Source organism: Pararhizobium sp. A13 (genome assembly GCF_040126305.1).
Lineage (GTDB): Bacteria > Pseudomonadota > Alphaproteobacteria > Rhizobiales > Rhizobiaceae > Pararhizobium.
Map to the genome: position 1 here is coordinate 57672 of NZ_CP149511.1, position 57671 is coordinate 115342.

Annotated in this window: 49 protein-coding genes and 11 pseudogenes (2 of these 60 cut by a window edge); 35 read left to right on the plus strand and 25 right to left on the minus strand. The window is 59.5% G+C overall.

What is annotated here, in order from left to right; all coding sequences use genetic code 11:
* Nucleotides 1-618 carry the 5' portion of an SDR family oxidoreductase gene (locus WI754_RS21770; protein ID WP_341487411.1) on the minus strand. It extends 135 nt beyond the left edge of the window, so 618 of the gene's 753 nt are visible here — the first part of the coding sequence; its start codon is at nt 616-618; its stop codon lies off the left edge, out of view.
* Between the two features lie 148 nt (nt 619-766).
* On the minus strand, nt 767-1720 hold the full coding sequence (locus tag WI754_RS21775) for an MBL fold metallo-hydrolase (RefSeq protein ID WP_341487412.1): 954 nt from the start codon (nt 1718-1720) through the stop codon (nt 767-769).
* Between the two features lie 270 nt (nt 1721-1990).
* Here WI754_RS21775 and WI754_RS21780 point away from each other — a divergent pair, with 270 nt between their 5' ends.
* From WI754_RS21780 to WI754_RS21795, 4 genes and pseudogenes are all read left to right on the plus strand, one after another.
* Nucleotides 1991-2188, plus strand: coding sequence for a hypothetical protein (locus WI754_RS21780; protein ID WP_341487413.1), 198 nt, complete (start codon nt 1991-1993; stop codon nt 2186-2188).
* A gap of 209 nt (nt 2189-2397) precedes the next feature.
* Nucleotides 2398-2793: pseudogene (locus tag WI754_RS21785) on the plus strand (MASE1 domain-containing protein); the annotation flags it as partial.
* Nucleotides 2794-2919: pseudogene (locus tag WI754_RS21790) on the plus strand (response regulator); the annotation flags it as partial.
* Nucleotides 2920-2972: 53 nt separating this feature from the next.
* A pseudogene (locus WI754_RS21795) lies at nt 2973-3236 on the plus strand (LuxR C-terminal-related transcriptional regulator); the annotation flags it as partial.
* Nucleotides 3237-3256: 20 nt separating this feature from the next.
* Here the strand turns inward: WI754_RS21795 and WI754_RS21800 are convergent.
* A complete protein-coding gene (locus WI754_RS21800; RefSeq protein WP_341487414.1) occupies nt 3257-4189 on the minus strand; it encodes a LysR family transcriptional regulator in 933 nt (310 codons plus the stop codon).
* 58 nt (nt 4190-4247) lie between these two features.
* Between WI754_RS21800 and WI754_RS21805 the strand changes: the two genes are divergently transcribed.
* Together WI754_RS21805 and WI754_RS21810 are read left to right on the plus strand one after the other, a co-directional pair.
* Complete coding sequence (locus WI754_RS21805) at nt 4248-4997, plus strand: glucose 1-dehydrogenase (RefSeq protein WP_037125092.1); 750 nt, start codon at nt 4248-4250, stop codon at nt 4995-4997.
* Nucleotides 4998-5905: 908 nt separating this feature from the next.
* The gene (locus tag WI754_RS21810) at nt 5906-6043 is read left to right on the plus strand and encodes a hypothetical protein (protein WP_349438073.1); all 138 of its coding nucleotides are present in this window, start codon (nt 5906-5908) and stop codon (nt 6041-6043) included.
* Here the strand turns inward: WI754_RS21810 and WI754_RS21815 are convergent.
* Both WI754_RS21815 and WI754_RS21820 read right to left on the minus strand, forming a co-directional pair.
* Nucleotides 5994-6347: an alcohol dehydrogenase catalytic domain-containing protein gene (locus WI754_RS21815; protein ID WP_341487415.1), complete on the minus strand. Its 354-nt coding sequence runs from the start codon at nt 6345-6347 to the stop codon at nt 5994-5996. The genes WI754_RS21810 and WI754_RS21815 overlap by 50 nt on opposite strands.
* 69 nt (nt 6348-6416) lie before the next feature.
* Entirely contained in the window at nt 6417-6806 is a 390-nt protein-coding gene (locus WI754_RS21820; protein WP_341488042.1) for an ester cyclase, read from the minus strand.
* A gap of 711 nt (nt 6807-7517) precedes the next feature.
* Here WI754_RS21820 and WI754_RS21825 point away from each other — a divergent pair.
* Nucleotides 7518-8405 (plus strand): AraC family transcriptional regulator, encoded by an 888-nt coding sequence (locus WI754_RS21825; RefSeq protein ID WP_341487416.1) that lies wholly within the window; start codon nt 7518-7520, stop codon nt 8403-8405.
* 331 nt (nt 8406-8736) lie between these two features.
* Here WI754_RS21825 and WI754_RS21830 read toward each other — a convergent pair whose 3' ends face one another.
* Together WI754_RS21830 and WI754_RS21835 are read right to left on the minus strand one after the other, a co-directional pair.
* A complete protein-coding gene (locus WI754_RS21830) occupies nt 8737-10614 on the minus strand; it encodes a tetratricopeptide repeat protein (protein WP_341487417.1) in 1878 nt (625 codons plus the stop codon).
* Between the two features lie 61 nt (nt 10615-10675).
* Entirely contained in the window at nt 10676-10975 is a 300-nt protein-coding gene (locus WI754_RS21835) for a tyrosine-type recombinase/integrase (RefSeq protein ID WP_341487418.1), read from the minus strand.
* Nucleotides 10976-12215: 1240 nt separating this feature from the next.
* Here WI754_RS21835 and WI754_RS21840 point away from each other — a divergent pair.
* Nucleotides 12216-13142, plus strand: coding sequence for a 2-dehydropantoate 2-reductase (locus WI754_RS21840; RefSeq protein WP_341487419.1), 927 nt, complete (start codon nt 12216-12218; stop codon nt 13140-13142).
* A gap of 368 nt (nt 13143-13510) precedes the next feature.
* Here WI754_RS21840 and WI754_RS21845 read toward each other — a convergent pair whose 3' ends face one another.
* Nucleotides 13511-14200 carry a GntR family transcriptional regulator gene (locus WI754_RS21845; RefSeq protein WP_341487420.1) on the minus strand — a complete coding sequence of 230 codons (690 nt, stop codon included), beginning with the start codon at nt 14198-14200 and terminating at the stop codon, nt 13511-13513.
* Nucleotides 14201-14316: 116 nt separating this feature from the next.
* Between WI754_RS21845 and WI754_RS21850 the strand changes: the two genes are divergently transcribed.
* The 4 genes from WI754_RS21850 to WI754_RS21865 are packed head-to-tail and all read left to right on the plus strand — an operon-like array spanning nt 14317 to nt 17742.
* On the plus strand, nt 14317-15108 hold the full coding sequence (locus WI754_RS21850) for a citryl-CoA lyase (RefSeq protein WP_341487421.1): 792 nt from the start codon (nt 14317-14319) through the stop codon (nt 15106-15108).
* Nucleotides 15105-16424, plus strand: coding sequence for an AMP-binding protein (locus WI754_RS21855; protein WP_341487422.1), 1320 nt, complete (start codon nt 15105-15107; stop codon nt 16422-16424). Before WI754_RS21850 ends, WI754_RS21855 begins: the two co-directional genes overlap by 4 nt.
* Nucleotides 16425-16434: 10 nt before the next feature.
* Entirely contained in the window at nt 16435-17025 is a 591-nt protein-coding gene (locus WI754_RS21860) for a VOC family protein (RefSeq protein WP_341487423.1), read from the plus strand.
* 45 nt (nt 17026-17070) lie between these two features.
* The gene (locus tag WI754_RS21865; protein ID WP_341487424.1) at nt 17071-17742 is read left to right on the plus strand and encodes a glutathione S-transferase family protein; all 672 of its coding nucleotides are present in this window, start codon (nt 17071-17073) and stop codon (nt 17740-17742) included.
* Nucleotides 17743-18096: 354 nt separating this feature from the next.
* Here WI754_RS21865 and WI754_RS21870 read toward each other — a convergent pair.
* Together WI754_RS21870 and WI754_RS21875 are read right to left on the minus strand one after the other, a co-directional pair.
* Nucleotides 18097-18504, minus strand: a pseudogene (locus WI754_RS21870) (aminotransferase class III-fold pyridoxal phosphate-dependent enzyme); the annotation flags it as partial.
* Between the two features lie 40 nt (nt 18505-18544).
* On the minus strand, nt 18545-19624 hold the full coding sequence (locus WI754_RS21875; protein WP_341487425.1) for a GSU2403 family nucleotidyltransferase fold protein: 1080 nt from the start codon (nt 19622-19624) through the stop codon (nt 18545-18547).
* A 746-nt stretch (nt 19625-20370) separates the two neighbouring features.
* Between WI754_RS21875 and WI754_RS21880 the strand changes: the two genes are divergently transcribed.
* The 14 genes and pseudogenes from WI754_RS21880 (at nt 20371) to WI754_RS21945 (ending at nt 37092) form a co-directional block, all read left to right on the plus strand.
* Nucleotides 20371-20937: a TetR/AcrR family transcriptional regulator gene (locus WI754_RS21880; protein WP_341487426.1), complete on the plus strand. Its 567-nt coding sequence runs from the start codon at nt 20371-20373 to the stop codon at nt 20935-20937.
* A 6-nt stretch (nt 20938-20943) separates the two neighbouring features.
* The gene (locus WI754_RS21885) at nt 20944-21546 is read left to right on the plus strand and encodes a DsbA family protein (RefSeq protein WP_341487427.1); all 603 of its coding nucleotides are present in this window, start codon (nt 20944-20946) and stop codon (nt 21544-21546) included.
* Nucleotides 21547-21620: 74 nt separating this feature from the next.
* On the plus strand, nt 21621-22997 hold the full coding sequence (locus WI754_RS21890; RefSeq protein ID WP_341487428.1) for an FAD-linked oxidase C-terminal domain-containing protein: 1377 nt from the start codon (nt 21621-21623) through the stop codon (nt 22995-22997).
* 41 nt (nt 22998-23038) lie between these two features.
* Nucleotides 23039-25334: pseudogene (locus WI754_RS21895) on the plus strand (molybdopterin guanine dinucleotide-containing S/N-oxide reductase).
* 185 nt (nt 25335-25519) lie between these two features.
* A complete protein-coding gene (locus tag WI754_RS21900) occupies nt 25520-27172 on the plus strand; it encodes an ABC transporter substrate-binding protein (RefSeq protein ID WP_341487429.1) in 1653 nt (550 codons plus the stop codon).
* Nucleotides 27173-27204: 32 nt separating this feature from the next.
* Nucleotides 27205-28215, plus strand: coding sequence for an ABC transporter permease (locus tag WI754_RS21905; protein WP_341487430.1), 1011 nt, complete (start codon nt 27205-27207; stop codon nt 28213-28215).
* A complete protein-coding gene (locus WI754_RS21910; RefSeq protein ID WP_341487431.1) occupies nt 28212-29060 on the plus strand; it encodes an ABC transporter permease in 849 nt (282 codons plus the stop codon). Before WI754_RS21905 ends, WI754_RS21910 begins: the two co-directional genes overlap by 4 nt.
* Nucleotides 29039-30742: an ABC transporter ATP-binding protein gene (locus tag WI754_RS21915; protein ID WP_341487432.1), complete on the plus strand. Its 1704-nt coding sequence runs from the start codon at nt 29039-29041 to the stop codon at nt 30740-30742. The genes WI754_RS21910 and WI754_RS21915 overlap by 22 nt, the downstream gene beginning before the upstream one ends.
* The gene (locus WI754_RS21920) at nt 30739-31830 is read left to right on the plus strand and encodes an LLM class flavin-dependent oxidoreductase (RefSeq protein WP_341487433.1); all 1092 of its coding nucleotides are present in this window, start codon (nt 30739-30741) and stop codon (nt 31828-31830) included. The genes WI754_RS21915 and WI754_RS21920 overlap by 4 nt, the downstream gene beginning before the upstream one ends.
* A gap of 142 nt (nt 31831-31972) precedes the next feature.
* Nucleotides 31973-33076 (plus strand): LLM class flavin-dependent oxidoreductase, encoded by a 1104-nt coding sequence (locus WI754_RS21925; RefSeq protein WP_341487434.1) that lies wholly within the window; start codon nt 31973-31975, stop codon nt 33074-33076.
* Nucleotides 33076-34272: an acyl-CoA dehydrogenase family protein gene (locus WI754_RS21930; RefSeq protein WP_341487435.1), complete on the plus strand. Its 1197-nt coding sequence runs from the start codon at nt 33076-33078 to the stop codon at nt 34270-34272. The genes WI754_RS21925 and WI754_RS21930 overlap by 1 nt, the downstream gene beginning before the upstream one ends.
* A 2-nt stretch (nt 34273-34274) precedes the next feature.
* Nucleotides 34275-35258: a 2-dehydropantoate 2-reductase N-terminal domain-containing protein gene (locus tag WI754_RS21935; RefSeq protein WP_341487436.1), complete on the plus strand. Its 984-nt coding sequence runs from the start codon at nt 34275-34277 to the stop codon at nt 35256-35258.
* Nucleotides 35224-35766, plus strand: a complete 543-nt coding sequence (msuE, locus tag WI754_RS21940) for an FMN reductase (RefSeq protein WP_341488043.1) — start codon at nt 35224-35226, stop codon at nt 35764-35766. The genes WI754_RS21935 and msuE overlap by 35 nt, the downstream gene beginning before the upstream one ends.
* Nucleotides 35767-36054: 288 nt before the next feature.
* On the plus strand, nt 36055-37092 hold the full coding sequence (locus WI754_RS21945; protein WP_341486398.1) for an IS110 family transposase: 1038 nt from the start codon (nt 36055-36057) through the stop codon (nt 37090-37092).
* Nucleotides 37093-37456: 364 nt separating this feature from the next.
* On the opposite strand, the gene WI754_RS21950 is transcribed toward WI754_RS21945, so the two are convergent.
* Nucleotides 37457-37678 carry a hypothetical protein gene (locus WI754_RS21950; protein WP_341487437.1) on the minus strand — a complete coding sequence of 74 codons (222 nt, stop codon included), beginning with the start codon at nt 37676-37678 and terminating at the stop codon, nt 37457-37459.
* Between the two features lie 84 nt (nt 37679-37762).
* Nucleotides 37763-37882: pseudogene (locus tag WI754_RS21955) on the minus strand (LysR family transcriptional regulator); the annotation flags it as partial.
* Between the two features lie 196 nt (nt 37883-38078).
* Between WI754_RS21955 and WI754_RS21960 the strand changes: the two are divergent.
* Nucleotides 38079-38318 (plus strand): helix-turn-helix transcriptional regulator, encoded by a 240-nt coding sequence (locus tag WI754_RS21960; RefSeq protein ID WP_349438035.1) that lies wholly within the window; start codon nt 38079-38081, stop codon nt 38316-38318.
* A 247-nt stretch (nt 38319-38565) separates the two neighbouring features.
* Here the strand turns inward: WI754_RS21960 and WI754_RS21965 are convergent, their stop codons facing one another.
* The 6 genes from WI754_RS21965 to WI754_RS21990 form a co-directional block, all read right to left on the minus strand.
* Nucleotides 38566-38988, minus strand: a complete 423-nt coding sequence (locus tag WI754_RS21965; RefSeq protein ID WP_349438036.1) for a hypothetical protein — start codon at nt 38986-38988, stop codon at nt 38566-38568.
* A 108-nt stretch (nt 38989-39096) separates the two neighbouring features.
* Nucleotides 39097-39765 (minus strand): hypothetical protein, encoded by a 669-nt coding sequence (locus WI754_RS21970; protein WP_341487439.1) that lies wholly within the window; start codon nt 39763-39765, stop codon nt 39097-39099.
* A 731-nt stretch (nt 39766-40496) separates the two neighbouring features.
* Nucleotides 40497-41000, minus strand: a complete 504-nt coding sequence (locus tag WI754_RS21975) for an IS5 family transposase (protein WP_341488044.1) — start codon at nt 40998-41000, stop codon at nt 40497-40499.
* Entirely contained in the window at nt 40894-41277 is a 384-nt protein-coding gene (locus WI754_RS21980; RefSeq protein ID WP_341487440.1) for an IS5 family transposase, read from the minus strand. Before WI754_RS21980 ends, WI754_RS21975 begins: the two co-directional genes overlap by 107 nt.
* 26 nt (nt 41278-41303) lie before the next feature.
* Nucleotides 41304-41594, minus strand: a complete 291-nt coding sequence (locus tag WI754_RS21985) for a hypothetical protein (protein ID WP_341487441.1) — start codon at nt 41592-41594, stop codon at nt 41304-41306.
* Between the two features lie 278 nt (nt 41595-41872).
* Nucleotides 41873-45232, minus strand: coding sequence for an AAA family ATPase (locus WI754_RS21990; RefSeq protein ID WP_341487442.1), 3360 nt, complete (start codon nt 45230-45232; stop codon nt 41873-41875).
* 230 nt (nt 45233-45462) lie between these two features.
* Between WI754_RS21990 and WI754_RS21995 the strand changes: the two genes are divergently transcribed.
* Both WI754_RS21995 and WI754_RS22000 read left to right on the plus strand, forming a co-directional pair.
* Nucleotides 45463-46041 carry a recombinase family protein gene (locus WI754_RS21995; RefSeq protein WP_341488045.1) on the plus strand — a complete coding sequence of 193 codons (579 nt, stop codon included), beginning with the start codon at nt 45463-45465 and terminating at the stop codon, nt 46039-46041.
* A pseudogene (locus WI754_RS22000) lies at nt 46042-46221 on the plus strand (hypothetical protein); the annotation flags it as partial. It abuts the gene before it with no gap.
* Nucleotides 46222-46243: 22 nt separating this feature from the next.
* On the opposite strand, the gene WI754_RS22005 reads toward WI754_RS22000, so the two are convergent.
* On the minus strand, nt 46244-46849 hold the full coding sequence (locus tag WI754_RS22005) for an XRE family transcriptional regulator (protein WP_341487443.1): 606 nt from the start codon (nt 46847-46849) through the stop codon (nt 46244-46246).
* A 99-nt stretch (nt 46850-46948) separates the two neighbouring features.
* Between WI754_RS22005 and WI754_RS22010 the strand changes: the two genes are divergently transcribed.
* Nucleotides 46949-47959, plus strand: coding sequence for a pyridoxal-phosphate dependent enzyme (locus tag WI754_RS22010; protein ID WP_341487444.1), 1011 nt, complete (start codon nt 46949-46951; stop codon nt 47957-47959).
* 101 nt (nt 47960-48060) lie between these two features.
* On the opposite strand, the pseudogene WI754_RS22015 reads toward WI754_RS22010, so the two are convergent.
* From WI754_RS22015 to WI754_RS22035, 5 genes and pseudogenes are all read right to left on the minus strand, one after another.
* Nucleotides 48061-48252 (minus strand): annotated as a pseudogene (locus WI754_RS22015) (NAD(P)-binding domain-containing protein); the annotation flags it as partial.
* Between the two features lie 76 nt (nt 48253-48328).
* Entirely contained in the window at nt 48329-49063 is a 735-nt protein-coding gene (locus tag WI754_RS22020; protein WP_341487445.1) for an SDR family oxidoreductase, read from the minus strand.
* Nucleotides 49064-49154: 91 nt separating this feature from the next.
* Nucleotides 49155-49547, minus strand: a pseudogene (locus WI754_RS22025) (NADP oxidoreductase coenzyme); the annotation flags it as partial.
* Between the two features lie 835 nt (nt 49548-50382).
* Complete coding sequence (locus WI754_RS22030; RefSeq protein ID WP_341487446.1) at nt 50383-51234, minus strand: glycine betaine ABC transporter substrate-binding protein; 852 nt, start codon at nt 51232-51234, stop codon at nt 50383-50385.
* Between the two features lie 223 nt (nt 51235-51457).
* On the minus strand, nt 51458-53497 hold the full coding sequence (locus WI754_RS22035; RefSeq protein WP_341487447.1) for an NADH:flavin oxidoreductase: 2040 nt from the start codon (nt 53495-53497) through the stop codon (nt 51458-51460).
* A gap of 174 nt (nt 53498-53671) precedes the next feature.
* Between WI754_RS22035 and WI754_RS22040 the strand changes: the two are divergent.
* The 4 genes and pseudogenes from WI754_RS22040 to WI754_RS22055 all read left to right on the plus strand — a co-directional run.
* Nucleotides 53672-53959, plus strand: a pseudogene (locus tag WI754_RS22040) (PIN domain-containing protein); the annotation flags it as partial.
* 152 nt (nt 53960-54111) lie between these two features.
* Nucleotides 54112-54234, plus strand: a complete 123-nt coding sequence (locus tag WI754_RS22045) for a hypothetical protein (protein WP_341487448.1) — start codon at nt 54112-54114, stop codon at nt 54232-54234.
* A 573-nt stretch (nt 54235-54807) separates the two neighbouring features.
* The gene (locus WI754_RS22050) at nt 54808-55779 is read left to right on the plus strand and encodes a LysR substrate-binding domain-containing protein (RefSeq protein ID WP_349438037.1); all 972 of its coding nucleotides are present in this window, start codon (nt 54808-54810) and stop codon (nt 55777-55779) included.
* Between the two features lie 132 nt (nt 55780-55911).
* Nucleotides 55912-56004, plus strand: a pseudogene (locus WI754_RS22055) (adenylate kinase); the annotation flags it as partial.
* On the opposite strand, the gene WI754_RS22060 reads toward WI754_RS22055, so the two are convergent.
* Nucleotides 55982-56971 (minus strand): LysR substrate-binding domain-containing protein, encoded by a 990-nt coding sequence (locus WI754_RS22060; RefSeq protein WP_341487450.1) that lies wholly within the window; start codon nt 56969-56971, stop codon nt 55982-55984. The pseudogene WI754_RS22055 and the gene WI754_RS22060 overlap by 23 nt on opposite strands.
* Before the next feature lie 476 nt (nt 56972-57447).
* Between WI754_RS22060 and WI754_RS22065 the strand changes: the two genes are divergently transcribed.
* Nucleotides 57448-57671 carry the start of an MFS transporter gene (locus tag WI754_RS22065; RefSeq protein WP_349438038.1) on the plus strand. Its footprint extends 1117 nt past the window's final position, so the window shows 224 of its 1341 coding nt (coding positions 1-224); the start codon lies at nt 57448-57450; its stop codon lies beyond the right edge, outside the window.

The window sequence follows — 57671 nt, forward strand, 5'->3', positions numbered from 1 at the left end:
GGAATCTCCGATCGCCTTGAGGTAGCGCGCGGCGAAATCGCAGAGACGCTCGCGCTCGGGGCCGCAAATTTCGATAATGCCGTTAGCCGGCGCGGCAAGCGCCGCGTCCGTCACGAAATCTGCGACGTCGTCGGACGCGATCGGCTGCAGGGAACCAGTCGACAAACGGGCCGTGTCGCCAACCGTGCCCTCCTGGGCGATGCCGCCGAGAAATTCCATGAATTGTGTGGAACGCACAATGGTATAGGGAATGCCTGCTTCCCGGATGATCTTTTCCTGGGCTACCTTGGCTCGAAGATAGCCGCTATCGGGCAACCGATCCGTGCCGACAATGGAAAGCGCGAGGTGGTGTTTCACGCCGGCCTCGATTTCCGCTGCCATCAGGTTCTTGCCCGCCGTCTGAAAGAATTCAAGCACGGCCCTATCCTCGAAGGATGGCGAGTTCGCGAGGTCGATCACCACCTCGGTATTCTTCAGTGCTTCCGCCAAGCCCTCCCCCGTAAGGGTATTAACACCGGTTTTCGGGGCAGCGGCAATGACCTCATGCCCTTTCTTGCGCAGGCGCTCTGCAGTCTTTGAACCGATCAGGCCGGTTCCGCCGATAATCACGATTTTCATAAGACGCTCCATTTGCTGCGCGCCCATGCGGTGCGCGTGGTTCAATAGGTGGATAGGTGAAGGCCTGGTTGACGCTCGGGATCGAAGGCCGAGATGGACACGGCCTTCAAGGGTACACGCTCTGGTTCGGCCTTAATTCAACAAGCGGTCAGTAGTCCCAGAAGACCGGCACCCAACGAAAGGCGTCGCCGTCGACCGCGACATGGCCAACGGAAGGAAACGGCATATGAGTTGCCACCAGCAGTTCGCCGGTCGCTGCAAGCTCCCGCAAAAGCCGGACCCGAACGCGGGCAGCCTCCTCGGGGTCATGTTCGAAACCGTTGTGCCAGTCGGGGTGGTCGAACCCGACCGCGAACACGGCGTCTCCGGCGAACATCAGACGGTCGTTGCCTGAGGCCACGCGGACCACGCTGTGCCCGGGGGTGTGGCCGCCGGTACGAGAGACGACCACGCCCGGTGCCACTTCATGCTCATCCTCGAACAGCCGCAGCTGGCTCTGGTAATCTTTGCTGAACCGCTTGGCGGCCGCCCGAAGCGCGTCCGGGAAGCCCGCCGGCATCGAGACGTGGGAGAAATCGGGCGACTCCCAGAATTTGACCTCGGCAGCGGCCACATGGATCCGCAGGTCTGGATTCAGCCGTTCCTTCACGCCGTCGACGAGCAGCCCGCCAACGTGGTCCATGTGCATGTGGGTAAGCACCACGTCGGTCACGGATGCAAGATCGATGCCGGCGGCCTCCAGTCGCTTCATCAACTGCCCGGCCCGCGGCAAGTTCAAGTCCGGATCCAGTCCCAGCCCAGCGTCGATAAGGATGGTCTGCCCGCCGCTACGCACCACGACCACGTTCAGTGCCCAGTCGAAGGCGTCCGGCGGCAGGAACATGTCGCCCAGCCAAGCGGCCCGGGCGGCCGGCTCGGCGTTGTGTCCCAGCATCGCGGTTGGGAGCGGTAGCACCCCATCGCTGATCACCAGCACGTCAATCTCGCCGATCCGCACCGCGTAGCGCGACGGAACCAGCTCTTCGGGTACCGGTCTACCGGGATGTGAGGTGTCGTCCAGTTTCATGCTCGCCTCCTGAGTGTTATTGATCATCTGGTTCATCTTTGAAAACTCCTGCGTTCTATCCTGGTGCTAATCCTGGGTTGCTTACGCTTCCTGGACGGGAAGCGCGGTCAATGCGGGTGAAGTCTTTAGCGATCGGCGACACACTCACTGCTGGCGTGTCCTCTAATGATCTATCGAAACTGATCTGCGGCTGCGCCAGAACGATTGCTGCCGCTACAGAGCAATTGCTGCTGACGCATGCGCATGCGGCAATCGCCCGGAGTTTCGCCGGTTTGTTGGATGCAGCCGCAAGAGAAACGTCCGGCAATGATCCTCAAGGACATCCTGACCTTCGGGACCGTCCTTTACGTGGTTCTCGACTGCTTCGACCTTAGGGTCGCCATCCCCTACAGGCCGGCACTCGATATCGGGTCGCGGAACATCATCGTGAACGCCATCGCCCCATCTGAGATAGCAAAGAGACGTCACTCGTCTGGCAAGCTGGTGCTGCGGCCTTTCCAATAGCCTTCGCGATCAACATCTCGGGGCCGTTGATTGAGGCTCGGCGCCCTTTCCCAAGTGGGCGGAACGGTGCCAAAACATGGATTTCCACAAGTTGCGGCGTCGCAGTGGCCAGACTAGGGTGCGACGCGGGACCGCCAGCGCCAATGTCGAGATTAAATCGCTCGAAACGCTGGCGATCTCAGGTTTTATTTGTTCTGTAGGAGCAGCCGATGATGCCCGTCAGGCCGTATCGCCCCCACCCTCGGCATCTGGGTCTTTTTATCGTAGTCTACGTTCTGGGCTGCGGTTTCGCTCAGGCTCTCGCAATCGTTCCCGGAACCGGTATTTCCATTTGGGCTCCGAGCGGGCTTTTCATTGCCACGCTCGTTCTTGTTCCGAGGCAGAGCTGGCCATGGTGGGTGCTAGCGGGATGTTTCGCCGAGCTGCTCAGCAATGTCCTGTGGTTCCACAGCCCTTTGCCTGCCGCCTTCCTGATATATGTCGGCAACGCCCTCGAGGCGGTGGTCGGTGCCTTGCTGGTCAACTGGACCTTGAAGCGATCGATCCGATTGGAAACCTTGCAGGAGGTTCTCGCTTTCGTCGTGCTGTGTGCGGGAGTTGCACCGGGCCACTACGAAATCGCAGATCAGGGCAGCGCCCAGGGCATCAGCAGTTTCTTCCGCAAGCCCTTCGATGCCCCTGCCCTGCTCATCGCCATAAGCGAGGCTTGTGAAAATCGAGATGGAGGGTGACATGAGAATTAATCAGTCGGTCGGAAAATCAGCCCCCCTGGGATGGGGCCTGGCGCGCGGAAGCTATCGTCGTCAAGCGCAATCTTGAACGTTTAGGGACGCTGACGCATCGCGAGCGCGAGATCCTACGCGAGGTGGTGACGCGCGGACGCCTCAATAAACAGATCGCTTTCGACCTCAGCATCAGCGAAGTCACGGTCAAGCTGCACCGTGCCAATGTCATGCGCAAGATGGAGGTCCGTTCCATCGGCGATCTGATCAGGGCATGGGAGAGCTTACCTCCGACGATGCGCGAGACCGGCGGAGATGGATTCTGACCAACCCCAACATCAGGTGCTCAGATGGCCTCGAGGGCTTTTGCCTCGCGGGCGATGAAATCGCAGACCAGTTTTACGCGCAACGGCACGGTGCGGCCAAAGGCGTGCAGTGCATTAAAGGGAGTGCTGGGGAACGCAAACCCCGCCGCGAGTGTAACAAGCGTGCCGCCTTCCAGATCTTTCGCGACCAGACATCGCAGAAGATAGGCCGCTCCCAGCCCACTGAGCGCAGCCTGAATGAGTGCGGCCCCTGAGTCGCAATCGACGCGCCCCAAGGGAACGAAGCTCGTCCCGTCCGGCAGGCTCAGAGGCTGCGTTATGCCACCCAGTGCATACCGGGCGAAGGGCAGAGCCGCCAGCGCTTCGGCAGTTGCGGGATTGCCCCAGGTCTTCAGAAAGGTCGGAGACCCGACGATCGTCATCGGCAGGTGGGCCAGGTGACGAACCATGAGGTCCCCCGGCGCGGGATTTCCAACGCGCAGCGCAACGTCGTAGTCCTCCCTGATCAGATCGACGAACCGATCCGCAAGTCCGACTTCGAGATGCAGATTCGGATAGTCGGCTGCAAAGCTTCCGAAGAGGCGCGGCAGCAGTAGAGGGGCCATTTCGGTAGGCATACTGATGCGCAAGCGACCCGAGGGGGCAACGTCGGACCTGATCGCCTCTTCACTTGCATCCAGGTCCCGCAACAGCGGCGCAACGCGGTCGAAGAAAACTTGCCCGTCCTGGGTAAGCATCAGGGCGCGCGTGGAGCGCAGGAACAGCCGGGCGCCAATCTTCTTTTCCAGCCGCGCCACGCTCTTCGACACCGCTGACGGTGTCGTCCCCAGATCGCGGGCCGCGGCGCTGAACGATCCGGCCTCTACCGTCCGCACAAAAGCCATCAATCCGGGCATCTCGTTGAGCAGGTTCGGCATTTGCACCTCCGCGGCACAGATCATGTGCCCGCCCATGATCTAATGACACAGGGTGGCAGCGTTTATCTAATTTCTCGTTGAAAGGAGATAAACAATGCAACACCTCAAAGACAAGGTCGCCGTCATCACCGGCGGCAATAGCGGCATCGGCAAGGCAACTGCTCGGCTGTTCGCGGAAGAAGGAGCGCAGGTCATCATTTCCGGGCGCCGGCAGGATATGGTCGACAGCGCCGTGCAAGAAATCGGTCCGTCGGCCATCGGCTTCGTGGGCGATGCCGCCGACCTAGAAGATCATCGCAGGCTGGCGGACACCGTGAAGAGCCGGTTCGGCGGGCTCGACATCTACATGGCCAATGCCGGGATCATCAATCTCACCACCTCCGCCGAGGCGACTCCGGCAGACTATGACCGGCACTTCGCAATCAATACGCGCGGCGTGTTCTTCGGCGTGCAGACGATCGCCCCTCTGATCCGCGACGGCGGAAACATCATCGTTACGAGCTCGCTCGCGGCCACGAAGATCCTCCCGGATCATACCGTCTATGCCGGTTCAAAGGCGGCAACCGCCGCCTTTGCGAAAAACTGGGCGATCGAATTCAAGTCGCGGCGGATCCGCGTCAACATCCTGAGCCCGGGACCGGTCGAGACCGAAATCCTCGCCAAGCTGGGCGTATCGGAGGCCGAGCGGCCGGCATTCGAAGATTACATGGCTTCCCTGATCCCCGCAGGCCGTCTCGGCCGACCGGAAGAGTTGGCGCGCGCCGCACTCTTCCTCGCCTCCGATGCAGGAAGCTTTGTCAACGGGATCGAGCTTCATGTCGATGGCGGCATGACCCTAGCTTAAAAGGATGGGAAATGAAGCTCGTAACTCGAGATCGTAGAAATCTACATTCGATTTGTGGCTCGCGAACTCCGACAGTTGCTCATGCCACCTAGCGGTCGCTGCGACCGGAATGCTCGTCATGACGACGAAACGATGGCCGGTCGCAGCTTCAGCCTTGGGAGGCTTTTGGTTTTGGTCCGCCGCATGCCGGACGCCGGCCTCTCTACCGACGGGGTGGGCCGGTGTCGACACACGATTAAGTGAATCGCTCGGACGTCGTTTCGATCTTGACCGACCAAGTCTGCTGTCCAAAGCCGTTCGAGAAGAGGCGCTACGCGCGCGCGCATGGTCATCCTTCCTGAAAGCGCGTTGGGTTTCTGGACCGGTTGCGCGGTTTTGGCGCAACAAAGTTCAAGTTCTGGACATCACCGTTGTGGCGGGCTCCGCAGTCCTAGATTCGGCGGGATATGACAATGGTCTCGTCGCGATTGATCGCACGGATGGCAGAATCCTATATTCCGAACGAATGCCTGTACCGGTATCGATGTGGCAGCCATGGCTTCAGCTGTCTGGGCAAGTCGGTGGCGCTCGTGCTCACTTATTGGGGTCGGAACAACTGCTCGAAATCATACGGTAAACGTGAACGAATGATGAATTTCAGGCTGCTTGCGCTATTGCCGTTAAAGTTCGAAGCGGTCTGAAGCCGCTGTCGGCGAAGCTTGGCGGTTCGTCCCATGTGTAGATGCCTGTCAAATTGATCCGGTTCAAGTCGGCACGACATGCCAGCGCTTCGTCCCCATCTTTGGCTCGATCGCCAACCTCCTCCATCTTCGCCGCAACCCGACGAGCACTGCTGAACATCGCAAACTGCGAAACGCCGCCATGAACACGTGGCGCGAAATAGCCCGACGGATGTTATTCCGTCGACGGTGAACCTGACGATCTATTCCGGCGGCGCAGATGATTTTGTGTCCACCCCCCTGCAGGAGATCATCGAAGAAGTCGAGGTAGGCCGATTCAAGCCGCCCATCGGCAAGGTGTTCGGAATCGATTCGACCACGGCATAATCCCGCCCCATGGTGGCCATGCTGTGCCCATGCCACCCATGGCCGAGGCGACGACTTCTCCTTCGGCGAACTCATCCCCTGGAGCTTCAACGACTGTGCCGACGGCCTCGATGCCCAGGATTCGCGGGAAGGTGACACTCGGAGAATGGCCCTGCCGCGTGAAAAGTTCAGATCGATTCAGCCCGAATGCCCGCACATGAACGAGCACCCAACCGCTCTTGGCCGCGGGCACTGGACGTTGTTCAATCTTGAGGGCCTCGGGCGGTCTGGCCTGGTGGACAACAACGGCCTTCATCATAGTCATGAACTGGCTCCATGGTTCCGTTACTTAAGCAGCGCAGGAAAACTCATGCGCGCCGAAGCCTGCGACCCCTTAATGAGGCAAGGCACCGATCTGCTGCATCAAGCTGAGCATATCGGGCTGACCATATTCCTGTACGATCTGGCCATCGCACAAGTGATAGATATTCAGCGCCTGAACGGCGATTTGTTTTCCGGTGGCAGGTACGCCAGAAAAGGTTCCTTTGTGCGTGCCATACATCATGAACCGGGCAGCGGCCTTGTTGGGTTCGACGATCGCTTCTTCCAGTTTCCAATGAATGTCCGGGAAGCCGCTGCGCATCATTTGGATAACGGCCATGTAGCCTTCGGGACCTTTAACCGGATCGGGGCGTCCCGGCACATAGAAAATAGCTTGCTTTGAAACAAGCTCCTCGGCCATTTTCTCGTCCGCGGCGTTAATGAAGTCGACAAATCGGTTCATGATCCGCTTGTTGGCATCAATTGCGCTGGCGGGGGGGGCCTTTTGTTTGCAACTAACCGCCGGCGTCGCTTCGCCCTGAGCGCGCGCAGGCTGGCTTGTCGCAATCCCGCCGACGGAAGCGAGAATCGCGATAAGGGCAAGAGCCCCAAGATGTGATGGTGTGGTCATCTGTTTTGTTCCTTAATCGTGAGCGGGCGATGCGAGGTATCGAGCATCGGGCACACGCCCGACCTGGTGCATTCCGCGCATGGCTATTTTGCGTGCTACTCGCCCCTCTGACTGAACCTTGATGGTGGCACCAGGCGTCCCTTGGGCGCGAGCGAGGGCGTGAAGCTGAGACCAGCGGCGAACCCGATTTGACCGAGCAGTGGAAGTGATGGGCCGAGCACGCTTCCGTGTCACAGGAATTCGCGGCGAGCGATGCGGCCGTCGATCAAGTGATTTTCGATGGCGCTGCAGTCGCGCCACAACAGGTCAAGTAGTCGAAGGTTTCGCAAGTTTGTCCCTATCTTTGATATTGATGTTCAAGAGCCGTTGCATGTCTCGCCCATTCGACAGGCGCCTGATGGGCAGCGATGACCACCTTTCTGGAATCTCCCCGGATTAGCCGCCGTAGTTTTGGATGACTTCATCGAATGGTAGTTATATGAACATCCCATGCGTTTTCTATGGTTAATCCATCCATTAGTATGGTAAATAACGGACAAATCTGTGGCACTTCATCGCGACTCCGGTATTGAGCATCGTAAGTATGATCCCTCGGGCTCATATCCCTTCGGTGTTGAAATTGCCTCCATGTTTGATCTCAAGCAACGAACCGGGAAAACCCATCTTTCCCGTGTGCATCGTATTGAGTTCCATATGCTCATTTTGGTGACCCGAGGTGAATGCGTTCACGTCATCGATTTCGAGGCCGTACGATGTCGGGTCGGTTCGTTGATGCTGCTGAAGCCCTCGCAAGCGGAGATGTTCGATCTTGTTTCCGACTGGGATGGATGGATCATTCTGTTTGGGCCCGAATTTCTGTTTCCTGCCCAATCCCGACTGACGTCCGATACGACCCTGCTGAATAGGCTTGAAGACCTTACAGAATGCATGCAACTCACTGAGAGCGAGTGTTCACATCTTGAATCAGCGATCGAGCAGATGCGGGACTGTTGTGCGGTGGAGGCCTCAGTATCAGACACAAATGCGATCCTGCGCTATTATTTGAGCGCTCTCCTTCTGCGTATCTGCTTGATGCAGGAAGGAGTTACAAAGACGGATTTGGTAAAACCAGACGTGATGCGCTTCAGACGGTTCAAGGAAGCAGTGGGCACTAACTTCTATCGGTGGCATCAAGTTTGCGACTATGCGCGAGCGCTGGAGTGCTCAGAGAAGACCCTTACCCGCGCAACTCTCAGCATCACCGGAGTGAGCGCGAAGCGCTTTATCGTCGATCGAATCAGCCTCGAAGCAAAACGCCTCTTGGCATATACGAGTTTGCCGACCTCAGAGATCAGCAGTCGTCTTGGCTTTGATGAGGCGACCAATTTTATCAAGTTCTTTCGGCGAGAAATAGGCTCAACGCCGGGTGCCTTCAGGAGCAAACATCGTTGAGAGGCTATCTCGAACTGGACATCGCTACTCTCGCGTCGGCTTTTAGTGCTCTGGCTGTGTGTCCTTCGACGCTTCAGGGCCTTGATCAATTCAAGCTATAGTGAGCGAGAAACGCACATAGTCCGAGAATGGCTATGCGGCGTTTCTGCGGGGTAAGCGATGAAGAGCGGCTCCGCTTTTTTTCGAGGATTTTGACTTTCTGTGTGCCATTGCGGGAGGTCGCTGTGTCGCTGCCTTGCGCTAGCGGCATTTTCGCCGACGGGAGGAATGTCCCTTGGCCCCGAGCTAACTCGGCGCCGTTTCGCCATCGGTGATGTCATCTAAGATGTGGTCACTTAGTCGGCGCGCGCTGATCGCCGACCGACTCTAGCAGCTTCTGATAGCGCGGATGGCTGCGGACAGGGTCCAGGTCGGAGTCATTCTTGAACCACAGGATCTGCTCGGAGCTTCTGTGGGGGAGCACCTTCTCCAGCAGGTCCATTGCCGAGTCAAGGTCGCCCAGCTGCGAATAGGCACATGCAATGTTGTACTGGGCAACGAGGTCATCGGGGTCTATCGCCAGGGTACGGGCGGCCCAATCCTTTGCCCGGTCACGTTCGCCGAGATGCGCCAACGCGAGCGCGCCAAATTGGGCAGGACCTGAATTCTCGGGGTGCAGATTGAGCTCGCGTTCGGCCCGTTCCAACCCCAGCCGCGCCGACCGCTCCCTGTCCACTGGCCGCCCAAGCGACCGATAGACAGCTGTAAGCAGGACAGGAGAGCGGTAGTCGTCGGACCGGATTTGAGCGGCGCGTTCTAGGAACTCGGCCGCGTTTTGGAAATCGCCCTGTTTGAAGAAGAACCGGGCATAGAAATAATTGGCCTCGTACAGATTGGGGTCGAGCACGAGCGCATGCTCGAATTCGGCGATCGCCTCCTTATTGCGCTCACTAAATTGAAGCGCAAGCCCGCGGGAGGCATGTGCCTCGGCCAAGTTGGGGTCGAGCGCCAGTGCCTTGGCGCTCATCGCCAGGATGCCATCGATCGAGACGTCAGTTTCATGATGCCATGAATGAAGGATCGAATCGCAGTCAGCAATTCCGGCATAGGCGCGCGCATAGTTCGGATCCAAATCCGCCGCCTTCGAGAACATGCGCCGCGCCAAGAGCACGTAAGACTTCGAACACATGTGGGAGAATTGCCGGCCTCTCAGGTAGTAGGTATAGGCTTCGATATTCTCTGTCGGAGTTGCCGCGAGTGCTTTCTTCTCTCCCGGCAACAGCTTCACCTTCAGCTGATCGACGATGGCGTGCGTGATTTCATCCTGAATAGCGAAGATGTCAGTCAGCTCTCGATCATAGCGGTCCGCCCAGACGTGGCTACCGTCTTTGCCGTCGATGAGCTGTCCGGTGACACGAACGCGCGATCCGGCCTTGCGGACGCTACCCTCCAACACAAATCGAGTACCGAGCTCCTGTGCCGCTTGCTGCACGTTCACTGGCTTGCCCTTGTAGGTGAACGCGGTGTTGCGGGCGACAACGTGGAGCCCGGAGATTTTCGACAGATCCGTAATGATGTCCTCGGTGATGCCGTCGGAAAAATAATCCTGCTCGGGATCGCCGCTCATATTGTTGAACGGCAAAACGGCGATTGTCGCCCTTTTGGGCAAGTTGCGCGGGGCCGACAAGCGTCGGCCAGGCCGAGGCGCCGGCGCGATCTGCAGGCTCACGCGATAGCAGGCGATCGGCTCTGCAATGTTTTTCACATGCTGCTCGCCCATCGGCTCGAAGCCGAAGGCCAGCTTCTTCTCGACCTCCCTCGCTACCTTCCCTGAGACGCAGATGCCCCCCGGCTCAGCGAGCTGTTGCAATCGCGCTGCAACATTTACGCCCTCGCCGTAGCGATCTTCGCCTTCGACAATCACCTCTCCCAGATTGATTCCGATACGAACCTCGATTCCTTTGCCGTCGGGGACACTCGCATTGCGCTCCGCCATGCCGCGCTGGAGAGTCACCGCGCATTCGACAGCATCGACGACGCTGCCGAATTCCGCCAACAGGCCGTCGCCCATCAGTTTGAAAACGCGCCCATGATGCTTGTTTATTTCGGGCTCGAACAGCTCCTCGCGGCGCGCCTTCAGCCGGTCGAATGTTCCTGCTTCGTCCGCTTCCATGAGCGCCGAATAGGCTACGACATCAGCAGCAAGGATGGCCGCAAGCTTGCGTTCCATGAGAAAGCCCGTAGGCGTCACATCATTTGCAGGAGTGACGCGGATACACTGCGGCAAGGTATCATAGTCTGGTGTTCCCGGCGAGCATCTGGTTCTCATGCACCAGCAGATGTGAAAGGCCGGACACCTCGATCTGTCGAAAGCAGGTCAGCCGCCATGAGTGCGGCATCATCACCACGATTGTGCCGGATTCCCGAAAGCAGTGCCCGCGCGGTCGGATCCGTGACCTGATCGAATTTTTCCGGTGCAAGGTCGCGGCAGTGGTTTCGGCGTAATGGCGGGTGGTTTCGATGTTCTCGTGGCCGAGAAAGCGCTGCACGTCGGTGATGTCAATGCCGAGCCATAGCAGTTTCGTTGCCATGGTGTGGCGCAGCAGGTGCGGATAGACCGCTTGGTGATCCCGGCCTTCCTTGCAATCTGGCGGACGATCTGGCCGATGCGCTGGCGGCTGTACCGCGTGTACCGCGGTTGCGGCTCTCAAATACGGGCCCGCTGTTTCGTAACAGCGGGCCCAAATGTTTAGGTTATGAAATCCCAGCAGCCCAAATAAATGAGCAACCCCGATATGGTCACGAACGGGTTGTCGCGGCCGATGTTCCACATGTCCCGCCGCCCCGGACCTTTGCGCGTTGAATATAGGACCTTGGTCCTATGCGGCGTGGAGTCGTAGGAAAACCGTATCGCCAGCTTTTCAAAGGATTGTTACCCGCGGTTGCCGGATGCGTTGCGCACGCCCTCGCAGCACACAGTCGTTTGCCGATCGCAGAGATAGGATTTGATTTCGCCGCCGGCCAGTGTGCGTGAGGTTGCGCTTCGCTGCCACAGAATGTCCCAATTGCCGATCGGAAAAATTGTCTCATCAGCATGTCGAATATTGCATTTGGCAACATCATCGTCGAGGTCGCGGCGGCGGTCGGATGAGACCAACGATGTTCGAGCTTGCGTGGCTATGCGCCACCAGCCGGACTCGATGCTCCGCCCGCTGGTTTGGTCAAAAGGGTGGATCGACATCCTCGTAGCGCTGCCGGCGAACCCTGTTCCTCGTCGTTGTGTAGTTCACAGCCTTGAACATCTGAACGCAGGGCATTTCCGTTCGATGAAACCATGTAAAGCTGGGAAAGTTAAAGCGTCTGATATCACTTTGCGGCATAACGGGAGGCATATTCCGCCCCTTCCCGCAAACGACCCCGTTCAGACGTCTTCCGCACAAACGCCATCGTTTGCGAGCAGAAAACGGCGACGATTGCGAGCGCCTACAGGTAGTCTAGCCGAGATAAACTGTGTTCCAATGCGACGGCGCGGACGTCCGATCCAGCCCTCGACTCCGGTAGTGCATAACTTGCCAAGAGGGATCAACGAGACCTATTCTGAAGCACCGGAAATGCAACAAGGGAAGCTTGTGGCGCGGGAACCTAGGCGCTCATTACCGCACGTCCAACGGAATGTCTGCTGACTGGGTCGAAGCGGGGCAACACGTCCACTTTGGCAAGGACTCCCGATGTGGTTTGCGATTGTCTCGACGAAAGAAAGCCGTCGGTTAAGCGGACTCGGGGTGCTCGTCCAGTGCGCGCGCAAATCAATCGCCCCAGGGAGGAGGACCTATGCGGATCGCAATGATGGGTGCAGGGGGGATAGGCGGTTATCTCGGGACGAGTCTTGCTGGCTCGGGGGAAGATGTCTCTTTCATTGCCCGCGGAGCGCATTTGCAGGCTCTACGCGAGCTGGGGCTTCGGCTTCTCAGTCCGCTCGGGAACGTTGCATTGGCGAGGGTTCATGCGACGGCGGACCCTGGCGAAGTGGGAACGGTCGATCTCGTCGTATTCGCCGTCAAGCTCTACGACAGCGATTCAGCCGCCGCGGCCATCATGCCGATGGTTGGACCGCAAACGCGAGTGCTGACGCTTCAGAACGGCATCGACGGCGTTGACCTGCTTTCGCGGGTGGTGCCGCGAGAGCAGGTCGTCGGCGGGGCGACCTACATATCGAGTTTCCTGGAAGAACCCGGCGTGATCCGTCAGGCGAGCCGAGTTACGCAGGTTTTCACGGCTGGTTCAAATGACCCTGTGATTGAAGAGTTCCGGAGTGTTTGTGCGCGTGCCGATGGAATCGATCTTGCGATCGTGGACGACATCGATCCCATCCTTTGGAAGAAGTTCGTCGCGCTCGCGGCCTTTTCGGGCGGCACCAGTCTGATGCGCGCCGGCATCGGCAAGATCATGGCTGACCGGGAATCACGAAAGTTCATGGAACAGTTGCGGGATGAGGGCATGGCCATCGCGGCTGCCGAGGGGCATCCCATGCCCGACGGTTTCGGGGACGAAATTACAGACTTGTACCTGAGACTCCCGCCGGAAACCCAGGCTTCGATGGCTCACGATCTGGCGCAGGGCAAGCGACTGGAGCTGGAATGGCTATCCGGTCGCCTTCACGCGCTTGGACTTGAACATGGCGTTCCGACACCCGCCCATACGGCTGTTTACAGGGCGCTTCATCCGCACGCAGGCGGCCGCACTGATATCCATGGTTAAACTCGCGACGGCTGGATAGATAGCCCCCGCTAGTCTCGCCCGCTCTGAGCGGAAGAATGCCATAGAACGCGCGTGCCTGGTCGATGATGGCGTCATCGGCAGGATTGCCTTGGTCGGCGGGTTGCGGGCTTGCTTGCTGCGGTCTGGTGGACCGGAATGGATTTCGCGACACGATAGTCTCCCCGCCTCCAAAGTGATTTTGAACGGTTGCCGGACGCTCGCCGCCGCTGGCAACCTTGGCTCGAAACGGTCATTGCGAAAGTTCGGGTTCCGGCTGCCTTCGCTGCCGGACGAGCGATCGGGCAATGTGCCGGATTGGCGGAAAATCGGCAGAAACGCCGATCATTACGAGTTTTCGCACGATCTGCCTAATTTTCGCGACGAAAGAGTTCCGGCGGCATCGCACGCATGAACTCTTGTGCACGGCGAAGATGATCTCGAATGGCCGCGTCTGCCGCCTCGACGTCCCGGGCTTGGATTGCCGATGCGATCATCCTGTGCTCATGCAGCGAGGCGCCGATGACATGCGAGGAGAGCGACGAGCTGATCTGCGCCATGATCAGCGACAGGTGCATTTGCTGATTGAGCTTTACGAGCTGGCCGTTGCCCGCCGCCACGATGATCGCCGCGTGAAAGCGCTGGTTTTCCTGTAGATAGTCTGCCGTCGAGTGGCGAGGTTCGGTATTCCAGATGGGGGCGGTTGCAGCCTCGAAGGCCACCCTTACGCACGGATCCTTCATGTTGGCTGCGGCAAGCCGGGCGGCCAGCGCCTCCAGCTCGGTGCGGATCTCGAAAAGCTCGAACGCCTCGATCATCGACAGCCGCCGCACCATGGCGCCGCGATTGGGAACGATCTCGATCAATCCCTCGGCGGACAGGCGGCGAAAGGCTTCACGCACCGGGCCGCGACTGACCCCGAGATCGTTTGTCAGTTCCACTTCAGTCAGACGTTGGCCGGGCGCAAAACGCCCATTCAGGATAGCGGCACTCAAATAGTCCGCGACGCTGGATCCTTTCCGGCCATGAGGCTTGGCCACCGAGTCTTTCGTCGTCGTCAATCCCGCCGCCCTCCTGGGTCGATCGCTGCCGAATCCAGAATAGCGATTGACAGCACCTGCTTTTTGTAAACAATATTGTCCTACAAAAAAAGAGAAAAGTGTGGGGAGGAGACGCCATGCTGATCGGCAAGGGGGGACCGGCGGCGACGTCGATCAGCACCGCTGATGCGGCAAGCGTGACCGTGCGCGGCAAGGACCTGTGCTCGGATCTGATGGGCCGGCTTTCCTTCACCTCCTATTTCTATTTGCTGCTGACAGGTCGCGAACCCACCGAAACCCAATGCTATTTCCTCGACCTGCTGCTGGTGGCCATCGCCGAACACGGCCTCGTACCGACCAACCAGGCTGCCCGAATGACTTACGCCGCCGATCCGTCGTCCCTGCAAGGCGCGGTCGCGGCCGGCATTCTCGGCTGCGGCACGGTTGTCCTCGGCACGTCGGAATTTTGCGGCAGGTTTCTGGCCGAGGCCGGGAAGAAAATATCGGAGCAGGGACTCGGCCGTGCGGAAGCCGTGAAGCTGATTGTCGCGGAGATCCGTGCTGCGGGCGGCAAGGTGCCCGGTTTCGGCCATCCGATCCACAAGCCGATCGATCCGCGCGCTGCACGCATCTTCGAGTTGGCGGACGCCAAGGGTGTTTCCGGCACCTATGTCGGAATTGCCCGCGAAGCAACCAAGGCCATCGAAACGGTCTGGGGCAAGCCTCTGCCCATGAATGTATCGATGGCGATTGCCGCCGTTCTGCTCGACCTCGACTTTCCGATGGCGATGATCAAGGCCATTCCCATACTTGCCCGCACCGGCGGACTGCTCGCCCATCTGGCCGAGGAGCAGGAGCGTCCGATTGGCTTTCTCATGGCCGCGCATGCGGAAGAAGCGATCAGCTATCAGCCGGAAGCCGGCCCATGATGTACAATCCGGCCGTTGAATCATTGCCTTGGGATCGGCAGTTTGCGGCCGATGACGAACTCTACCGCACCCAAATCGCCTGCGTCTTCACGAAGTCCCGGTTTTATCAGGACAAATTGACGGAAGCGGGCTTCAGGGATGCTGCAAGCGTCGGGGGTCTCGCCGACATCGCAGATCTTCCCATGACGGAGAAGGACGAGCTACGTGCGAGCCGTACTGCGGACAATCCGGTCGGGGCGCATCTCGCGTCGCCCATGAGCGAGGTCGTCCGCGTCTATTCTACGAGCGGAACCACCGGTTCACCGAGCTACATCCCCCTCACCCGCTACGATCTTGGAAACTGGATCGAGACCTCCTGCCGTTCCTACGCCGCCTCAGGAGTCACGAAGGGCCAGAAGATCATCTCGACCTACAATGCCGGGCCGTTCGTTGCCGGCGTTACTCTCGACGCCTTTAATGCGCTCGGCCTTTGCCAAATCCCGGTCGGCGCCGGCAATACCGAGCGTCTGATGGCTGCGGTGCAATTGCTGAAACCCGAAATCCTGGCGCTCACGCCCTCCTATGCGCTGCACCTTGCCGAATGGGCTGCGACCCGCGGTATCGATATTGCGAATTCGAGCATCAAGAGCATCCTCGTAGCCGGTGAGCCAGGGGGCGGCGAACCTGCGCTGCGCGGCCGGCTTCAGGCGGCCTGGGGAGCAAGCGTAACCGAAGCCATGGGCATCGGCGACATCTCGGTCTCCCTCTGGGGCGAATGCGAAGAACAGGCGGGCATGCACTTCTCCGGTCGCGGCTTCGTTCATTTCGAATTGGTCGATCCGGAAACCGGTGCGCCCGTGCCGCTTGAAGATGGCGCCGAGGGCGAGCTTGTCTACACTCATCTTCTGCATCGGGCCGCGCCATTGTTGCGCTTCCGCAGCCGCGATCACGTTCGCTTGCATGTCGGCAGCTGCGCCTGTGGTCGGACGGCACCACGGGTGCGGTGCATCGGCCGCACCGACGACATGCTGATCGTGCGCGGCGTCAATATTTTCCCGACCGCGGTGCGGGAGGTGGTCAATCAGTTGCAGCCTGCCGTCAGCGGCGTCATCGCCATCCGTCCGAAAGCGAAAGGCGTGAAACAGGCGCCGCCGTTGCCCGTCACCGTCGAACTTGCGGAAGGCGCCCGCGCAACAACCGAACTGGCGGGCCAGATAAAGCAGCGCATCCGCGACGTGCTGCTCATAACGGCCGAAATCGAACTGGTGCCCTGGGGTACGCTGCCGCGCAGCGATTACAAATCCAAGCTGGTTGACTGGACTCGTGCAGCGACATGAGGAGGAGACAATGAGGAAACTGCAGACACAGGGCGTGCATCACATAACGATTGTCGGCGCAGACCGTCAGACGTCGATCGATTTCTGGGAAGGCATTCTGGGCATGCCGTTCGTCTTTGAGCAGCCCAATCTCGATAAAGCCTCGGAAAGCCATCTCTATTTCGATCCCGGCGACAGCCGACTGATCACGATCTTCACGGACGAAAGCCGCAAGCCCGATCCGAAACGAACCCCGACCGACATCGGCTGCGTCCATCATCTCGCCTTCGCCGTCTCTCAGGCCACCTTTAGGCAAGCGGTACAGCGGCTCGACGAGCGAGGCATACAGCATTCGGGTCCCAAGGATCGCGGCTTCATGGATTCGATCTATTTCGAGGACCCGCTCGGCCTGCTGATCGAGCTCGCTTCCTACCGTTTCGAGCCGCCGTTCGGCTACAGTCACGGTGACGTCATGCTTGAGGCCCACAAAATCCGGGTAGCGCGCGGCGACTACAACATCGCCGAAATCCACCTTGCCGATGCGATCGAGAACCTGACCGCGCGCAACCGCGGCAGCCTCTCCTCGGACCGCAACCCGAAGAACCCCTACCCAAGCGCGTGACAAGAAGAAGCTAAATCTAGCTCAAAGCAGCCAATGGAGGAAATGATGAAACTTTATATGCACCCCGTATCGCAAACCAGCCGGCCGATCCGTTTGCTCATCGCCGAGAAGGGTCTTGATGTCGAAGAGGAGGTGGTCGATCTCATGACGGGCGCCCACCATCAGGAACCCTTCATATCGGTCAATCCGAGCCGGCAGGTGCCGGTTTTCGAGGACGCCGACCTCAGGATGACCGAGTGCTCCGCCATCCTGAAATACCTCGCCGATAAATACGACATGCCGGAATACCCGAAAGATCTGAAAGCACGAGCACGCGTCAACGAGATTATGGACTGGTTCAATACCGGCTTCTATCGCGACTGGGCCTACAATATGGTCTATCCGCAGATCTTTCCGCATCACAAGCGGCCGACCGAGGATGGTCAGAAGGTCGCTGTCGAATGGGGACGCGACAAAGCGGGGTTCTGGCTGCAGGTGCTCAACGACCATTATCTCGGCAAAGGCAACAAGTACCTAGCCGGCGACAATATCACGATCGCCGACTATCTAGGCGCAGGCTTCGTCGCATGCGGCGAACTCGTCCGCTACGACCTGTCGCGCTTCCCCAAAGTCCAGGCGTGGCTCAGCCGGATGAAGGCACGCCCGCATTGGGATGAAGTCAGCAGCGTCATAACCGGATTTGGCAGCTCGATGAAAGATCAGGCGTTTGTGACCTGACCTGTGCTTCGGTATTCGAACGTTCGGCGTTAGCGAATGATTGACCCGAGAGATAGGGGAGCATGAGGAATTGTGGGGCGCCGACGAAATTACGGGGTTTGGTCCAAAGTCCGTCCTCTGATTTTTCACAGGGCGGTCGGATTTGAAAACGGCAAAAACGAGGCCCCACAATTCCTCATGCTCCCCATGACGACAACCCAGAAATCCTGGGCAAGATCGGGTTGGCGACGCGACAACCCGAGACTGACTAGCAAAGACCTGAATCGAAGCCTATCGTCGCTCGGATCGACGGGGCGAACATCGGCCCGACTATCGTAGGCCAACCTTGGCACGGACGATGACGGGGTCGCCGTCGTCAGCTTCGAGGACGGCCTTGCCAGCACGGACGACTTCGAGTTCGGCAGCACATCGCTGGACGAAAGCTTCTTCGGTTTCATTCGAGCCCGGCCGGTAATGCGGGGTCAATGTGTGCAGTATACGATCAAAAGGGAGGTCGAACGAGAGATGATTATTGGGGAGGCCAGTGAGGCTCGCGCTCAGCGCGGTCACCCCATGATAGGCCTTCAGCCGCGATATGATCTTCTTTTTTTGCGGCATGCCGAGCGCATTGGCGCGGTACCAGACAAGCTTGATCGCCGTATAGGCCTCGGAGCCGGAGTTGGTGAAAAGAACCATGGACATCGGCACCGGCGCTATGCCGATCAGCTTTTCGGCTAGTTTCGCCGCCGCGGCATTCGTCCGTCCCGTGAAGGTATGATAATAGGCTTTGAGATACCATTGAGATCAACGAAGGCCCGCCAGATCAGCGGGCCTTTTCGATTTCTTCCAGCGGAAGAATGCCGAACGTTCGATGGACGGCCGGTTTATATTGCTTCTGGACAGCATCAACGCCCGCAGTGATCGTGGTTCGCCATGACGGGCCTCTATCCCATGCCTCACGAAGAGCGTCCGCCAGATCGGCTCCGTAGCCGATTTCTTGCAGGGCTTCGAAAAGCATTCCGGCTTGCCGCAAATCCTTGTCTTTCTTTGCTTGCCCACCGGCATCATCGAGCCGCCGACCGGCGACGATCAGCTTATGAACCGCGAATCTCGACGGATCGGGAACGACGACCGAGACACCGGCACTATGCAGCAGGATCGTACGAACCGGATCACGGATCAGGAAATCCATGTATCGGAGCGGTTCGGCAGCAGCACCGCCGAGAGCGGGCATTTGCGCGGGTTGGTCCGCGTATTCTTCCGACCCCCGGTTCGTCGTCAGGAACTCCACCCTGTAGCCGCTAGAATTGCGGAAGGCATTAGAGCGGGGGGAACCGGAGACGTGGGGCAGCGGCCGAAACGACGGATCGATGCCCTGCAGTAGATCGACAATAGGCGGAATCGAATCCTCGACTTCCGAGGATATCGCGTAATCTTGAGCCAGGTCCGCGTCACCCGTCAGGACCGCAGCCATAGGCAGGCGAACGCCGAGATAGGCCCCGTAGCACTGGAAAGCGACCGTGCCGACGAGGACACCGCGCAACCGGAACAGACCGGCCGCAGCAAGCGCCTCGACGACCTGGCCTGTGAAACGATCCGGAGCGATCAAACCCGCTTCCCGCGTCAGGGCCGCGACCATCTTTCGCCGGTTTTGGTAATCGTCCTTTTCGGCCTTGAAGGTTTCGACCCGAGCCGAGATTTCGGTATCGTCGGCAGGTCCGACATAGCGGCGCTTTTGACCGCCCTCGCCGTCTGGTTGATCGAAATACCAATATGAGCGATTATCGACTTTGACCGAGACAAAGCGGCCAGTCGGAGGAAAGTCAGCCGACCATTGCGCATCGAAAGTCCGTTGCTGCAATTCCGCTACCATCGTGCGGAACATGAGATCGATTTGCTTCATGTGGGGCATCCTATAACATTTCCGCAAATCTAGTATAGTCAATGGATTTCCGCAAGGTACCAGGCGATAGCCGCCAGATATTCTACATAGTCTAGGCGTCGAGGACTCTACACTTAGAGGAGTCGATCCTATGGCTTCCAGTCGTATCGATCCGGATGCGCAGCAACCTTGGCCTCTGTGATGCTGCCTGGATCGCGATCCTCAGGGCGGCAAGCTTGGCGACGAAGTTGGTGCCATGCCGAACGTCGCCCACCCTACCCTCGACGTCGAGGAACCGGACGAAACTTTGACCCCGAAGCTACTGGCTGTCGCCGTTGCAAAGGTCGAGGCCAAGGTGGCTGTCGTTTGGCACTTAATCGTAAGACTCTCTCTGTAATAGTTTCAATGAGATAGCCCGGCACTTAAAGTGAGATTGGGCAGTTAATGCCGGCGAATACATGACTGCTGGTCACGGGCTCCACCCCTTAGATCATCGCTTGAACCCTCCTTAGATTATCGCTTGGGCCTTCGGCCGGTCGATTTTGGTGATCGAGGCGTCCCGGCAGCTCGACTTGAGTTCCCGTTATGCACGTCAAGGGTCGCAGGCCCAAAGGTTTTCCATATGCGTCAGAGCAAAAAATATTCCCAACGACGCGTCCAAACGGAATGACCTGTCTTTCTCTCACCTATTGGCACGCATAGAAACCTATCTTGCTGCACTCGCATGTAAGAGCGCGCTGTTTCGAGAAGGCTCCGCAAGCAGTTCAATGAAAGCTTCCATTTCAGATCACATCCTCGCGTCTGCCGGCGCACTCTTCTACCGCGAAGGCATTCGCGCTGTTGGCATCGACCGCATCATCGAAGAAACCAAGGTTGCCAAGGCGACGCTCTATCGGCATTTCCCGTCCAAGGATCATCTTGTCACGGCCTATCTTCAGGACCGTCACGAGCGGGTCATCCGCTCTCTGGAAGAGGTTCTGAACGAAGTCCCCCGCCCGCGGGATCAGCTCAATCTCATCTTCGAGCGGCTGCATGACAAGGCGGACAGCCCCGAGTTTCGCGGATGCGCGTTCGCCCTGGCAGTGGCCGAGCACGGCGATTCAGAACGCGTTGTTACCGTCGCGCGCGCCCACAAGGCGGCCGTCAGCCAGATGTTTCGCGCGCTGATGGAAAGGGCGGATGTCGAGACGGCTCAGCCGGCCGTCCATCTTTCCCTTCTTTACGAGGGCGCGCTGGCGACAGTTGCAGTCGGGCGCGATCCTCAGGCTGTGCTGACCGCCAGGGACTGCGCTCTTTTCGTATTCGACGCAGCGCGTCCTTCAACGAGGTCCTGAACAGATATGGCAAAAGTAATTGATTACTTCTTCGGTATCGGCTCCCCATGGGCTTTCATCGGTCTAGATGCTTTTTCGGAACTCGCGTCCAGGCATGACGCCGTGATCCGGCCGCACGTCATCTCTCTGATCGAGGACAACGGTGGCATTTATTCGCGCAACAGGCCGGAAGCCCGGCGCGCCTACTGGACCAAGGACCTGAAGCGCTGGGCAGTCCTGCGCGGCAAGACGCTGAACTTCGAAAATCGCGCTGCCCTGTCCGATCCCACGGCTGCCGGCTTCATGGTCATCGCGGCCATCGAGGACGGCTTGGACTGGCTCGGGCTCACGCGCGCTCTGCAGACGGCATTCTGGACGGACGCGGCGGATATCGGCCGGAGCGAGGTGCGCCAGGCAGTTGCCAGTTCGGTAGGGATCGATGGGGCAAGGCTGGAAGAGCGCGCCCAGGCCGAGGCTACCCAATCGATCTGGAGATCCAACATCGAAAGCGCCAGGAATGCCGGCGTCTTCGGCCTTCCGACGTTTCGTTACGAAGACGAGCTCTACTGGGGGCAGGATAGCCTTCCATTCCTTGAGCGCCACCTGAACGGCGAGAAGATCGCCGTCTGACAGCTAGCCTAGTGAGACTCGGTGCGGGTCAATCTGCATCCGTGCCTGATCTTACCGAAAGAGGGACGTGAAAGATGGGCATCCTATCCGCTGAGCTATCGCGCCAATTGCTGGCGAGGTTCGGTGATCGCTTCTCGATCTCGCAGACCCTGCGCGAGCAGCACGGCCGCGGCGAATCCCATCACACGCCGGCAATCCCGGATGCCGTGGTATTCGCGCAAAGCACTGACGACGTCGCCGAAGCCGTCCAGCTCTGCGCCGCGGCAGGCGTGCCCGTCATCGCATTCGGCGCGGGAACCTCACTCGAGGGGCATCTGACCGCAGTGCGCGGCGGCGTGTCGATCGATCTTTCGCAGATGTCGCAGATCATTCGTGTCAGCGCCGAGGATCTCGACTGCACCGTCCAGGCCGGCGTCACACGCGAACAGCTGAACGCGCATCTGCGCGACCAGGGCCTGTTCTTTCCGATCGACCCGGGCGCCAACGCTTCGATTGGCGGCATGGCGGCGACGCGAGCATCGGGCACCAACGCCGTGCGCTACGGCACCATGCGTGAGAACGTGCTGTCGCTGACCATCGTGCTACCGACAGGTCAGGTCATTCACACCGGCGGACGGGCACGCAAATCGTCTGCTGGCTATGACCTCACCCGCCTCTTCGTCGGCTCGGAAGGTACGCTCGGCATCATCACTGAAGTGACGTTGCGGCTCCAAGGCATTCCGGAAACCATTTCGGCTGCCCTCTGCTCGTTCGAGAGTGTGGAGCAGGCGGTGAGCGCCGCGATCGCCATCGTGCAGCTTGCCATCCCAGTCGCGCGGATGGAACTGATGGACCGCGGCCTGATTGCTGCTGCCAACGCCTATTCCGACCTCTCACTCAAGATCGAAGATACACTCGCCTTCGAATTCCACGGGTCTCCTGCCTCGGTTCAGGAGCAGGTCGAGCTGGTTGCGGAGATCGTGAAGTATCACGGTGGCAAGGATTTCGAATGGGCCAATGCGCCGGAAGAGCGAAATCGCCTCTGGAAGGCCCGTCATAACGCCTTCTACGCAGTCGTCTCGCAGAGACAGAATGCCAAGGGCTGGTCATCCGATGTCTGCGTTCCGGTGTCGGAACTCAGCGGCTGCATTCTGAAGACGCGAGCACTGCTGCAGGACTGCAGTGTTCCGGCTGCCATTCTCGGCCATGTCGGCGACGGCAACTATCATGTGGTCTTCGCCGTGGATCCCGAGAACAAGGCAGAGCTTGCCGAAGTCGCCGCCATCAACAAGAAGATGGTGGAACACGCAATCTCCGTCGGCGGAACGTCGACCGGCGAGCACGGCGTCGGCACCGGCAAGATCGGCTATCTGCGTCAGGAACACGGAGACGCCGTCGAGCTGATGGCCGTTCTGAAACACGCCATCGATCCCAAAGGCATCATGAACCCCGGCAAGATCCTGCCGGTGTGAGTGTTGCCGATCTTTCCACCCTTGTCGCGGGAGACGGTGCGATGGACGGCTTCAAACCCCACAGCTCTCATTGGGGTGCATTCTATGGACGGCATCAGGGCGAAGCTCTCGAAATCCGTGCGCATCCCGCCGACCCGCACCCATCGCCCCTGCTCGGCAATCTGCCCGCAATCGCCCATAGCCCCGCCCGCATCCCCGGCCGTCAGGCGCGACTGGCTTGAAGGCAGGCCCGATAATGCCGAGATGCGCGGGAGCGACGGTTATGTCGAGGTCAGCTGGCCGGAAGCGCTCGATCTTGTCGCCAATGAGCTTCGCCGCGTTCACGGCGAAGCCGGACCACAGGCCATCTTCGGCGGCTCGTACGGCTGGTCCAGCGCAGGGCGGTTTCACCATGCCCAAAGCCAGATCCACCGCTTCCTCAACGTGTTCGGCGGATATGTCAGATCGGTCAATACGTACAGTTCGGGCGCGGCGATGGTCATCATTCCGCATGTGCTCGGTCCTTACGATAGCTTCGACCGAAAGAGCGTCACCTGGGACGCGATCGAACGCAGCAGCGAGCTGATCGTTGCCTTCGGCGGCATGGCGGTCAAGAACACCGATGTCCATGGCGGCGGCATCAGCCGGCACGTCGTGCGCCCGGCGCTGAGTGGTGCTCGTGCGCGCGACGCGCGTTTCGTCCTCATAAGCCCGCTTAAGGATGATCTTGCCGCCGATCTGGAGGCTGAATGGCTGCCGGTCATCCCCGGAACCGATGTCGCGCTCATGCTCGCGATCGCCTTCGTCCTCGTCAGCGAGGGACTGCATGACCGGGAATTTCTTGACCGGTATACGGCAGGCTATCCACGCTTCGAGGCTTATCTGCTGGGACGCGAAGATGGCGTCGAGAAGAGCCCCCAATGGGCAGCCGGCATCTGCGGTATAGCTGCCGATACGATCGTGGATCTGGCACGGCGCATGGCGAACGTCCGAACGCTGATCACCGTCAGCCATTCCCTGCAGCGCGCCGACTACGGCGAACAGCCGGTCTGGATGGGGATCGTGCTGGCGGCCATGCTCGGCCAGATCGGGCTCGATGGCGGCGGCTTCTCCTATTCGATCGGCGCGCTGGGCAACATCGGCAAAAGCCAGCTCGCTGTTCCCCTGCCGACGCTCAAGCAATTCCACAATCCGGTGCCGGATTTCATTCCCGTCGCACGGATCGCCGATATGCTGCTGAACCCGGGCGAACTGTTCCACTACAATGGCCAGGCTCTGCGCTATCCTGACATCCGGCTGGTCTATTGGGCCGGCGGCAACCCGTTCCATCACCATCAGGATCTCAACAGGCTTCGCCATGCGTTCAAGAAGCCGGAGACGATCATCGTGCATGAGACAGCCTGGACGTCCTCGGCACGCCACGCCGATATCGTCCTGCCCGCGACCACGACGCTCGAGCGCGACGATATCGGTGCGGCCGACCGCGATCCGATGATGATCGCGATGAAGAAGCTGATCGAGCCGGTCGGCGAAGCACGCGACGACTACGATATCTTTGCGGAAATCGCAGAGCGCCTCGGCAAGCGCCGCGAATTCACCGAGAACCGGTCGAGCCGTGAGTGGCTCGCTTTCCTCTTCGAGACCACGCGTACAGCGCTCACCGCCGCAGGTCATTCGGCGCCGGATTTCGAGACCTTCTGGGAGAAGGGCGAACTGCAGCTGCCGGTAAAGCCTGACGATGGCGGCCCTGCGCGTGCATTCCGGGCCGATCCGGACGCCAATCCGCTGCCGACGCCATCGGGCAAGGTTGAAATCTTCTCTGAAGCGATAGAAAGCTTTGGTTATGACGATTGCCGGGGCCATCCGCGCTGGTTTGAACGGGACCCGAAGATAAAGGCGGCGGAAAGCCGCTATCCTCTCTATCTCGTCTGCAACCAGCCCCACTCGCGCCTTCACAGCCAGCTGGACTATGGTGACTTCAGCCGTTCCACCAAGATCGGCGGCCGCGAACCGGTGCGCATCAACCCGGCGGATGCGGCAGAGCGTGGCATTTCGGACCGGGATATCGTCAGGCTGTTCAACGCCCGCGGCAGTTGCCTGGCGGCCGCGGTGATCAGTGCAGATGTAAAACCTGGCGTGATGCAGCTTGCCACCGGCGCGTGGTTCGAGCCCGATGATGCGCAGGCCGAGATGGCCATGTGCGTTCATGGTAACCCGAATACCCTCACCCGCGATGCCGGCACGTCTCAGCTTGCCCAGGCCTCGACCGGGCAGCTGACAAAGGTCGATGTCGAGCGCTTTGCCGGGGAGTTGCCGCCCGTGCGCATTCTCGACGGAATGACGTTCATCGACGAATAGACCGGCAGTGGCACCACCCTTACCGGGCGAACGGCCACCGGAAATCCTGATCCCCGTGCTTCAGACGGCCCTGATAAAATAATCTACAAATTTGATCGAAAAAGAACAACCAGTCTTTCTCGAAATCGATCCGCTCACATAGGCTCCTGTTCGTAATCAACCCGGCAACCAGACAGGACCCCTTTATGAACGACCGTTCTTCTCGCCCTCTTCTTTCCCGGCGTCGTCTGCTGACCGCCACCTCTGCACTGGCATTTGCCGCTCTGGTCGCGACAGCGACTGTAACCCCGGTATTGGCTGAAGACGGAGCGTATGATGGCGGAGAGGTCGTCTTCCTGATCGACTCCCTCGGGGACACCTGGATTCCCAACAACAGCGCGATCTCGAGCTTTCAGGGCCATATCTGGGGCCATGTGACTGACAAGCTTCTCTATGTCGATGCCGCCGGCAAGGTCAGCCCATGGATCGCCGAGCGCTGGGAGCAGAACGACAATGCGACTGAATTCACCCTGTATCTCAAGAGCGGCGTGACCTTCTCCGATGGCAGCCCGCTCGATGCGGCAGCCGTCGTCGCAAATCTCGACATCTGGTATGCCGGGCGCAAGAGCGAGGGCATCAATCCGATCGGCCTGTTCCCCAAGACCTATGATCATGCCGAAGCCGTCGATGCGACAACTGCAAAGGTCTTCTTCAAGAAGCCGACCCTGGGCTTCATCCCGACCCTCGGCTACCACGGGTCGATCCTAATTTCCCCGAAGACCATCGCCTCGCCGGCGAATGCCCAAGCGGACTTGAGCAAGACCTCCGGCAGCGGCCCGTATGTCGTCGAGTCTTGGAAGGAAGGCGACTACGTCAAGCTCGCCAAGCGCAAGGATTACAACTGGGGGGCGGCAGCGGTCGGCCAGACCGGTCCCGCCCACCTTGATACGATCACCTACAAGCTCGTGTCGGAACCGTCGCTGCGCGTCGCGGCGGTCCAGTCCGGTCAGGCCGACGTCGCCTATAACGCATCGCCTCAGGAACTCGAGTCCCTCAAGTCGGAAGGCCTCACGGTAGCGACACCCCGCTATCTCGGCTTCGTCAACGGCTGGGCGATCAACACCAAGCTTGCCCCCTACGACGACGTGAAGGTTCGCCAGGCGCTTCAGGCAGGCATCAATCGCCAGGAAATCATCGACACCGTCTATACGCCCGACTGGAAGCTTGCGACGTCGTTCATCCAGAGCAACGTTCCGGGTGCGGCCGACCAGAGCGCGCTCCTCGCCTACAATCCTGAAAAGGCGGAGGAGCTTCTCGACGAGGCAGGCTGGAAGAAGGGAGCGGACGGCATCCGCGTCAAGGATGGCAAGCCGCTGTTGCTGACGCTGAACTCGAACCCCTACCTCGCGACATCGAAATCGATCGACGAACTGATTTCGCAGCAGCTCGGCAAGATCGGCTGGAAGGTCGATATCCGCGCTTATGACGTCGTCACCTTCGGCCAGAAGGTGAAGTATGGCGGCGCTGGGGTGCCGGCATATGAGGTAACGCGCTCCTTCATCGACGCCGGCACCGTCGCCGGCATTCTGACCAACGCCAACAATGGCGAGAACTGGTTTGCGCTCGACGAGAGCGACAAGACCCTCAACGACCTGCGCGACAAGATCGCCGGCGCCGGCTCCATCGAAGCCCGCAAACCGCTTCTCGACGAACTGCAGAAATACGTGCTCGACCAGGGCTATTTCATTCCGCGAACGCAGATCGTCCAGCGCATCTACGTGCAGTCGCCGAAGCTCAAGGGCGAGGTCTACAATGGCGTCGCCTATGCCAGCTACTACACCGCGACGAAGAGCGAATAGTCGGCCGTTCGACTGACATAGAGGTGCTGGGCATGAGCAAGGCCTATTTCAACTACGCTGGAAAGCGGCTCCTGCAGGCAGTCGTCGTCATCCTGCTGTCTTATGTCTTCACCTTTGTGGTCGTCAGCATCCTGCCCGGCGATCCGATTACCAACGTCCTGAACAACCCGCAGAACGGCTTCACGCCGGATGAGATCAAGGAGATCATCGCTGCGCAGGGGCTGGACAACCCGATCCCCGTGCAGCTTTGGAACGCCTTTTCCGGCTTCGTGAGCGGCGATCTCGGCCTGTCGATGCGAACCAACCGGCCGGTCGCGACGCTGATCGCGGAGGTTCTGCCGTCGACGCTGGTGCTTGCCTCCGCGGGCCTCGCGGTTGCGCTTTTCCTGGCGGCGATCATCGCCTACGGAACGCAATTTCTGCCGCGGCGGTTTGGGCAGGGCCTGCTGCGCGGCTTCCCGTCGCTGTTCCTTTCGGTTCCGAACTTCGTGATCGGCCTGGTGCTGATCCACCTCTTCGGCTTCCAGCTCGGCATCTTTCGCGTCATCGAGCCCGACAGCTTCTGGGCAACGCTTTTTGCAGCGATCGCCCTCGGCATCCCAATCTCCGCGCAGATTGCCGAAGTCCTGATTGCCAATCTCGACCATGAGTCCGGCCAGGACTATGCCGCCGTCGCACGCGGGCGCGGGCTCGGCCAGATGCGGCTCTTCGTCATGCACCTGCTGAAGCCGTCATCGCTGCCGGTCATCACCGTCGTCGCGCTGACGATCGGCGAGTTGCTCGGAGGCTCGCTGATCACCGAGACGGTGTTTGGCCGAAACGGGCTTGGCAGCCTGGTGCAGCGGTCGGTCAGCACTCAGGACTTGCCGGTTCTGCAAGCGGTCGTTTCGCTCGCCGCGGTGGTTTTTGTCGTCGTCAATCTGATCGCCGACCTCACCTACCCGCTGCTCGATCCCCGCGTAAAACTCCTCGGCACGCAGCAGCGTCGCCCGACAGCCGCTGATGACAGCTCTCTCCCCATCTCCAAGGCGGTGACCCCATGACGCTCGCCTCGATTTCTTCCACACCGCGTGCGACGCTGATCGGCCGCCTGACGGGCCTGCGTGTGCCGCCCGTCGTAATCCTCTCGTTCCTGGTCGTCGCTCTGGCGATCGCCTGGTCCTTGGCGCCTGGCCTGTTCACCGGCTACGATCCGGTGAACGGCACTCCCGCCCAAAAGCTGCTTGGCCCAAGTGCGGCGCACTGGTTCGGCACCGATCATCTCGGCCGCGACCTGTATGGCCGCGTCGTCTATGGCACGGCCTCATCGGTGGCCAGCGCGCTGATCGCGGTCGTGATCGGCGTTGTCGCCGGCGGTGTTATCGGATTGCTGGCCGGCTTCTTCGGCGGCTGGGTGGATACGGTCTTCGCCCGCCTCGTCGATGTCTTGCTGGCAATCCCCAAATTTCTGCTGGCGGTCATCGTCGTCACTGCGATCGGTTTCGACACGACGAATGCGGCAATCGCGACGGGCGTCTCCGCCGTCGCTCTTTTTGCCCGGGTGATGCGCTCCGAAGTCATCAAGACCAGGCAGGCAACATTTGTCGAATCGTCGTTCCTTCTCGGCGGATCGCGCTGGCACATTCTATGGCGTCACGTGCTCCCCAACGCATCGCGATCGGTGCTGCCGCTTGCCGTCTTGCAGTTCGGCGACTCCATCCTGGTAATCGCCAGCCTTGCCTTCCTAGGCTACGGCGACCCGCCACCTGCTTCCGATTGGGGCCTGCTGATCTCGATCGGCAAGGATTACCTCAAATGGCCCTGGCTTGTTTACGCCCCGGCCCTCGTCACGATCGCAACCGTTCTCTCTGTAAACAGGATCAGCCGATGGCTCCGCAAGACAGACTGACCACGTTTTTGAACCGTCCATCGTGTCCGTTGCTACGGGCAGAAGGATTATCGGTGGCCTACGGTACCAACAGGGTCGTGTCCGATGTCGGCTTCGAGCTTCGACGCGGCAAAAGTCTCGCACTGATCGGCGAATCCGGATCCGGCAAGTCGACCATCGCCCGCGCCGTCCTGCGGCTGCTTCCTACGACGGGATACGCCAAGGGCCGCGTCGAATTCGATGGCCAGGAGCTTCTGGGGCTTTCGGAGCGCCGCTTCCGCCCCTTCAGGGGACGCAGGATCGGCTTCGTGCCGCAGGACCCTGGCAACTCCCTGAACCCAGTTCGCACTATCGGCGCGCAGGCAATGGAAGCTGCCGCACTTCTGGACGAACCAGACAAGGCGCTTCGCAAGGCACTCGTTCTGGAGACATTCGCGCAGGTCGGGCTCGATAATCCGCAGCGCATCTATGACTCCTACCCCCATCAGCTTTCCGGCGGCATGCTCCAGCGCGTGCTGATCGGTCTCGCCGTTCTGCCGCGACCGACGCTGCTGGTCGCAGACGAGCCGACCTCCGCACTCGATGTGACGATCCAGAAGCGCATTCTCGACCTTTTGTCGAAGTTGCAGGAGGAGCTGCAGATCAGCTTTCTCCTGATCACCCATGACCTAGCGATTGCAGCCGAGCGCGCGGATTCGATTGTGGTCCTCAAGGACGGCGCCATCCAGGAAGCCGGCAGTACCGCTACGGTATTCTCTGCCCCTTCCTCGTTCTACGCCAGAAAGCTTCACGACGATGTGCCGGCACTGAACCCGGACCGGTACCGGCCATTGCGAGAGCCTGGTTTCCGGCACCACGGCGCCAGGCGCGAAAAGAAACCGAAGATCGAGGTCAGCGGCGTAACGAAGAACTTCACCGTCGACGGAAAGGTTCTGACCGCCGTCAACGACGTCTCGTTCGACGTTCAGGCAGGAACGACACATGCGCTGGTCGGTGAATCCGGATCCGGGAAGACAACGGCGATCCGGCTTTTGCTCGGGCTGGAGCAACCCGATACCGGGAAGATCGCTGTCGGCGGCGAACAGGTCAACGGTCGGTCACCGGAGCAGCTTCGCTCTGTCTGGCGGCACCTGCAGCTCGTCTACCAGAACCCCTTCACGTCCCTTGATCCGACGTGGAACGTCGAGAAAATCGTGCGCGAGCCGCTGGACCGCTTCGAGATCGGGACACATCAGGAGCGGGTACTCGCGGTGCGCAAGGCGTTCGCAGATGTCGGGCTGGGGGAGCATCTCTTGTCCCGCAAGCCTGCCGCCTTGTCTGGCGGCCAGCGCCAGCGCGTTGCCATCGCCCGGTCGCTTGTCTTGAAACCCGATGTGATTGTGCTTGACGAACCTACCTCGGCGCTCGACGTCAGCGTCCAGGCCGATATCGTCGAAGTACTGCTGTCGCTGCAGGTCAAGCTCGGCCTCACCTACATCTTCGTATCGCATGATCTGGCGCTCGTGCGCCAGCTTGCCCACACGGTCTCGGTTATGCAGCGCGGACGCATCGTCGAGCATGGCACTGTTGCAGAGATCTTCGACACCCCTCGCCAGCCCTACACCCGTTCGCTGCTGGAATCGATCCCATCAGGTGCCGCGCGCCTTTCGCCGCCCCCTCCCCCGCAGTACCGGCAGATCTTCAACGAGGAAAAGATCGCATGAGCGTCTTCGCCCCCGCCCCGGCGCAGTCCGCGTCATTCCGTCCGAAGAAGCGGCTCGGATTCAACACGCGCGTCTCGTTCAACGATGAAACCGGCCCAGCCCATGGCTTGCGGGAAGGCATCGAGCTTTTCAAGGCGGCAGAACGTCTGGGCTATCAGTCGGGTTGGGCCTATCAGCGGCATTTCGACCACTATCTATCCTCGCCGCTGCCCTTCTTTGCCGCGGCAGGTCAGCATACCAGCCATATCGTGCTGGGCTCGGCCGTCATTCCGATGCGTTATCAGGACCCCATCCTGCTGGCAGAAGCCGCAGGCACGACCGACCTACTGATCGGCTGCAGATTGGAACTGGCAATCTCTACCGGCGCCAACGCAGCCTTCGATGCCGTCTTCGGCACGGTCGAAGCCGACGCCCGGACGGAAGCCAAGCGCCGTCAGCAGCGCTTTCTCTCCGCGATCTCCGGCGAAGTTCTGCACACCGTCGCAGAACCCGGCCACGGTGCCGCGCAAGGCAGCCAACTGAGGGTGACGCCGCACAGCCCGACCCTTCGCTCGCGCATACGCCAAGGGTCCGCCAGCCTCGGGTCGGCGATCCAGGGCGCCGAACTCGGCATCGGGTTGATCGCCGGAACCGTACAGCACGACCACGCCGAGGGTGAGAGCTTCGGAAACTATCAGGCCCGTTGCATCGAGGCTTTCCGAGCCACCTGGCGAAAGCAGCGGACAAGCGAGCCGCCGCCTGTTGCCGTGGCAGCGTCGATCCTGGTCGGCACGACGCCGGACCTTCGCGAAAGATACGCAGCCTATGATCTCGAGCGCCGTACCCAGGGCATTGCCGCATCGCGGCCGAAGGGCGCTCTCGAACCGAGCTCGCGGACCAACCAGCCGCCGGGTAGCCAGATCTCGCCTGTCTTCCACGGCACACCGGACCAGGTAGTCGAAGCAGTACTCAGTGATGCCGGGCTGGCTGCGGCCGACGAGATCGTTCTCTTCCTGCCGCCGGCCTTTAGCCTCGCCGAGAATATCCAGCTGCTGACCGACCTCGCCGCGACTATCGCCCCCAGCCTTGGCTGGTCGCCTGATTGGTAGAACCTCCACTTGAAATTTGAGCGGCGTCAGTCGTCAATTAGATATATTTTCTATGGTTTAGATAGAAATAGAAAGACCTGTCTTCCTTAGCCTTTGTCTGCCGCCTAACTTTCGACCACTATCGACAATCAGAGGAGCTCCCATGTCCGCGGAATTCATCAGCGTCAGCTTTCCCAACGCCTCGAACGACCTCAACCCTATTCCGGACGCTCCGGTCGATCCCCACTATCTCGAGCGCTACTCGCGCGCCCTCGACGACTACGGCTTCAACTACACGCTGATCCCCTACTCGTCGTCCTCCTTTGACCCCTTTACCCTTGGCGCGACCGTTCTGGCGCATACGAAGAACATCAAGATCATCGTCGCGCTGCGGCCCAATACCGTCTACCCGACGGTGGCTGCCAAATCGCTTGCCACGCTTGACCAGTTGAGCAGCGGACGCGTCGTCGTCCACTTCATTGCCGGCGGAAGCGATGACGAGCAGGCGCGCGAGGGCGACTTCCTCAACAAGGAACAGCGCTACGAGCGGCAGGAAGAGTATATCCGGATCCTTCGTCAGGCCTGGACGTCCAAAGAACCTTTCGACTTCGATGGGAAGTACTACCAGTTTAAGCAATTCCGCAGCGCGGTGCGCCCAACCAACGGGCCGATCCCGATTTCGGTCGGCGGCTCTTCTGATGCCGCGTATCGCATCGGGGGTTCACTAGGCGACATTTTCGGGCTCTGGGGCGAGCCGCTGGCGGAAACCAAGCAGCAGATCGAGCGCATCTATGCCGAGGCGGCAAAAGCAGGCAGGACGGACCGGCCGCGGATTTGGGTGACCTTCCGCCCGATCGTTGCAGAAACCGACGAATTGGCATGGGAGAAGGCCCACAGGGTGCTCGACCATCTCAAGGATAACCGGGAAAAGGGCCTTCATCGCGCGCCGCTCTCCGCCCCTCGCCCCGCCAATGTCGGATCGCAGCGGCTCCTTGATATAGCCGCGCGTGGCGACGTCCATGATCGCGCCCTGTGGTATCCGACGGTCACGGCGACCAATGCCTCCGGCGCTACCACCGCGCTCGTCGGATCGCCGCGCACGATTGCCGATTCAATCCTCGACTATATCGATCTCGGCGCCGACCTGATCTCCATCCGTGGCTACGACAATTTCAACGATGCCGTCGACTACGGCCGCTACATCCTGCCGCTCGTGCGCGAGGGCATACGTGAGCGGGAAGAGGCTAAGAAGAAGGCCGCAGCCTGATGATCGCGCGCGACACGGCTTTCGATCCAAGCCTGCTGAGCGCGACGACGCGCGCTCTTGCGGATGCTGCTCCCGAGGCGGACCGGACCGGGGATTTCCCCTGGACAGGCATCCGTGCGGTCCATGAAAGCGGTCTGCTCGAAAGCACTGTCGCGGCGAGATATGGCGGCGCCGGCGCAACGCTCCACGAGTCCGCGACGATCCTTGCGGCACTCGGCCGGGGTGATCCGTCGGTTGCACTGATCAGCGCCATGACGATCTTCAACCATCTCGGTCAGGCAACGAAAAACCATTGGCCCGAGGAGCTCTACAAACGCTTGCTTACGCAGGCCAAGCAGCATCCGCTGCTGCTCAATGCCGCGCGTGTAGAACCGGAACTTGGCTCGCCCGCCCGCGGCGGCTTGCCGGCGACGGTTGCCCGGCGTACCGCCTCCAGCTGGTCGATCACCGGCCGCAAACGCTTCGTCACAGGGGCACACGGCCTGAGCCATTTCCTGGTCTGGGCGCAGACCGATGAAACACCGGCCCGCGTCGGAACATTCGTCGTGCCGAACAGGCTTCCGGGCATTCGCATCATTGAGAATTGGAACAGTCTTGGCATGCGCGCCTCCGGCTCTCACGATGTCGAATACACCGATGTCGAAATCCCGCTGGAGAATGTCATCGATCTGGTCGATCCATCCGTTGCACAGCAGGACAACCGTGCCCACGCGGCAATCACGCTGGCGCTGACCGCGCTCTATCTTGGGGTGGCCGAAGCCGCTCAGGAGGCGTTCATCCGCTTTGCTCACGACCGCGTTCCGACCAACCTTGGCCATCCGATTGCCCGCACGGAACGCTTCGCAACGCTTTCCGGCGAGATCGACCTTCTCGTCTCCGGCGCCCGGCAGATCATTTTCGATGCCCTGAAGGACAAGCAAGCCGAGGCCGAAAAACACATCAGGGCCCGGCTGCTTGCCGGCCGGCAGCTGCGCGACGCGGTGCAGATCGCCGTGCGCGGCATCGGCAATCCCGGCCTCGGGAACGAACTGGGGTTGGAGCGCCATTTCCGGGACATTCAGTCGGTGCTCGTCCATGCCCCGCAGGAAGACACGTCCATTTCCATTCTCGGGCGGGCCGCCTTCGAACGTTGGAAGAGCGAAAAGGACACGCCAATGGCGCCTCCGGTCAGTCTCACTGTATTGAAAACGGCGTGATCATGACACGCTACATCATCATCGGTGCCGGCGCGGTCGGCGCGAGCCTTGCGGCCGAGTTCGAAACGCATGGCATCCCCTATGTGCTCGTTGGGCGCGGCGCGCAAATTGCCCATATCGCGGCTCACGGTCTCTCCTATCGCCGGCCGGGCGGACACCGCGTGCTCAGCCTCAACACCGCCGACACGGCCACGCCACCGACGCTTCAGCCGGATGATATTCTCGTCCTTGCGGTCAAGGCGCAGGATGTCGAGTCGGCCACGGAATTCTGGGCCTGGCGGCAGGTCGAGGATGCAGGCTTTGCATCAGAACTGCCCCTCGTGACATTGCAAAATGGGCTGGCTGCGGAAGAGATCGCGCTGCGGCGCTTCAATCGTCTCTATGCAGCCAGCATTCGTATTCCGGCGCGCTACACCGTCACCGGCGAGGTCGTCGTCGGGGGCGAGCCGAATGTCGGTATCGTCGCGCTTGGACGCTACCCGGAAGGGCTCGACGACACGGCTTTGTCGATAGTAGCGGATCTTGCAAAGGCGGACTATCTCGCCGAAGCGCGCCCCGACATCCGGCGATGGAAGGCCGCCAAGCTGGAGCATAACGTCGCCAATGCGGTCGAGCTTTTCGCCGGCGCTTCCGAGCTCCGCTCAAAGGCCGCCGCCGGCTTGGCGCAAGAGGCACGCGCTGTTCTAGTTGCCGCCGGCTATGATCCAGCCTCTCCCTCGGAGTGGAAAATCGACATCTCATCCTGGCGCGTCGCCCCGGAGAGCGGCATCGAGCCCGGCCAGCAATCGACCTGGCAAAGCTTCACCCGCGGCACCTCGAGCGAGGTCGATTATCTGAACGGCGAAATCGTCCGGCTCGGCCGCATCCACGGCGTAGCGGCCCCTCTCAACACCGCCTTCCAACAGGCCGCGGCGAGGCTTGCGCTAGAAGGCCGGCCACCGGGCACGAGGGATATCGCCGAAATCTTCGGCGGGGTTGCCAGCTAAGTCTCGGTCGCTGGTCCGGCATGTCGCCGAACGCGTGAGCAGCCGCTATGGCTTTGATGTCGCCGTCTACGACATGATTGATGTCGGGCCATCGCTTGGTTCTGCCCTTTGGCGCAAGCAGCTTGATGAGAAGGCACAACATGTGCTGCAAGAGATTGTCTCCGCCGAGGTCCTTATCATCGGCGCGCCGACCTATAAGGGCTCATACCCTGGCCTCTTCAAGCACTTGATCGACCTCATTGATCCGCATGAGCTGAAATCTAAGCCAATCCTCATCACCGCAACAGGCGGCGGGGATCGTCACGCGCTGATGGTAGAGCACCAACTTCGCCCGCTCTTCGGATTCTTCATGTCTCACACCCTGCCAACGGCGGTCTATGCATCGAATCGTGATTTCCTCTACTATGCTGTCGCTTCTGAGCACCTCAGCAACCGCATTGACGAAGCGGTTAGCGAGGTGGGTGTCTTCTTCCCGGGACGAGTGCCGACACGCGAAGCTGCCGCGTAGTTTTATCGGCGCGCGGGGCCGTCATCCAGTGATCGATCTTCCCCAAGGAGCCTCGCTGCGAAAATCAGTGATGTCTCGCCTTGAACGGATCAGAACCGACGACCTTTGTTGTTTAAGAAGCCCTCCGTTTCAAAGTCACAGTAGCGGACATCGGCTCGAGCCTACGGAATGACCGATTTGGTGCAAAGCTGCCGTTCGGGAAGCTCTTGATGTTGGAGTGGACGGCCCCTGAACGGCATCGAAATGTGCCAGAATGAGCTGTTAAGATCTCAATCGAAGGGGCCGCCCATGGACAAGATTATTCGTATTGGCATGGATACGTCAAAGCATGTTTTTCAGTTGCATGGCGTGAATGCTGGAGAGAAACCAGTCTTGCGCAAGAAAATGCGACGCAAGGAGATGATCGACTTCTTCACGACCTGCCCGCCAACTTTGGTCGCGATCGAGGCCTGTGGTGGTTCGCATCATTGGGCACGGCTGCTCACCTCATTCGGACATGAGGTAAAAATGATCGCGCCGCAACTTGCCAAGCCCTACGTCAAGCGGAACAAGAACGACGCGGCCGATGCGGAGGGGCTCTGCGAGGCAATGAGCCGCCCAACGATGCGGTTTGTTCCCGTTAAGACAGTTGACGAACAAGCGGCACTCATGCTGATCAGCGTCCGTACCCGTCTCATAGCCAACCGCACCCAACTCGCCAACGCAATCCGGGGCTACGCCAATGAGTTTGGTGTCTCCGCAGCCAAGGGGCTGGCGCATATCCCTCTGCTGCTTGAAAAGGTACAAGCCGACGGGACTGTGCCAGAGCTCGCACAGGAATTGTTCATGAGCCAGGCCGAGGAATACGCCCAGCTGGAAAAGAAGATTGCTGATGTGGAGGCCAAGGTAAAGGCATGGCAGCGTAACGACGAACGCAGCATACGTCTCAACACCATTCCCGGCATTGGCCCAATCGGTTCGGCTCTTTTGATAATGAAGACACCCGCTCCGGAGCTCTTCAAATCTGGTCGCCAGTTCGCGGCCTGGATAGGGTTGACGCCAAAGGATCACTCGACCGGCGGCAAGCTGCGGCTCGGTGGTATCACGCGAGCCGGCGATGAAGCTCTGCGGGCCGTCCTGGTGGCTGGAGCAACCGCTGTCATTCATCACGCGCGGCGATCTGGCAAGGCTTCTCGATGGCTGGCGGAACTGCTCAAGCGCAAGCCGCCTAAACTTGCAGCTGTCGCACTCGCTAACAAGATGGCGCGCGTGGCCTGGAAGCTCATGGTCTCTGGAGAGACATACAGCGCACAATCAGGACCAGCTTTGACGGGATGCGTCGCATGAAGATTGGGAAGCAAGAACCCGGGACATCCTGATCTTCGCCACGTGTTGGTAATACGACAACTTGCAAGATAATAGCAGATGGTGTGATCGATCGATCCGGGACACAGGATACCCCGGGGATCCCTTTGGCCCCTCAAGGCCGCCTTGATGTCTGGGACCTGTGTTGCGGAAACCATCTTGGCCAGCGTTCATGTGCGAACGCAACAACAGGCCGGACATATGGACGCAAGCGATCAGATCAAATCATCTCAAAATATCTTGCGAGTCGGGGGCCGTCCACATAAGGGATATGAACCGCGGTCGTCACCCTCAATTTATTCAAGTCTATGATAAACCGGGGGCCATCAGGCTTTGCCAAACGGGCCTAGTTCATGAGCCTGCGAAACAATCGCACAAGGCGGCGAAACTCGACCTCCTCACCCTCGAACCAGGCGTCCAGCCCGCAGTAGGCGACGGCGGTGGCTGCATCGCTGCCATAAAGCGCGTGTGCCTGGTCGATGATGGCGTCATCGGCCGGATTGCCTTGGGCGGCGGGTTGCGAACTTGTGGCTTGCGGTCTCTTGGACCGGACTGGATTGCGCGACATTATCGCCTCCCGCTCTCAAGTGAGTTTGAAATGATCGCCAGCGGTCCGGACGTTTGTCGTCCGCTGCGCCGCCCCTCTAAACGATCACCCCGACAGCGCTGCTGCAAGCTGTCTGGGCGGTCTGACCAGCGAGCGGGCAATATCGATGATGTCGTCACGCGCGGTGGTCGGATCCTCTGTGTTCCAGGCACCCCCCATGCCGAGCGATGGACAGCAGACGACGCGTGCGGCTGGCTCCGCTCGCATAGCTGGACTATCGGCTGACAGGGCGCAATTGTGCGTACGCGCAGGAGTGCGGCTAGAAGAATCGCCGCATTACGCCTACAAGCGTAGTCATAGTAACTCGAATCAAAGACGTCAAGCGTTTTTCGCTACGTCCGTATTCATTTTGTGAGTTTTTATGGCAGCACTTACACCCGAAGCAAATAGAGCCGCTCGCGCGATGTTGAAATGGTCCGTCAGAGACTTGGCCCAAAATGCCGGAATCGCGTTTTCGACGGTACATCGTTTCGAGTCGACGGGAACCGCAACAGAAGCGACCAAGAAGAAGATCAAAGCCGCGTATGCTGCTCATGGTGTCGAAATCACAAATGGTGACTACACCGGCGCGCGTCTGCTTTTGCGCCGGTCTGAGAATTAGGGACTCGCGCTCAATTCCGCGCGATGGCGGGAAGTCAGATGGACACAAATCTCGGTAGTCCCTAAAGACTGGTTCCGTATCGACCCAAGGGCCCGTCGCGGTATCGCGCAAGTTCCACAGGAGATATTATGCGATCCTGCGAGCACAAATCGGGAACGAAGATCGTTTGCCTTCCGCTTTACGCACAGGAGCGGACAATCCCCGCGGGCCGCAAGTCCGCCTACTCCCCAACGAACTACCGTCCTCTCTAGCAGCCCAATGCGCATTTGAACGAGCCAACGCGCCCGTAATTGAGGTCGAACAAGTCGCCGGCCTCGTTGAATGAAAGCGTGTGCTCGTCATAGGTGAACGACATCGTATCTGCATCGATCTTACCAAGGCTCACCAGGCGAAAGCCTTTGTCGGTCCTTTGGCGAATGCGAATTCCGTTCCTATGTCCGAGCGCGGTGTTGCATTTTCCAGGCTTCAGTATGCCGATCATCGGTGATTGCTTGCTCAGGAAGATTGAGAACGCGTGATTGTCCTTTGTCTCAGCCCTCACCCAATCCAACCAACTCGTCTTGAAGCCATTGTTCGTGGGGCAGTTCGGCCGGCCCACGAGGACTTGTGCGGATGCTTCACCGCCGTAGCCGAGTAACATGCAAAACGTCAAAACGTGCGCTGCCTTCATCTAAACTTCCTCCAAAGTCGCATCGAGTTCATAGCAGACAGTCGGTGCTCAACCAGCTCCAAGTCTTTTCGATCGGAATGACGGGGCCCGCGCCCGTTTCGAACGACGTCAATTTTTGAGGAAGGCGGCATCTCCTGTAGCCCATCCAAGCCGGAGCTGGGCCCCGTTGCTCAAAGAGAGCCCAACTCCGCGGTCAGGTGCAACGTCCAGGTCGAATAACCGGGTGAACGCGGTGAAATCGGCGAACCACATCCTCGTGGGCGAGAATGAATGCACGATCATCGCCGCCTCGTCCGTTTTGAAGCGCTTCGCTTCAATCACTGCTGACGCGGTGCGGTGCAGCAGCTGATAGCGGATATGTGCCGGTGGTGTCTCTGCCAAGCCAAGGACATCGCATATGTGACGCATCCTCGCCAACTTGCCGACAGACGGTGTCTTCAGCCACTCCCCGACTGTCGGTCCGAAAGGCTCGTTCACCTTTCCTTCGATCGTCGCCGCGCATGTTGCGCCACCGTATCGGATCAAGGCGAAGATATCATTTTGACTATCGCGGTTGCCCCCGCGCAGCGGAACTTTATGCTCCGGGAGAGCAAGCAACAACTCCGTCGTATCGGGGAACAGTCCCGAGATTTCCGGAGGCAGACCAACGCTCTGTTCCCAACAGTGCGCGAGCGTTTTCGCCGAATAACCGGTGCGCCACTGTTTTTCAGGTTCTGCAAGAAACCGCCGCCAGGCTGAAGGACCGAGACTTGGAATGTAAATCTTGTTTCGCTTCAAGTTCTAGCCCCATCTGTGTCGGCCTGTGCTGCCCTGGATTTCCGCCCCTCTCGCACGCACCGCATGTTCATTTCCCCGAGCCGCGTAGGCGTCGTCGATATTTTATATGCGCCGGGCGAGGCGACCGTTTCGATTTGTTCGAGGTGCCGAGCCGCTGCGACCGATTGTCCAGCCAGCCAAGAAGAGCGATAGCGCCAATCATCAAGATGGCTATGGCGGCTCCTTTATGAGAATATCCGACGCTGTTGGAACCGCCCCGGCCCCTACGACGCGCAAGCGACGTTTCTGGAACGAAGCAAAGAAGCGGGGAGAGCAGCAAGGCCCGACGGCTTGATTGAAAAGGCCCCCTCCGCATCTGATCCCCCGTGAAACCTAGGATTGCCGCAGCTGATAATGTCCCAGCGATTTTTCTGCCGTTAATCGTAACCACGCATCTAAATCAGCGTAAGTTGAACAATCGGATTATCGTAGTACGCCTGAATGCGCATTGAGCTCGCAGAGCTACATGCCAAGCTGCGCGCCACAGGCGTGTATGTGCCCAAGGCGAAGCCGAGACCGTGGCCAATTGTCAAGTTCGGCCCGACGGCCTCGTAGTTGTGATTTGCATGAACGGTGCAACCTGAAAGTCACTTGCTTGGAGCCTACTTGCAGACGTCCATCGCCTTGAAGGCGACCCGAACCAACGACCCTGTTGTTGCAAGCCCATTTGTCTCAACCGCTTTCCAAGCGGACTAGGCGTCGTGGACAAATTTGAGCCAGTATCTGGCGGTGGCAAGATGGACCATGCCGAGGAAACTGTTGGCCAGTTGGTCGTATCGGGTGGCGATGGCGCGGTTGATCTTGAGATGGCCGAACATGCGCTCGATGCGGTTGCGCTGCTTATAGAGCGTCCGGTCATGCTCAATCTTCACGCGGCGGTTTGACCGGCCGGGTATGACAGCCTTGATCTTCCGTTCGGCAAGGTCGGCTCGGATCGAGTCCGCATCGTAGCCCTTGTCCGCGAGGAAAGCATCCGGCGCACGTTCAGGCCGATCAATCAAGACATCATAGGCTTTGCAGTCTGCCGCTTCTCCACCCGTCAGGAGGAAGGCGATTGGTCGCCCGAGGGCATCAGCCAAGCAGTGAAGCTTACTGGTGAACCCGCCCCGCGAGCGGCCAAGAGCCCGTCGACGAGTCCCCCTTTCCGCCCGCTGCCGAGACGTGGGCGCGGACTGTGGTGCTGTCGATGCTATAATGGCCGCTGTCCGCCATGATCTCGGCGAGCGTGACCGCCACGGTCTCCCAGACCCCGGCTTCGCTCCATCGCCGGAACCGGCGATAGATGGTGTTCCAACTACCGTATTTGGGCGGAACGTCCCGCCACGGCGCTCCGCACCGGAGCCGCCAGAGAATGCCGTTTATGATCGCGCGATTCTGCTCGGGACGTCTGCCTCGGCCACGGTTTTCAGGCTCGATTGGCAGCAAGTCCTTCAAAATGCGCCATTCTGCGTCGGTGAGATCGCCCCGGCTCATACCTGCCTCCAAAAGGCAGCCTTGAATCAATCCTTTCCAACGGCGTCAATCCAGCACATTTCAAAATCGGCCTTTGTGATCGCCTCGGCCTGAAATTGCGGGTCGAGATTGATTTCGTTCAAAGGAGGAACCGGAACCTCACCGAGCCGCGCTCCTCCGACTTCTCCTGCGCTGGAGGCATAACCCACTCTTCCGCCAGACCAGATTTCTACCTTCCGAACCTCCTCGCGATTCGCGTCAAGCTCGCTCCACAGGTCTACCGGCTCGTCAGGAGACGAATGAAGCCAGCGGACGCGAATGTAGGAATGTTCTGCCATATCCGGATATTGGCTTCATGCAAGGCAGTCCGCAATGGTAGCGTGAAAGCGGCGTTCAAATTTGTCCACGCCGCCTTAGGCATGGCTTTGATGAATGACCGGTTTGGGGCCGTCAGCGGACTGTCGGCTGGGAGGACACCAACACGAAAAGCGGACATAAGAGTTCCTGCCGCCAAGGTCAGGGATCGGCCCAATCCGAACATTCAAGCAGACCGGGATGAGGCTCTAGCATTCGATAAGGTGCCACGGCTTGCGCAGAACATCTTGAACCCGTTGATTTAAGCCTGCCTTAGGTGGACGAGAAGTGCTTTGGCATCCACGAGGTCGCCAGTATCGAAGCCTTCGGTGAACCAGGCGTAGATGGGGGCGAGAAGCTTTCGACCCTCTTTGTCGCGCCCTTGGTCGATGTAGAAGCGGGCGAGGCTTGTTGCAGCTCTCAACTCCGTGGATTTCGTACCATCAGCGCGAGCCATTCCTAGCGACTTTTGAAACCACCGCTCAGCAACACCGTCGTGTGGGTCCAGGCGCGACAGGAGTTCGCCCTTGGTGCGCAGCAACTCAGACACCATATGCTTCGTGCCGGATTCAGCCGCGAGGTCGAACGCCTTCGCGAGTATGGTCAATCCCTCGTTTGCATCGCCGAGCTCGCCGTACCTCTGCGCGAGGATACAAAGGTCATAGTGCATACCCGCTTCTGCGCCGGTCGCGGCTGTGGCTTCGAGCGCATCGCGCATTTCCCGGACACTGCCCGCCAGTTCCCCTAGCTGGGCGAGCGCCCAGCCAATCTTGAACCGGGCCTTCCCCGCCATCAGCCCCAGGTCGAACTTGGTGGATGTCTCAAGCTGCTGCTGTGCCAGCTCGAGAGCTGCTTCGGGTTCGCGGCGTGCGAGATGGACATTCGCTAGGTCATTCAGCGCGGTGGCCATACTGACGGAATGGGATACCCGCTTGGACAGCGCCAGCGCCTCTCGTCCGAGCTCCAGAGCCTGGTCGGGGGAACCCCGAATCCAGAGCATCTGCGCAGAGTAGTTCCTGCAACAGACACCAGGGTCGTGACCCGTATAGATATAGGTCAGGCGATGATCCCGGTCCGGGTCGTAGGTCGCCATTCCCCAGCTTGCGTGCTTCTCGGCGGCCGGATAATCCCCGAGGTAGAATTTGCTCGCCCACAACTGATGATGCGCCTCGAGGAGGAGGTCCAAATCGTTCGCGGACTGGGCGATCTGCAAACATTGGCGACCGAGGTCATCTGCCTCGCGCAGATGACCGGATATCAGTTGGTATGAGGCTTCGCCCCGAACCGCCACAAAGAGCTCGTTGCTGTCGTCCAGCCTCTCGCAAAGTTTGCGCGCCGAGGAAAAGGCGCGCAAAACATCCGCAGCACCCCAACCTTTTACAGCCATCGCTGCCACTCCCATGGCGTTCTGCAAATGGATTTCGCGCCTCAATCGATCTTCCGTGCCGGGTAGAGACCTGACAACCTCCAATCCTTTGCGGAAATGGGCCATGGCCTCCACATTCGCCGACCGCTTCAACGCCTCCTGCCCAGCCTTCAGCCAGTACGATCCGCCCTGATCCGCGAGCCCCGCGGCGGTGTAGTGATGCGCAAGTGTGTCTGGCTCGATCTCGGCAATCTCCGGAAACTGCTCCTCCAGCGTAGCGGCGATGTTCGCATGGATCCGGCGCCGCCGGCTCTTCAACAGGCTCTGATAGGCAGCGTCCTGCACCAGGGCGTGGGTGAAGACGTAGGTGGCGTCCGGGGCGACGCCGCGACGACTAACGAGGCCAGATTGTTCCAGAGCCTGAAGATCGTCGTTGAGCATGGCGGCGTCATCGCCCGCGACAGCGGCAAGCAGCCGATGCTGGAAGGTACGGCCGATGCAGGCGCCGATCTGGGCAACGTTCTTGACCGTCGAGAGCCTGTCGAGACGAGCCGTCAGCGAATCCTGCAGCGTTGAAGGAATGGCCAGTGAAGCCAAGGGACACGACAACTGATAGTGATCACCAGCGTCGACGAGGAAATCCGACTCAAGAACCGTCTTGGTCAGCTCCTCGACAAACAGCGGTATGCCTTCGGTTTTGGCCAGGATGTGGTTGGTGACCTCCGAAGGTAGGCTCCTGCCTCCTGTTAGGCGTCGTATGATCGCCTCACCTTCATCTCGTCCGAGGCTGGCGAGCGAGACGGCCGTCACATGCGACTGTTTCAGCCAAGGTGGATGGATCTCGGGCCGGAAGGTGACGACGAGAAGCACAGGGAGGTCTGGCAGGCGTTCGACCAGCAGGGAGAGCCATTCGCTCGTCGTCTGGTCGATCCAGTGCATATCTTCGACAACGAGCAAAACAGGCTGGCGGGCCGCGATCCTCTCAAGTTGCTCGATGAGCACCCCTAGAGTACGGGCCTTCTGCGCTTGCGGCGTCAGTTGGATCGGTGAATAGCGGTTAGCGAAGTCGATCGAAAGCAGGGAGGCCAAAAGCGGTCCTGCTTCACTCAGGTCTGGGGCCGATTGGAGCACTAGCGCCTCAAGCTTGTCGAGCTTGGCACTCGCGCTGTCGCCTAGCCGAAGCCCGGCAGCGCGACTAAGCTGCTCGATCACCGGGTAGAGCGCGCTGTTTGTGTGGTATGGGGAACAGAAGTAGCGCAACCTTGCGTGCGGCTCGGCCCTCAATCGCTCTTCCAGTGCGGCAGCTAACCGCGACTTGCCAATGCCGGGCTCGCCCGACAGAACCACGGCGTGGCCACTTCCTGTCCGAACCTGCTGCCAGCATTGAAGCAGTAGATCGAGTTCCTTGGATCGGCCCACGAGCGGTGTCGAGACGCCATGCGACGCATCGAAACGTCCCTCGGTATCGGCCTCGCCGATGACCCGCCACGCCGGGACGGCTGTTGCGTAGCCCTTGAGCTCCTGAAGACCGAGATCGATCAGCTCAAACAATCCAATAACCAGCCGATGTGTACCGCCAGCGATCACGACGGCGTTTGGCTCGGCCAGGGCCTGCAGGCGAGCCGCGAGGTTGGGCGTCTCGCCGACGACGGCCTGCTCCTGTGCGGATCCTTCACCAATCAGGTCTCCGACCACGACCAGACCGGTGGCAATGCCAATACGTGCCGCAAGTGGTTGGTCCAACGATCCGGGCGTTAGGCTGGCGGTCGCCGTCGCCGCCGCAAGGCCTGCCCGCACTGCCCGTTCAGCATCGTCTTCATGCGCGCTCGGCCAACCAAAATAGGCAAGCACGCCATCGCCCATGAACTTTGCAACATACCCCTCGTAGCGTGCGATCTCCGCAGACACGGCACTTTGGTACGCACGGAAGACGTCGCGCATTTCCTCCGGGTCGAGTCGCTGTGACAGCTCTGTCGAACCAACGAGATCGATGAACATGACGGTCAACTGCCGGCGCTCGGCTTCGTGTCTGGGCGGAGCTGGGGCCGACACGGAACTCGGTGGCGACAGCGTGTCGGTATTCAGCGCCGCAATCGCCGCAAGAACCTTCCGGCGCGGGCCGACGGGCAAACCCAGCTCTCTCAGGTTTTCCTCGGTGAGGTGCCGAAGCGCATCGAAATCGACTTCGTTCGCGGTGAACGCTTCTATGTACTTGCCCAACCCGAGGCGGGCCAGCCAAGCGGTGATATCCGACATGACAACTACCTCGCGTCGGCGAGCATACCACGGCCGCGCGTCGCACAAAAACTACCGGCGACTTCGCGAGAAAGGTCATGGCCACACATCGCGCGAAGCTGCCACCTCGTCCAGTTGTTCGGTGTCCGCTTTCGAGCGGCCGCCATGATTAGTCAACGGCCGAAATGACGGCGCAAAGCCGTCGTTGAGGGCAATAACGCGAATGTCGGCAGCGGGCGCGACACCTAACGATCGTTACAGCTATTGTACCGGCCCCAACCTCGCCTACGGGGCAGACCACCGAGAACCAGATTCAGGAAATCGAGGCCGCCGGCTTTCAGGTCGAGCCGCGCCGGATCGTCACAGAGACGGTTTCCGGCAGTACCGCCATCGCGCAACGCCGAGGCTTCTCCCGGCTCATGGACAAGTTGGAGTCCGGGGACATTCTGATCGTAACCAAACTCGACCGCCTCGGCCGCGATGCTATCGACGTCAGCACCACGGTCAAAACGCTGACCGAAATGGGCGTGCGCGTTTATTGCCTCGCGCTTGGCGGCGCCGATCTCACCAGCTCTGCCGGGACGATGACCATGAATGTGCTCAATGCCGTCGCACAGTTCGAGCGGGATCTGCTGATCGAGCGGACACAATCCGGCCTCAAGCGCGCAAAGTCGGAAGGCAAGGCTCTCGGCCGCCCCTCGACGCTCAGCGAAAAGCAGAAACAGGGTGTACGTGACGATCTGGTTACAGGGATGAGCGTTTCGGCCGTTGCCAGGAAATTCGCAACAAGCCGGCAGACCATCATGCGCGTCAGAGATGGGCTTCCCTGAATATTTGACCTATTGGAGCGTCAATTGGCTCGGTGGGGAAAGTCGAGCATTGTCAAAGTTATCCAGGAAACCTTCGATAACCCGTGGCTCAATCTCTGCATCGACGTCTACGTCAGGGAGATGACGCCCAGCCGTTACCGACTAGGCATTGGCGTTCGACCAGGCGGTGAGCGACCGGATCGTCGTGTACAGTATTCTCTGATCAGGAACCCTCTTGCGTTTCGCGGCCCGCAACGTTCTGCGGAATGAACCGATAGTGGATTAAGTCCATGACAACAGCCTCGCTCTCCGTCCGATTGCGGTAGCCGTGGCGGCGGTCGGCAGGGAACCGTAGCGACTGCCCCTCCTTGAGCAGCCTCCAATCTTCCTCGACCAGCAATTCGACCTCGCCGCGCAGGACGGTCACATGTTCCACAACCCCGATGTCATGCGGCTCTGAGATACTCTCAAAGTCAGGTGCGAAGGTTAGCTCGTATAGTTCGAAACCGAATCGGGTCTCATAAGGGAACAACAAGGCGCGCTGCATCCCTTCCTGCGACGGGCGCACCCGGAGACTACTGGCGTCACGCAAAAGCAAGACACCGCCTTCTTCGCGATCCGGCTCAAGCAGGGTGGTCATCGGAACTCGCAAGCCCGTCGCAATCTTCCAAAGCGTCGCAACAGTCGGCGTGGATTCGCCGCGCTCGATCTGGCCCAGCATTGCCTTGCTGACTCCCGTCTGCTCTGCGGTCTGATCGAGGCTCCACCCGAGCTCGTGCCTGATGGACTTCAGTAGCTTCCCTGTTTCAACGGGACTGATGGACTTCATTTAAGACCGACCTCGCATTTGTGCGCTATAGCGCACATCTCAAGTATGCGTTATAACGCACACCTACGCAACCGCAACACAATGTCAAAGGACTATCCCATGCGATCTGTCGGTGAAAGATCCGCAGCATACCTTGAAATCAGGCAACCAGACACCAGGCTCGACCTCGACCGCATTCTTGCGACTAGGGAACAAATTTCATCCGTGTTTCGCGACACGCCCCAATTCGCTTGTCCCACTCTTGGCGACGTGCTGGGATGCGAAGTTGTCATCAAACTTGAGACCGCAAACCCGATCAGATGCTTCAAGGGACGAGGGACCGAGGTCGTTATGTCCCGTCTGGCAAGCAGCCCGGATCCCAAGGCCGCGGTCTGCGCGAGCGCCGGCAATCTCGGGCAGGCGCTCGCGCATAGTGGCCGGGCACGCGGAATTGGCGTAACCGTGGTGGCGGCGACAAGCGCCAATCCCGCGAAGATCGATCGCATTCGTCGGCTCGGTGCCGCCGTCGACCTGGTCGAGGGCGACATTGAGGAGGCGCGACAACGCGCCCGCGAGATCGCGGCCAGCGACAATGCTTTACTCGTAGAGGACAGCGAAAACCTCGACACCTGCGAGGCGGCGGGCACAATCGGGCTGGAGCTCATCGAAGGGTGCGACCGCATCGACACGATCCTGCTCGCACTCGGCGGCGGCGCGCTGGCCACCGGCGTCGGCCACGTCTTCAAGAGCTTGTCGCCCACAACGGAGGTGGTGTGCATCCAACCCAGCGGAGCACCCGCCTTGGCTCTGTCTTGGCGGGCGCGATCGGTCGTCACCACAGACCGCACCGACACTATCGCCGACGGCGTCGCCGGCCGCTTCCCGATCGCGGTGGTCCTTCAGGACCTACTCGCCGTCGCCGATCACGTGCCGCTCGTCGAGGAAGCAAGCATCAAGGCAGGCATGCGCTTGCTGCATCGGCACGCCGGCCTCGTGGTCGAGCCCTCGGCCGCTCTCGGCATCGCGGCGATCCTGGAAGACCCCTCGCGTTACCGCGGCAAGCGTGTGGTAGCGGTGATCTGCGGGTCGAACGTGCTGCCGGATGCGTTTTCGGAGTGGATAAAGGACTAGGGTATAGGGCGGCAGATGGCCGTGAACGTGTAGTTGAATATCTGATATTCACGGTCCGTTCGGCCTTAGCGTGTCTGTGGGAACAGTTCTTGTTCCGACCCCAAAAAGACGATGTCCGCCTTGACCGCTTCCGCCAGCTTCTTGGGAATGATCGTGGGTCCGATCGCGGCCGCATCGGATGCAAAGCTTTCCGGGTCACGAGTGGTTGCAACGGATACTTCGATGCCTCTACGGGCAAACGCCTTGGCCAGAGCCTGGCCGATATTGCCGAAGCCGATAATCGCGTAGCTCATGTTTATTCTCCTCGGGTCTATCACGCCCTGCGGCGCTCCGAACATTCGAATGGAGCGCCCGACCGGGCGTAGTGCGTCAGAGTTGCGCAAGGCCGCCGTCAACGGCGACTTCGCTGGCGGTCATGAAGCTGCTGTCCGACGACGCGAGAAAGGCCGCCGCCGCCCCGATCTCCGCCGGATCGGCCATGCGCTGGAGCGGGGTCTTCGAGGCGAAGACCTTCATGCCCGCCTCGCCTAGCGCTTCCTTCGCGAGTTCGGTCGCCGTCGCCCCGGGTGACAGCACGTTCACCCGGATGCCGGTGCCCTTCAGGTCCTCCGCCCAGGTCCGCGCGAGGTTGCGCACTGCCGCCTTGCTCGCGCTGTAGGCGCTCATTGCCGGGGCGCCCGTGGCGCCGGCGCTTGATCCGGTCAGGATGATCGAACCGCCCTGGCCCATCAGCGGCAGCGCCTTCTGGACCGTGAAGATCGTACCCTTCACATTGGTGTCGAAGGTTTCGTCGATATGCTCGGCGGTAATCTTGCCGAGCGCAAGCTGGCTTCCCGCCCCGGCATTGGCGAAGACGATGTCGAGGGTTCCTCGCTCGGCCTTCACCGCCGCGTAGAGTCGGTCGAGGTCGGCCTCATCGGAGACCGAGCCCGTCACCGCACGGGCATTGGGACCGAGTTCTGCCACAGCGGCGTCGAGCGCTTCCTGCCGGCGGCCGAAGATGAAGACGAAGGCCCCCTCCTCGATGAAGCGCTTTGCCGCCGCGAGGCCGATGCCGGTAGCGCCGCCGGTGATCACGGCGGTCTTTTCATTCAGTCTGTTCATGTCATGTATCCTTGGTTGGAGGGGTCGTCCTCGCTTCAATCAAACTTTGTCCACGAGGCAGGATCGCATCGAAATTTGCGATCACGATTCATCAGTCGAACTTGACCAAGTCCTTAAAGATCAGTTGGCCCCAGCTATTCCCGCGCGCTTGGACAAGCAGTCCACCTTCCGAAAGTCCGCCGAGTTTGATCGGCGAGAAACCGAGATTTTCCGCAAGCGCAGCAATCCCCGTTGCGGCGCCGTCATCATCGCTCGCCAGGAAAACGACTCTCCTGCCACCATGAACGGCCGGGTCCTGGGCAAGAATCGCCGCGGCCAAATGATTGAAGCCCTTAACCAGCCTTCCGCCAGAAAAGGCCTGCGCGACGAACCTGGACGAAGGTTGTCCTCCCAGTTCCTTAGGGGACACGCCGTAGGCATTGGTCACATCGACGATGGTCTTCCCCTCCCAGGTGGGCAGCGCCTTCGCTACATCCTGGTGCGATGTCGTTTTGCAGTTAACCGTAAGACTCTCGCTTCAATATTTTCAATAAGATAGCGCGGCACTTAATTTGAGACGTGTCAGTTAATGTGAGATTGTTGTACGGATTTTGGCACTTAATACGAGAATCTGCCGCCGACGAAATCGACGGTGTTCTTCAACGACTTTCCGATGAAGCACGGGCGAGAATCGAGACTGCTTTTGGCGGCATTTTCAGTGACATCGCGGCCCACGCAAGCCAATCGCGGACGTCTCGGCATTTGCAGTTAATTTGAGATTTTCGTTGTCGAGAATCGCAAATTAACTGCCAAACGAAATCCAAACAGCCGCATTCTTGCGATTAAGTGCCAAATGACAAAGGCCGTCCTCATCGACTACCCGCAAAGCCAATGCCTCTTGCCGCGAATGGTGAGCCACCTCGTCGAGGTGTTATTTGTCGCCGAGCCGGTCTGCCGAGCAACAACGGATCATGTTGATAAGCGCCGACCGAACTTCTCACACCACATTCGGTCTGATGGGTGACCATGATGCCACGCGCGGCCAGCATGTCTTCCACAATGCTAACCTCAAAGGAATCGGAAATTCAGCCACACGGCATGAGCAATTGCTTCAGCTGGAAATCCGTCGCCACGATAAGCGGATCACGGGCAGGTCTGTTTATGCCGCTAGATCCCACGTCTTCTGAAACCAGTAGGTTTACACTGCATGTGAGCTCTGAACGCGCCTTCAGGTCGAGCGCGCGTTGTTGAGCCAGAAATGCCAACGAGCCTTCTGGGATAAACTCCGCGCGCAAAGTCGAACCGGGCCGCCGATTGTTCAGTGGCCCGGCCGTTGAGAGTTACTCCGACTTGATGTTTTCCCAACGCTTCAAGAGGTCGGCATGGCTGTCGGTCCAATCCTTAACCGCCTCGTCCATTGTCTTGCCATCGGCGACTGCGCCGGCGATCGCGGTGATATCTGCGAGTGGGAGATATACGCTGGCAATGACTTCGCGCGCATGTGGGTTCTCAGCGGAGAAGCCGTTTTTGGCAATCCAGTTGTAGGTCTGCGCCAGCGGGAATATCGCCTTCGGGTCCTTCAGAAACTTGACCGGATATTTCTGCATCATCCACGACGGTTCCCAGAGCGTCACGGCGATCCATTCCTTGCGGTCGATGGCCGACTTCAATTCCGCGGTCATTGCAGCCGTGCTGCCTTCGACAAGCTGCAGCTTGAGGTCATAGGCTTTGACGGAGTTAGTGGCATCACGCATCAGGCCTGAACCTGGCTCGATGCCGACGATCTTGCCGCCGAACTTGTCGGCATTGGCGTTCAACTGCTCCATGGAGTCGATCGGCACATAATTCGGAACCGCAATGGCCTGATACAGGCCAAACGAAACCGGCGATATCTTCTCCAGCTTTTTCTTGTTCTTATCCCAATAGTCCTGCGCGACATAATCAGTCAGCGAGGCGAGAATCTGGATATCGCCCTTGCCGAGAGCGGCGTAGGCAATTCCCCACTCCGAGAACGGCACGACCTTCACCGTGTAACCGGAATCTTCCAGCGCTTTCTTGGTGACACCGGTGATTGAACCCAGGTCTTCCCACTGCATCGTGCCGATGGTGATGGTCTTTTCTTCTGCATGCGCGGACAGCATGGTCATTCCGACCATGGCTGCGGCGCAGAGTGCTCTCCACAACGTCTTCATTTTTTGCTCCTAGTTTTCGTTCCCATTTTCATGAAACACCGGCGCTCGGCTTGGCCTCCATGATTGCGCGGCGAGGGGATCCCTCTCGACCTGTACGCAATTCCTGCAATCGGATCACCGAGTTGACGCCCAGACGGCAGCTGTGTTTCTCACTGACCGCGTTCAATTTGGCGAGAATTCCAGCTTCACTCAAAACGTTGTGCCCCCTAACTCACGGCCTTGATCAAACCGCGGCCATGAATCGGTGCGCGTCGTATATGGCCGCGTGGATGTTCCTGCTCGCGACCGCATCGCCAATCCGAAACAGCTGAAACCTGCCGCCAGGATTGTTGGCTACGGCTTGCGATCGGCCCGCGATAAAAGCCTGATAGTCTATTTCACCTTTGTTCCTGGAAAGCGGCTTGAGGCAGAAATAGAGTTCGTCTATCGGCTTCGTTCCGCTTTCGACGACAACCTGGTCGACCTCTTTTTCGACCCGGACCTTGGAATACTCGTCGAAAAATATGGCGGCGATCCTGTTTCCGCGACGTTCGAGGCGCTCGATGCGCAAGTTCAGCGTGATCTTTGCACCTGCTTTGTTGAGAGCGCGGAAATAGGCGGGATAGCTGGTTGCTCCGATATCCGGCGCAAGGGTTCGTGTCGGCGTGACGACTTCGAGATTCGCGCCCGCATCGACCAGAAACTCCGCGATCGTCATTGCGGGGTGCGAACCGTTGTCGTCGTAGACCAGCACGTTTTTCGCGGGCCGAGCGCTTCCGCCGAGGATATCCCAACTGGTTGTCGCGAGATGCTGTCCTTCCTCAAGACAGTCAATGTTCGGTAGTCCACCCGTGGCAACGACGACGACGTCAGGTTCTTCAGCCACCACGTCAGTCTCATCGACGAAGCGATTGTAGTGCATTTGGACACCGAGGCGCTCGCATTCGGACAAGCGCCAGTCCACGATTCCAAGTATTTCGCGGCGCCGTTTCAGTGCCGCGGTCATTAGGATCTGTCCGCCCGCTTTGGGTCCCGCCTCGAAAACCGTAACCTTGTGGCCCCGCTCGGCCGCCACCCTTGCAGCCTCAAGACCGCCTGGCCCCGCTCCGACGACGACAATCTTGTGGACCGGCCCGTTGGTCTTCTTGATCACATGCGCGAGGCTGCCCTCCCGACCAGTCGCTGCATTGTGCACGCAGGTGGCGTTGCCGGCGGGGTAGATGGAATCGATACAGAACCCCATCCCGACACAGGGGCGAATTTGATTCTCCCTCCCTTCGATAATCTTGCGGGTGATGTGAGGATCGGCAAGGTGTGCTCGTGTCATGGCGACCATGTCGAGCTTGCCGCTTGCGATCGCGTGTCGTGCGGTCGCCACGTCCTGAATTCTTGCCGCATGAAAGGTCGGTATCTTCACACTCTGACGAACCTCTCCAGCGAAATCCAGATGGGGAGCAGATACGGTTCCCATGTTCGGAATCACATGGCTCAACGCCTCGTCTGTTGAGACGTGGCCGCGAATGACGTTGACGAAATCGATCAATCCGCTGGCCTTCAGACGACGGGCAATCTCTACACCGTCGTCGCGTGTGAGTCCTTTATCCCAGGCCTCATCGCAGACCATACGCACGCCGACAATAAACGCATGGCCGATGCGCTTGCGAATGGCAGCCAGAATATCGTTCACCAAGCGCATCCGGTTCTCAAGCGAGCCACCATATTCATCGTCGCGCTTGTTTGTGGCCGGCGACCAGAAATGCGCGATGAGATGCGAGGCGCATTCAAGCTCTATACCGTCAAGCCCCGCTTCTTTGACCCGCTCCGCACTATCGGCATAGGCGGCGATCACGCGCTCGAAATCCCAATCTTCCATCGCCTTGGGATAGGCGCGATGTGCAGGCTCCTGGATGTGGGACGCATCGATGATCGGAAGCCAATCGCCCTTGTTCCAGTTGGTTCTGCTTCCGAGGTGTGTGATTTGAATCATCACGGCAGCGCCGTGGTTGTGAACATCGTCGGCAAGCTCTCGAAGCCACTTCACGGACTCGTCCTTGTGAAGCTGGATATTGCCGAATGCCTGAGGACTGTCGATGTCGACGACGGACGAACCGCCGATCATCGTCATGGCTATCCCGCCTTTGGCTTTTTCCGCATGGTAGAGACGATAGCGCTCCTTCGGGAGACCGTCTTCAGTGTATCCCGGTTCGTGCGCCGTCGACATCATCCTATTTCGGAGCGTCAAATGCTTAAGCTGAAAAGGCTGGAGCAGCGGATCGTTTGACATCTCAATGTTCCCACAGCTTATCGTCGTTGCCTGTTTCCCAACGTCGGGTTCCGGCGTGACGTGGGCGACAATGTCCGGTGAGGGTGCGATCCCGTAAAGGGCAAATAAATTCATAGAAGTATGAGGCAAGGTCGACAAAAACCTTCAAGGATCCATCGGACCATCACGAGAGTCCGCGGTGTTGCCCTGATGGACAGTGGACGAAAACGCGACGCGCTGGCGGAATGGCTTGCGAGGGATCTTCCGCAACGTTTCGAGCAGCGCGTCATTCCGGTAGAGGAGCCTGTCGGTCTGGCCTGGGGCGACCTGACGGCACTTGCGAAGCGAAGCGGTCGCGGGCTCGCCTCGATGGACGGTTTGATCGCTGCTACGGCAATGACACACGATCTTACCCTCGCCACGCGCAATACCAGGGGTTTTGAAGGTTTCGGAATCGATATCGTCGATCCATGGAGCAGCTAACAGGCGACATTATCGCCCGTCGTCGGAAAGGATACCTGCGTGCGCTCCTACAGCCTGCTGAAAAATCATGCCGGCATTATGCTGATCGGCGACCACACATCCCTCAGCTGGCTGCATGAGGTCGTTCGCGACGTCAACGACAGATCTCCTCTGTGAAGGACAAGGAGGGCGCGTTTCTCGGTCTGGCGTATGATGTGCGCAAGGCGTTTGAACAGCAACGGGAAATTCTCCAGCCGCCACAGCATTTCGACGAAGTCGGCGTCGGTATGGCGTGAAAATTCTCTGGCCAGTCCTATTGCTTCAGCACAGGCTGTTGCGGCTGTCTCTCGCTTTTCTCAGCCACTCCGCTAAGACACAATCCATCGCCTACGCGCTCGAAGCCATCATCGAAGAAGCCCTCCGGATTTTGGTGCGCAGGGAGAACGTGCGGTATATCTCTGGCAGCGTCTCGATCCGGCCCAACCCGCCGTCATTGACATGCTGCAGAGCCGTGGAGGGATCTTTTGCTCGTGGACCAAAGCGCAACGGAAGGCCAGCTTTCTGCAGCTTTTGGCGAGCTTCGATCCGATGTATGGTCGCCATTACGCCGCCCGGCTCCAAAACGGCGAATGGCCTGACCCTCGATGGTAGGAGTGATAGCTGTCTCGCCTATCACATCAACAACAACTTCAGAGAGTTAGATACCCCTCCCCTGCCCAGAGGTGAATCGCAAGCGCAAAACCGCGTGCTTGAGTTTTCGCTTAGTACCTCAATTGAAATCGGGAGTTAAAAGCCACAGCTTGGGTTGTTGACTCACAAGAGCGATTAGGTGTTCGTTTCATTGTTGGTGCAGTCCTGCACCGCGTGTGATGGCGTTCCGCGCCCCGCATTTTTCGAACGGCGAAGAATTCGAAACCATGAGCCATGACAGCCAGTCGTTACGACGGACAATTCCCTCCCTCCACAGCCTGATTTTGTTCGAGGCTGCGGCGAGATATCTGAACTTTTCGAAGGCTGCTACGGAGTTGTCCATCACCCAACCTGCGGTCAGCCATGGGATCAGACAACTTGAGTCGTCTCTTGGCCATGCGCTTTTCGTTCGGGAAAGGCGGGCGCTGAGCCTGACGACGCAAGGCCAGCGGCTTTATTCGGCGGTATCGGGGGGATTTGCGTCGATCGCCGAAACGCTTGGTGATATCGCCGGAATGCCACGCCGCGATACGCTCGTAATCAGCGCCTCGACGGTCATGGCAACGGAGTGGCTGATGCCGCGGCTGCCGGAGTTTCGCAAAATCCATCCTGACTTGGTGATTGACCTGAGATGCCTGGACCGGGATCCAGTTATGACGACGAGCAACATCGATGTTCACATTCGGCTCGGCGACGGAAACTGGCCGGATTGCGATGCCATTCCTCTGTGGGCCGAGGAAATATTGCCTGTTTGCAGCCCCGATTACCTGGCAAAGAGCAGGCCTCTCTCACTTACCAGCGATATCTTGCTCCATCGGCTCATTCACTACGTCGACCCGTATCGCTTCAGGATCGGTTGGGCCGATTGGTTGCGGGCCGTGGGCGTCGGCGCTCCGCCGACTTTGCCGACGTCATTGCAGGTCAACGATTCCCTTGTCGCGATGAAAGCTGCGGAAAATGGCGAAGGCATCGCTCTGGGTTGGCGGCCTCTCATTGACCGGCCCATTCGAGAAAACCGCCTCGTAGTTGCTCTTGACCGCACCCTAAAGACCGGGAGGCGCTTCTACGCCGTGACGCCAAGTGCCCCGAACCGCAGAAAAGTCGCCCTGATTTTCAGAGACTGGCTAGCGAACCGTTTTGAAAGTCTTTGAGTCGTGTTGGTTCGGGAATCCTGACGCGTCGCCCCTATCTCGGTCGGCTTCGATCCGGCCCTCAGCGACAAACCGAGCCGGACCTCAACTACGCGCAGAAGAACTGTTCCAAATCGTACGGAAGGGCAGGCAATGAGACGTGCTCTGATCGTAGGTCGCCCGCGCGCGGGGAAATCCACAGTGGCCAAGCAACTGGCAGAGATTACCGGCCTTCCTCTCGTTCACACCGGGCCTCGACACGGCCCAAAGTGCCCGTCTCCGTGATTGCGACTTCGGCAAGTAGGGAATCCACGAATTTCTGGATGTGAGGCTTGTCAAGTGAGGCTTTGTTGATCTTAACATAGTATCCACGATCGATCCGCAAGGGCTTCTGAGAAAGCGAGATAAGTTTTCCTTCGGTAACCAGTTGCCTGACCAGATGGTGCCATCCGAGCACGACACCTTGGCCGGCAATAGCGGCCTCGACAAGCATTGCGTAATTGTTACTCACCAACGCGGGCGATGATGCGCGTCCTGCGAAACCATTGGTGTTAAACCAGTCGTTCCAGGCAATTGGAAACCATCCAATTGCCTCGGAAGTCCAGTGCCGGCGATGGAGCTCCAATAAGTCAGCTTCGGCAAGGCTGTCCGGGTCCCGAAAGGGACCACGTCGGCGGAGGTAATCCGGACTGCAAACGGGCTCGACGAATTCTGGGAACAAATAGTAAAGCAACTCGCCGACTTCGCAGCGTTCATTGCCGCAAATGAGTGAAATATCGACCTCGTCGAAGTTGCGTAAGGTGTCATCCTCGTCAGAGGCCAGCAATACAAATTTAACTTCAGGCCATGCGGCTCGAAAGCGGTCCACGTAAGGCTTGAGCCAATAGGCCACGGCAGCATTGGTCCCCGAGCAAGTGATGACAGGAGGGTCTGTGGGCTGGTTGAACTCATCGACCGCATCGCATATCGAGTCGAGACCGTCGCTGACAGCCGAAAGCAGGCGGTTGCCCTCGGTTGTCAGTTCGAGGCCGCTGTGCTTGCGTAAAAAAAGTATCACGCCCAGGGCCTTCTCAAGACCTCGTATTTGTTGACTAACGGCAGCCTGTGTCACGCATAGTTCATTGCCCGCAAGCGTGAAGCTCAGGTATTTTGCGGCAACCTCGAATGTAGCGAATGATCCCAGGGAAGGTAGATAACGTCGTTTTGCACGCATTTGATAACATACCGGATCCAAATTCGCCGAACGATTGTGCCCTCGCATCGCGGCCGATGCAAGAGTAGAACTGAGCCTCACTCCACGCAGACAGCTTGCAGAGTCGCCAAGATGTGCCCGGGATATCAATTCCAACGTGGAAAAGATTGACGCCAAACACATCCGACCGCCCATCTTGTGCCCCCCGAACTGAAGTAAAGCTGACCTAAACCCGGTTGGCATTAGCTCCGCCTTATCCCCGCCCCATGGAAAATCTCGTTTGCTCAATCCGGCGAGACCAACCGACTATGCGCTCACATAACAATGAGAACGCGCTCGTTCGCTGGAAATAGCGAATACAAAAGAGGGGTAAATCATGATTGGGGTGAAACCAACCTCAGCATAGCCGTCGCCGTGGCGACGCCATGCCGCTCTCCTCGCACGCACGCAGAAATCACCCGTTCTCCATGAAACCTACAGAGAAATAGGAGGGAAGTATGTCATCTATAGCGAATACCGCCGACGTGCCGGAGGAGGCCTCGGCAGCGTTCAAACGGCGCTTCATGAGGAGGATGATCGCTGTTCTTACCGGCGGAATGCTCCTCGACGGCTACATCCTTGGGGTCATCGGCCCGGTGACGGATGTGATGAAGGCAGATATGGGCATGTCGACGCTCGACATGGGCCTGGCCGCATCGGCAGCGCTGTTCGGGATCCTGAT

Bases quoted from the DNA above. Each gene is read 5' to 3' on its own strand.
- WI754_RS21775 (WP_341487412.1), bottom strand. From the start codon at position 1,720: ATGAACCAGATGATCAATAACACTCAGGAGGCGAGCATGAAACTGGAC.
- WI754_RS21780 (WP_341487413.1), top strand. From the start codon at position 1,991: ATGATCCTCAAGGACATCCTGACCTTCGGGACCGTCCTTTACGTGGTT.
- WI754_RS21800 (WP_341487414.1), bottom strand. From the start codon at position 4,189: ATGGGCGGGCACATGATCTGTGCCGCGGAGGTGCAAATGCCGAACCTG.
- WI754_RS21805 (WP_037125092.1), top strand. From the start codon at position 4,248: ATGCAACACCTCAAAGACAAGGTCGCCGTCATCACCGGCGGCAATAGC.
- WI754_RS21815 (WP_341487415.1), bottom strand. From the start codon at position 6,347: ATGACTATGATGAAGGCCGTTGTTGTCCACCAGGCCAGACCGCCCGAG.
- WI754_RS21820 (WP_341488042.1), bottom strand. From the start codon at position 6,806: ATGAACCGATTTGTCGACTTCATTAACGCCGCGGACGAGAAAATGGCC.
- WI754_RS21830 (WP_341487417.1), bottom strand. From the start codon at position 10,614: ATGGAACGCAAGCTTGCGGCCATCCTTGCTGCTGATGTCGTAGCCTAT.
- WI754_RS21835 (WP_341487418.1), bottom strand. From the start codon at position 10,975: ATGGCAACGAAACTGCTATGGCTCGGCATTGACATCACCGACGTGCAG.
- WI754_RS21840 (WP_341487419.1), top strand. From the start codon at position 12,216: ATGCGGATCGCAATGATGGGTGCAGGGGGGATAGGCGGTTATCTCGGG.
- WI754_RS21850 (WP_341487421.1), top strand. From the start codon at position 14,317: ATGCTGATCGGCAAGGGGGGACCGGCGGCGACGTCGATCAGCACCGCT.
- WI754_RS21855 (WP_341487422.1), top strand. From the start codon at position 15,105: ATGATGTACAATCCGGCCGTTGAATCATTGCCTTGGGATCGGCAGTTT.
- WI754_RS21860 (WP_341487423.1), top strand. From the start codon at position 16,435: ATGAGGAAACTGCAGACACAGGGCGTGCATCACATAACGATTGTCGGC.
- WI754_RS21865 (WP_341487424.1), top strand. From the start codon at position 17,071: ATGAAACTTTATATGCACCCCGTATCGCAAACCAGCCGGCCGATCCGT.
- WI754_RS21875 (WP_341487425.1), bottom strand. From the start codon at position 19,624: ATGAAGCAAATCGATCTCATGTTCCGCACGATGGTAGCGGAATTGCAG.
- WI754_RS21880 (WP_341487426.1), top strand. From the start codon at position 20,371: ATGAAAGCTTCCATTTCAGATCACATCCTCGCGTCTGCCGGCGCACTC.
- WI754_RS21885 (WP_341487427.1), top strand. From the start codon at position 20,944: ATGGCAAAAGTAATTGATTACTTCTTCGGTATCGGCTCCCCATGGGCT.
- WI754_RS21890 (WP_341487428.1), top strand. From the start codon at position 21,621: ATGGGCATCCTATCCGCTGAGCTATCGCGCCAATTGCTGGCGAGGTTC.
- WI754_RS21900 (WP_341487429.1), top strand. From the start codon at position 25,520: ATGAACGACCGTTCTTCTCGCCCTCTTCTTTCCCGGCGTCGTCTGCTG.
- WI754_RS21905 (WP_341487430.1), top strand. From the start codon at position 27,205: ATGAGCAAGGCCTATTTCAACTACGCTGGAAAGCGGCTCCTGCAGGCA.
- WI754_RS21910 (WP_341487431.1), top strand. From the start codon at position 28,212: ATGACGCTCGCCTCGATTTCTTCCACACCGCGTGCGACGCTGATCGGC.
- WI754_RS21915 (WP_341487432.1), top strand. From the start codon at position 29,039: ATGGCTCCGCAAGACAGACTGACCACGTTTTTGAACCGTCCATCGTGT.
- WI754_RS21920 (WP_341487433.1), top strand. From the start codon at position 30,739: ATGAGCGTCTTCGCCCCCGCCCCGGCGCAGTCCGCGTCATTCCGTCCG.
- WI754_RS21925 (WP_341487434.1), top strand. From the start codon at position 31,973: ATGTCCGCGGAATTCATCAGCGTCAGCTTTCCCAACGCCTCGAACGAC.
- WI754_RS21930 (WP_341487435.1), top strand. From the start codon at position 33,076: ATGATCGCGCGCGACACGGCTTTCGATCCAAGCCTGCTGAGCGCGACG.
- WI754_RS21935 (WP_341487436.1), top strand. From the start codon at position 34,275: ATGACACGCTACATCATCATCGGTGCCGGCGCGGTCGGCGCGAGCCTT.
- WI754_RS21945 (WP_341486398.1), top strand. From the start codon at position 36,055: ATGGACAAGATTATTCGTATTGGCATGGATACGTCAAAGCATGTTTTT.
- WI754_RS21950 (WP_341487437.1), bottom strand. From the start codon at position 37,678: ATGTCGCGCAATCCAGTCCGGTCCAAGAGACCGCAAGCCACAAGTTCG.
- WI754_RS21960 (WP_349438035.1), top strand. From the start codon at position 38,079: ATGGCAGCACTTACACCCGAAGCAAATAGAGCCGCTCGCGCGATGTTG.
- WI754_RS21965 (WP_349438036.1), bottom strand. From the start codon at position 38,988: ATGAAGGCAGCGCACGTTTTGACGTTTTGCATGTTACTCGGCTACGGC.
- WI754_RS21980 (WP_341487440.1), bottom strand. From the start codon at position 41,277: ATGAGCCGGGGCGATCTCACCGACGCAGAATGGCGCATTTTGAAGGAC.
- WI754_RS21985 (WP_341487441.1), bottom strand. From the start codon at position 41,594: ATGGCAGAACATTCCTACATTCGCGTCCGCTGGCTTCATTCGTCTCCT.
- WI754_RS21990 (WP_341487442.1), bottom strand. From the start codon at position 45,232: ATGTCGGATATCACCGCTTGGCTGGCCCGCCTCGGGTTGGGCAAGTAC.
- WI754_RS22005 (WP_341487443.1), bottom strand. From the start codon at position 46,849: ATGAAGTCCATCAGTCCCGTTGAAACAGGGAAGCTACTGAAGTCCATC.
- WI754_RS22010 (WP_341487444.1), top strand. From the start codon at position 46,949: ATGCGATCTGTCGGTGAAAGATCCGCAGCATACCTTGAAATCAGGCAA.
- WI754_RS22020 (WP_341487445.1), bottom strand. From the start codon at position 49,063: ATGAACAGACTGAATGAAAAGACCGCCGTGATCACCGGCGGCGCTACC.
- WI754_RS22030 (WP_341487446.1), bottom strand. From the start codon at position 51,234: ATGAAGACGTTGTGGAGAGCACTCTGCGCCGCAGCCATGGTCGGAATG.
- WI754_RS22035 (WP_341487447.1), bottom strand. From the start codon at position 53,497: ATGTCAAACGATCCGCTGCTCCAGCCTTTTCAGCTTAAGCATTTGACG.
- WI754_RS22050 (WP_349438037.1), top strand. From the start codon at position 54,808: ATGGCGTTCCGCGCCCCGCATTTTTCGAACGGCGAAGAATTCGAAACC.
- WI754_RS22060 (WP_341487450.1), bottom strand. From the start codon at position 56,971: ATGCGTGCAAAACGACGTTATCTACCTTCCCTGGGATCATTCGCTACA.